General features: G+C 71.2%; 43 protein-coding genes. 19 read left to right on the forward strand and 24 right to left on the reverse strand.

Annotated features, from left to right (window positions below):
• The 12 genes from AB0F10_RS19215 to AB0F10_RS19270 all read right to left on the reverse strand — a co-directional run.
• A partial coding sequence (locus tag AB0F10_RS19215; protein WP_360626322.1) for a glycosyltransferase family A protein occupies positions 1-317 on the reverse strand: 317 nt, incomplete at its 3' end.
• Positions 310-1,947, reverse strand: coding sequence for a hypothetical protein (locus tag AB0F10_RS19220; RefSeq protein ID WP_360626325.1), 1,638 nt, complete (start codon positions 1,945-1,947; stop codon positions 310-312). The genes AB0F10_RS19215 and AB0F10_RS19220, both read right to left, overlap by 8 nt.
• Positions 1,948-2,082: 135 nt before the next feature.
• Positions 2,083-3,999, reverse strand: coding sequence for a delta-60 repeat domain-containing protein (locus AB0F10_RS19225; protein ID WP_360626448.1), 1,917 nt, complete (start codon positions 3,997-3,999; stop codon positions 2,083-2,085).
• Between the two features lie 197 nt (positions 4,000-4,196).
• Entirely contained in the window at positions 4,197-5,138 is a 942-nt protein-coding gene (locus AB0F10_RS19230) for a glycosyltransferase (protein ID WP_360626328.1), read from the reverse strand.
• Positions 5,135-6,025 (reverse strand): phosphatase PAP2 family protein, encoded by an 891-nt coding sequence (locus AB0F10_RS19235; RefSeq protein ID WP_360626331.1) that lies wholly within the window; start codon positions 6,023-6,025, stop codon positions 5,135-5,137. Before AB0F10_RS19235 ends, AB0F10_RS19230 begins: the two co-directional genes overlap by 4 nt.
• A gap of 52 nt (positions 6,026-6,077) precedes the next feature.
• Positions 6,078-7,592 (reverse strand): sugar transferase, encoded by a 1,515-nt coding sequence (locus tag AB0F10_RS19240; RefSeq protein WP_360626334.1) that lies wholly within the window; start codon positions 7,590-7,592, stop codon positions 6,078-6,080.
• A 528-nt stretch (positions 7,593-8,120) separates the two neighbouring features.
• Positions 8,121-8,738 carry a response regulator transcription factor gene (locus tag AB0F10_RS19245; RefSeq protein ID WP_360626337.1) on the reverse strand — a complete coding sequence of 206 codons (618 nt, stop codon included), beginning with the start codon at positions 8,736-8,738 and terminating at the stop codon, positions 8,121-8,123.
• Positions 8,735-9,874 (reverse strand): sensor histidine kinase, encoded by a 1,140-nt coding sequence (locus tag AB0F10_RS19250; RefSeq protein WP_360626340.1) that lies wholly within the window; start codon positions 9,872-9,874, stop codon positions 8,735-8,737. Before AB0F10_RS19250 ends, AB0F10_RS19245 begins: the two co-directional genes overlap by 4 nt.
• A complete protein-coding gene (locus AB0F10_RS19255) occupies positions 9,871-10,680 on the reverse strand; it encodes an ABC transporter permease (protein ID WP_360626343.1) in 810 nt (269 codons plus the stop codon). The genes AB0F10_RS19250 and AB0F10_RS19255 overlap by 4 nt, the downstream gene beginning before the upstream one ends.
• Positions 10,677-11,513, reverse strand: coding sequence for an ABC transporter ATP-binding protein (locus tag AB0F10_RS19260; protein WP_360626346.1), 837 nt, complete (start codon positions 11,511-11,513; stop codon positions 10,677-10,679). Before AB0F10_RS19260 ends, AB0F10_RS19255 begins: the two co-directional genes overlap by 4 nt.
• A 95-nt stretch (positions 11,514-11,608) precedes the next feature.
• On the reverse strand, positions 11,609-12,376 hold the full coding sequence (locus AB0F10_RS19265; RefSeq protein ID WP_360626349.1) for an ABC transporter permease: 768 nt from the start codon (positions 12,374-12,376) through the stop codon (positions 11,609-11,611).
• Complete coding sequence (locus AB0F10_RS19270) at positions 12,373-13,287, reverse strand: ABC transporter ATP-binding protein (RefSeq protein ID WP_360626352.1); 915 nt, start codon at positions 13,285-13,287, stop codon at positions 12,373-12,375. Before AB0F10_RS19270 ends, AB0F10_RS19265 begins: the two co-directional genes overlap by 4 nt.
• Positions 13,288-13,510: 223 nt before the next feature.
• On the opposite strand from AB0F10_RS19270, the gene rnhA reads away from it, so the two are divergent.
• The 3 genes from rnhA (at position 13,511) to AB0F10_RS19285 (ending at position 15,949) form a co-directional block, all read left to right on the forward strand.
• A complete protein-coding gene (gene rnhA, locus AB0F10_RS19275; protein ID WP_360626355.1) occupies positions 13,511-13,972 on the forward strand; it encodes a ribonuclease HI in 462 nt (153 codons plus the stop codon).
• A 67-nt stretch (positions 13,973-14,039) separates the two neighbouring features.
• The gene (locus AB0F10_RS19280) at positions 14,040-14,456 is read left to right on the forward strand and encodes a hypothetical protein (RefSeq protein WP_360626358.1); all 417 of its coding nucleotides are present in this window, start codon (positions 14,040-14,042) and stop codon (positions 14,454-14,456) included.
• The gene (locus AB0F10_RS19285; RefSeq protein WP_360626361.1) at positions 14,453-15,949 is read left to right on the forward strand and encodes a multicopper oxidase domain-containing protein; all 1,497 of its coding nucleotides are present in this window, start codon (positions 14,453-14,455) and stop codon (positions 15,947-15,949) included. The genes AB0F10_RS19280 and AB0F10_RS19285 overlap by 4 nt, the downstream gene beginning before the upstream one ends.
• Before the next feature lie 4 nt (positions 15,950-15,953).
• On the opposite strand, the gene AB0F10_RS19290 is transcribed toward AB0F10_RS19285, so the two are convergent.
• Positions 15,954-16,385, reverse strand: coding sequence for a MarR family transcriptional regulator (locus AB0F10_RS19290; RefSeq protein WP_360626364.1), 432 nt, complete (start codon positions 16,383-16,385; stop codon positions 15,954-15,956).
• 52 nt (positions 16,386-16,437) lie between these two features.
• Between AB0F10_RS19290 and AB0F10_RS19295 the strand changes: the two genes are divergently transcribed.
• The 3 genes from AB0F10_RS19295 (at position 16,438) to AB0F10_RS19305 (ending at position 18,583) form a co-directional block, all read left to right on the forward strand.
• Positions 16,438-17,010, forward strand: coding sequence for a TIGR03086 family metal-binding protein (locus AB0F10_RS19295; protein WP_360626367.1), 573 nt, complete (start codon positions 16,438-16,440; stop codon positions 17,008-17,010).
• A gap of 21 nt (positions 17,011-17,031) precedes the next feature.
• Entirely contained in the window at positions 17,032-17,844 is an 813-nt protein-coding gene (locus AB0F10_RS19300; RefSeq protein WP_360626370.1) for an LLM class flavin-dependent oxidoreductase, read from the forward strand.
• 85 nt (positions 17,845-17,929) lie between these two features.
• Positions 17,930-18,583: a 4a-hydroxytetrahydrobiopterin dehydratase gene (locus tag AB0F10_RS19305; RefSeq protein WP_360626373.1), complete on the forward strand. Its 654-nt coding sequence runs from the start codon at positions 17,930-17,932 to the stop codon at positions 18,581-18,583.
• Between the two features lie 233 nt (positions 18,584-18,816).
• Here AB0F10_RS19305 and AB0F10_RS19310 read toward each other — a convergent pair whose 3' ends face one another.
• The gene (locus tag AB0F10_RS19310; protein WP_360626376.1) at positions 18,817-19,170 is read right to left on the reverse strand and encodes an MmcQ/YjbR family DNA-binding protein; all 354 of its coding nucleotides are present in this window, start codon (positions 19,168-19,170) and stop codon (positions 18,817-18,819) included.
• Between the two features lie 40 nt (positions 19,171-19,210).
• Positions 19,211-19,723 (reverse strand): hypothetical protein, encoded by a 513-nt coding sequence (locus AB0F10_RS19315; RefSeq protein WP_360626380.1) that lies wholly within the window; start codon positions 19,721-19,723, stop codon positions 19,211-19,213.
• Between the two features lie 150 nt (positions 19,724-19,873).
• On the opposite strand from AB0F10_RS19315, the gene AB0F10_RS19320 reads away from it, so the two are divergent.
• The 3 genes from AB0F10_RS19320 (at position 19,874) to AB0F10_RS19330 (ending at position 22,247) form a co-directional block, all read left to right on the forward strand.
• Complete coding sequence (locus tag AB0F10_RS19320; RefSeq protein ID WP_360626383.1) at positions 19,874-20,122, forward strand: SCO4226 family nickel-binding protein; 249 nt, start codon at positions 19,874-19,876, stop codon at positions 20,120-20,122.
• Positions 20,123-20,412: 290 nt separating this feature from the next.
• On the forward strand, positions 20,413-20,964 hold the full coding sequence (locus AB0F10_RS19325) for a helix-turn-helix domain-containing protein (RefSeq protein WP_360626386.1): 552 nt from the start codon (positions 20,413-20,415) through the stop codon (positions 20,962-20,964).
• On the forward strand, positions 20,961-22,247 hold the full coding sequence (locus tag AB0F10_RS19330) for an MFS transporter (protein WP_360626389.1): 1,287 nt from the start codon (positions 20,961-20,963) through the stop codon (positions 22,245-22,247). The genes AB0F10_RS19325 and AB0F10_RS19330 overlap by 4 nt, the downstream gene beginning before the upstream one ends.
• Here the strand turns inward: AB0F10_RS19330 and AB0F10_RS19335 are convergent.
• On the reverse strand, positions 22,244-23,347 hold the full coding sequence (locus AB0F10_RS19335) for an acyltransferase (protein WP_360626392.1): 1,104 nt from the start codon (positions 23,345-23,347) through the stop codon (positions 22,244-22,246). The genes AB0F10_RS19330 and AB0F10_RS19335 overlap by 4 nt on opposite strands.
• Before the next feature lie 235 nt (positions 23,348-23,582).
• Between AB0F10_RS19335 and AB0F10_RS19340 the strand changes: the two genes are divergently transcribed.
• From AB0F10_RS19340 to ligD, 3 genes are read left to right on the forward strand one after another with little or no spacing between them, the layout of a single operon-like run.
• Positions 23,583-24,620, forward strand: coding sequence for a LacI family DNA-binding transcriptional regulator (locus AB0F10_RS19340; RefSeq protein WP_360626395.1), 1,038 nt, complete (start codon positions 23,583-23,585; stop codon positions 24,618-24,620).
• A gap of 39 nt (positions 24,621-24,659) precedes the next feature.
• Entirely contained in the window at positions 24,660-25,067 is a 408-nt protein-coding gene (locus AB0F10_RS19345; RefSeq protein ID WP_360626398.1) for a hypothetical protein, read from the forward strand.
• 4 nt (positions 25,068-25,071) lie between these two features.
• The gene (ligD, locus tag AB0F10_RS19350) at positions 25,072-26,040 is read left to right on the forward strand and encodes a non-homologous end-joining DNA ligase (protein WP_360626401.1); all 969 of its coding nucleotides are present in this window, start codon (positions 25,072-25,074) and stop codon (positions 26,038-26,040) included.
• Here the strand turns inward: ligD and AB0F10_RS19355 are convergent.
• The gene (locus AB0F10_RS19355; protein ID WP_360626404.1) at positions 26,037-26,579 is read right to left on the reverse strand and encodes a hypothetical protein; all 543 of its coding nucleotides are present in this window, start codon (positions 26,577-26,579) and stop codon (positions 26,037-26,039) included. The two genes, ligD and AB0F10_RS19355, sit on opposite strands and share 4 nt — an antisense overlap.
• Positions 26,580-26,753: 174 nt before the next feature.
• Between AB0F10_RS19355 and AB0F10_RS19360 the strand changes: the two genes are divergently transcribed.
• The 7 genes from AB0F10_RS19360 (at position 26,754) to AB0F10_RS19390 (ending at position 36,004) form a co-directional block, all read left to right on the forward strand.
• Positions 26,754-27,866 carry a sensor histidine kinase gene (locus AB0F10_RS19360; RefSeq protein ID WP_360626407.1) on the forward strand — a complete coding sequence of 371 codons (1,113 nt, stop codon included), beginning with the start codon at positions 26,754-26,756 and terminating at the stop codon, positions 27,864-27,866.
• 1 nt (position 27,867) lies between these two features.
• The gene (locus AB0F10_RS19365; RefSeq protein ID WP_360626410.1) at positions 27,868-28,545 is read left to right on the forward strand and encodes a response regulator transcription factor; all 678 of its coding nucleotides are present in this window, start codon (positions 27,868-27,870) and stop codon (positions 28,543-28,545) included.
• 98 nt (positions 28,546-28,643) lie between these two features.
• Positions 28,644-32,918, forward strand: coding sequence for a GH92 family glycosyl hydrolase (locus AB0F10_RS19370; RefSeq protein WP_360626413.1), 4,275 nt, complete (start codon positions 28,644-28,646; stop codon positions 32,916-32,918).
• A gap of 78 nt (positions 32,919-32,996) precedes the next feature.
• Complete coding sequence (locus tag AB0F10_RS19375; protein ID WP_360626416.1) at positions 32,997-33,419, forward strand: PPOX class F420-dependent oxidoreductase; 423 nt, start codon at positions 32,997-32,999, stop codon at positions 33,417-33,419.
• A 316-nt stretch (positions 33,420-33,735) separates the two neighbouring features.
• Positions 33,736-34,428, forward strand: a complete 693-nt coding sequence (locus AB0F10_RS19380) for a hypothetical protein (protein WP_360626418.1) — start codon at positions 33,736-33,738, stop codon at positions 34,426-34,428.
• A 5-nt stretch (positions 34,429-34,433) separates the two neighbouring features.
• Positions 34,434-34,781: a transcriptional regulator gene (locus AB0F10_RS19385; protein WP_360626421.1), complete on the forward strand. Its 348-nt coding sequence runs from the start codon at positions 34,434-34,436 to the stop codon at positions 34,779-34,781.
• Positions 34,778-36,004 (forward strand): acetylhydrolase, encoded by a 1,227-nt coding sequence (locus tag AB0F10_RS19390; protein WP_360626424.1) that lies wholly within the window; start codon positions 34,778-34,780, stop codon positions 36,002-36,004. Before AB0F10_RS19385 ends, AB0F10_RS19390 begins: the two co-directional genes overlap by 4 nt.
• A gap of 449 nt (positions 36,005-36,453) precedes the next feature.
• Here the strand turns inward: AB0F10_RS19390 and AB0F10_RS19395 are convergent, their stop codons facing one another.
• From AB0F10_RS19395 to AB0F10_RS19425, 7 genes are all read right to left on the reverse strand, one after another.
• Positions 36,454-37,089, reverse strand: coding sequence for a hypothetical protein (locus AB0F10_RS19395; RefSeq protein WP_360626427.1), 636 nt, complete (start codon positions 37,087-37,089; stop codon positions 36,454-36,456).
• A 114-nt stretch (positions 37,090-37,203) separates the two neighbouring features.
• Positions 37,204-38,250: a macro domain-containing protein gene (locus AB0F10_RS19400; RefSeq protein WP_360626430.1), complete on the reverse strand. Its 1,047-nt coding sequence runs from the start codon at positions 38,248-38,250 to the stop codon at positions 37,204-37,206.
• A gap of 18 nt (positions 38,251-38,268) precedes the next feature.
• Positions 38,269-38,898 (reverse strand): DUF4433 domain-containing protein, encoded by a 630-nt coding sequence (locus AB0F10_RS19405; RefSeq protein WP_360626433.1) that lies wholly within the window; start codon positions 38,896-38,898, stop codon positions 38,269-38,271.
• Positions 38,899-39,288: 390 nt separating this feature from the next.
• Positions 39,289-39,624, reverse strand: coding sequence for an EthD family reductase (locus AB0F10_RS19410; RefSeq protein ID WP_360626436.1), 336 nt, complete (start codon positions 39,622-39,624; stop codon positions 39,289-39,291).
• A gap of 56 nt (positions 39,625-39,680) precedes the next feature.
• On the reverse strand, positions 39,681-40,829 hold the full coding sequence (locus AB0F10_RS19415; protein WP_360626439.1) for an ankyrin repeat domain-containing protein: 1,149 nt from the start codon (positions 40,827-40,829) through the stop codon (positions 39,681-39,683).
• A gap of 228 nt (positions 40,830-41,057) precedes the next feature.
• Positions 41,058-41,654, reverse strand: a complete 597-nt coding sequence (locus AB0F10_RS19420) for a hypothetical protein (protein WP_360626442.1) — start codon at positions 41,652-41,654, stop codon at positions 41,058-41,060.
• Positions 41,655-41,795: 141 nt separating this feature from the next.
• Positions 41,796-43,628, reverse strand: a 1,833-nt coding sequence (locus AB0F10_RS19425; RefSeq protein WP_360626445.1) for a glycoside hydrolase domain-containing protein, incomplete at its 5' end; no start/stop codon positions are given.

Here is a 43,628-nt window from a genome sequence, read left to right on the forward strand (position 1 = left end):
ACCTGCCGGCTGAGCTTGGTGGCCAGCCAGATGTCGTCGTCGTCGCAGAAGGCCAGCAGCTCGCCGGTGGCCGCGTCGACGCCGCTGTTGCGGCCGCCGGGCAGGCCCTGCCGGTGGCTGTTGTTGATCAGCTTCAGCGCCCGGTTCGGCCCGGCCGGCACGTCCAGCTCGCGCACGTCGACGTGGTCGTAGACCACGATGCACTCGACGCGGCCGGGGTAGTCCTGCCCGAGGATGCTGGCCACGGCCCGTTCCAGCAGGCCGGGCCGGTCGCGGGTGGCGACGATGACGCTGACGTCGGGATGGTTCTCAGGCACTGCGACCCCCGGTGAGAACGAAGCCGACCGTCTGCGCGCCCGCGGAGCGCAGCCGGTCGACGAGGCGGGTCAGTTCGGCGTTGCGGGTCCGGTCGCGGGCGACGACCAGGATCGCGACACCGGATTGCGCGGCGCGGACGCCGCGCTCGTCGGTGTCGGACGGCGGCCCGTCGATGACGACCACGCCGCTGTCGGGCTCCTCGCCCAGCGTGCAGAGCCGCACCACGCCGCCGCCGATCAACACGACCATGAGCCGGTTGTCGGGGTCGGCGTTTCCCGGCGACGCCGGTACGGGCACGGGCGCCTGGCGTACCGAGGTCTCCATGATCAGGGTGGCCTCGGGGTCGTTGGACGACGACGCCCTGGCCTGCACCGGTGCCAGCCGCACGGGCCCACCGGACTGCCGGGCCGCGCCGCCGCCGAACCGGTCCGCGGGCGAGCCGTTCAGCCCCGTGGAGCCGCCGGGCGCGAGCGTGCGGGGCCTCGGCGGGGTGCGCTTCTGCGCGGCGAACAGCACCCGCTGGAGCTCGACCTGGCTTCCCGGCGTGCCGACGAGGGTGACGTCCTGGCCGGCCTCGGCGAGCGCGACCGCGAGGTTGGCGGTCACCGTGGTGCGGCCCTCGTCGTCGCGGCTGGAGAGCACGACCAGCGCCCGGTCCGGGTGCCGGTCGATCCATTTGAGCACGGCGAGTGAGACGTAGCGGGCGTCGGCCGCCGCCGCGTCGTCGTGGTGGCGTCCGGCGGCCCGGACCACGCCGAGCGCGGGCAGGCCCACCAGGTCGGCGGCCTGCTCGATGGAGCGGACGCGGCGGTCCATGGCCTCGCGGGCGTGCGCACAGATCATGCCGAGCAGCAGGCCGCCGAGGACCGCGCCGAGCAGGTAGAGCGGGCCGGCGTCGTGGCTCGACGGGATCGGCGAGCGGGCGGCGGCGGTGATCGCGCCGGGGCTCAGGTCGGCCGAGGCGACCTTGGCGCGCGCGTTGGCCAGCTGGGCGATCTGGTCGTTGAGGGCGCTGACCTGGTCCAGCGTCGCCTGGGTGCGCGGGGACGCCGTGTCGGAGCTCGACTGCTTCTCGGGCAGGTCCTTCTGCGCGGTCTGCCGCTGCCCGGTCACCGACTTGATGGTGTTGTCGTAGGACAGGATCAGCGCGGCCCGCTGCTGCTTGTAGATGTCCTCGCGGACCCGCAGGTAGGTCTCCGCGGCGGTGTTGGCTCCGGTGATCGCGCTGCGCTCGGTGTCGCCCGCGTACTGGAAGCGGAGCACCTGGCCGCCGGTCGGCACCTCGGTGGAGAGCGCCTCGCGGATCTCCTCCGGGTCCTGGTGCAGGATCCGGGCGGTCGTGTCGATCACGTCGTTGCCGAGGGCGATGCCGTTCTCGGCGGTCATGTTGATGGCCCGGTCGGCGCCGCTGGACGGCAGGGTGAACGGGTCGGTGACCACGGGGCGCAGCACCACGACCGTCGTCGCCCGGAATGTCGCCGGAAAGAACAGGAGATATCCGAGCACGGCGAGCGTGACGGCGCCGGTGACGCCGAGCACGATCCGCCAGCGACGCAGCGGAATCAGTACGACGTCGGCGAAGCCGATGACCCGCTGCCGGCTCGCGGCGACGGAATCAGTCACATCCATGAGTCGTCTCTCCCCGACAGGTTCTGCAGTTGTGTATCGGTATATCCGAGTCTGGCGAACCCTCCCCGGCCGCGCGTCCTTGCGCGGCCGAGGAGGTTACTCAATGGAGTCTGTCCGCTACATAGACTGTGTTGGTTACGAGGTTGCGAAGAAAAGTGTCTGATTGGACCAGGTGGCCTCGGGAGTCGGGGCCGCCACCACGGTGGCGTTGGAACCGACGACCGCGGTCGTCGCGGCCGGGTCGAAGCCAACCGTGCGCAGCGATCCGTCCGTGGAACCGTAGACGATCTTGCCGGACACCCAGGTCATGCCCCGCACCGTACGCCAGTCGATGCCCGAGGTGGGGAGCGTGAACTGGGTGCAGCCCACCACATAGCCGTCCGCCGTCAGGTACCGGTAGTACAGCGCGTTGCTGTTGGACACCGTGAAGTACATGCGGCCCTGGAGGAAGAACGCGCCGGTCATGCTGGCGGCCGTGAACCAGGAGTTGTAGCCGCTGCCGACCCACGGGGCACCGATCACGCCGGCGCCGCTGAGCATCGAGATGTTCAGCACACTGCCGCTCGGCGCGGTCGAATCGGTCTTCGCCCAGTAGAGCTTGTTGGCCACCACGAACGCCGACCGGGCCGAGGTGAGCTGCGGCTGGCTGACCGTGGTGGGCGTGCCCAGCCCGGTTGCACCGAACGGCACCTTGGTCACCTGTCCGTTGCCGGCACCGAGGTAGAGGTAGCCGGTGGCGGCCTGCGGTGCGTCCTGGATCGGGAGGGTGCGACCGCCCGACTCCGGGAAGAAGCCCTGCCGCCCGTGGTACTCGTTGCCGAGGCCGTCGGCGTCGAAGCCGGCGAAGAGGCCGGTCGGGCCCTTCCACAGCTCCCACATGATCGGACCCCAGTCGGTGCCACCGGCCGGCAGCTGGCTGCCGGGCGAGCGGGTCGGGTTCCAGTTGAGCGGCACGCCGTTCTGCTGGTCCAGCGCGGCGATGCCGTAACGGCTGACGCCGCCGGCGCCCTGCGAGTCGTTACCGTTGGCGTTGTTCTGCCAGCGGAAGTGACCTCCGATGTAGACGACGCCGTCGGCGACCTCGACCGAGGTGACCGAGTCGGTGCCGCTGTAGTCGACCCAGGTGGCCTGGACGTTGGACCCGCGGTCCCCGGTCTCCCAGCGGGCGGTGGCGTCGCAGTATCCGTCGCCGCGCCCGCCGTCGCCGATGATGACGAAGTAGTTGCTGTCGTCACTGAAGTCGACGTCACGGGCGTAGAACGGGAACGCGCTGCTGTAGCAGGAGGCCACGTAGCGGTCGGTGGCCCAGTCCGCGACCACCGGCGTGCCGTCGGTCTCGATCATGACGACCTGGTTGTGCGCCTGCCCGTTCACCGCGGTGAAGTTGCCGACCGCCACGACGGTGTCGCCGTCGGGCGCGACGGCGAGTCCCCAGACCAGCTCGGTGCTGTTCGGGTACGGGCGAGCGCCGCTCGCGTCGATCTGGAAGCTCGGGTCGATCGCGCCGGTGGTGGCGTTGAGCCGGGCGAGCAGCGAGTGCTCGGTGCCGTTGATCCAGTGGAAGGCGCCGGCGACGTAGAGCTGGTTGTCGTGCACGATCGCGCGGCGCACGACGCCGCCGTCGGCCCGGCCGGCCCAGCCGGCAACCGTGTCGCCGGTGGCCGGGTCGAGCTCGACCAGGTTCTTGCGGGCGACCCCGTTGACGACGCCGAAGCTGCCGCCGACGATGAGCTTGCCGTCGGGGCTGACCGCGAGGGTCTGCACCGCCCCGTCGAGCACGGGCACGAAGGCGGTGCGCAGCGCGCCGGTGCCGGCGTCGTACGCGATCAGGTTGTTCGCGGGCGTCCAGGTGGTGCCGCCGGCGGGCTTGACGCCGGAGAACGAGCCGCCCGCGTAGACCGTGTTACCGATCTGCGCGAAGGCGCGCATGCTTCCGTTCTGCAGGTGCGGCGTGTTGTCCGCCGGGTTGGCCGAGACCAGGGTCGCCGGGTCGTTCGGTGGTACGTAAACGGCGCTCGCCGGAACGGCGGTCAGAGCGACCGTCAGACTCATCACCGCGGCGGGCACCAGGAACCTGGCGGCCTGCCGTGGCCGGAGTCGACGCTTCAGGGACACGAGCCCTCCTAATCAGAACCTAAGGATTGACGAAGCCTGGTGTGGGCCTGTCGGTGGCGCTATCGACCATCCGGACGGAGACCGTGGCTATCGGACGGAGAAATCTGCACGGTGGACCCGGCCGAATCGTGCATTCACGACGGAGCCAGCCGGAACGGCTCGACTGCCGGGCTGGCGCGCACGGACCAGGCGGCCGCCGTCTCGAGATCCTCGAGGCCGACCTCCTCCGCTTCCCGGGCCACGACCAGTCTCCTGCCTTCCAACTCTCGCGCCATCTCGACCTGATGGTCGTCGACGTGTTCGCCGAACGCCTTGCGCCGCGGCACATAGAGCGCCCGCTTGCCGGCTTGCATCGCCGCCAGCGCGGAGCCGACACCGGCGTGCGATATGACGACGTCCGCCGCGGCGAGGGCCTCCCGCATCTCGGAGATCGGCACTTGTTTCCGGGCGTCGGCGGGCATTCTATCGATAACGGTCGAACCAACTTGCCAGAGGACGTCCCAATCCGGCGGCAGGAGGGTAACGAGATGGTTGAGCAGGCGCGGGAAGGTGTAGCGCTCGTGCGTGCCGAGGGTGACCACGACCTTGCGGACCGGGCGCGGCTCGGCGATCGGCTCGGCCTCGAACGCGTCGAAGATGGATCCGCCGTAGCGCCAGGTGTCGTCGGCCCACGCCGGGTACTGCGTGTAGAGGCGGGCGCGCGGCACCCGGGCGGCGAGCCGTCCGGTCAGCGACGGGCCCCGGGTGCGGGTCGCACTCTCTATGTAGGAGCACGGCACCCCGGCCGTCGTCGCGGGCACGAAGAACGCCATCGCGACGCTGGCCCCGGTACTGATCACCTGCTCGTAGCGCTCGGACCGGAACATCTTCCGGGCCACGACCAGGTCGCGAACCGCGCCGACCAGGTCCCGGCTGGTCGCCGGCGGGACGTAGACGACGTCCTCGCCCTCGAGCAGGGAGCGGCTCTGCGGGCTGTCGAAGGTGACCCAGCGGCGGTCGCCGACCCCGAGCCGCGGCCTGAGGTCGTGCAACTCGGCCAGGTGGCCACCGGTGGAGGCGACGAGCAGCGTCGTCACGGCGCGGTCGCGGCGACGGGCACGTCCGCGTCTTCAGCGGAGCCGTCGGCCGGCGCCTCGGCCGCCGCCCGCTCCGGCGGCGCCTGGCGCGGATAGCGGCCGGCCAGGACGCAGACGGCCACGGCGTAGCCCAGGAACAGCGCGGGCCCGAAGATCAGGCCGCTGACGACGTCGGTGAGCCAGTGCTTCTGCACGTAGATCCGGGAGTAGCCCTCGTAGGTGGCCAGCACCAGCACGACGGTGCCGAGCACCACGTGCCAGCGGCGGCTCAGCTGCCAGGTCAGCGCGGTGAAGAGCGCGATCGCCCCGAAGGTCATGACGATCCGGGCGATGCCGCCGGACGGGTACGACCCGAGCCCGGTCGGCGGGTGGCCGCGGTTGACCATGCCGCTGAGGATGGCCTGCACGTACTGCTCGAGCGGGAAGCTCACCAGGATCGCACCGAGCGGGATCCAGAAGCGCCGGCGCCAGAGGGCGGCGAAGAACACCGCGGACACCACGACCACGATCTTCAGCGGGTCGCGGTCGCCGAGCGCGGTGTACAGCCAGTTGAAGTCCTCGAAGCCGGGGTTGCGCCGGTCGGTGATCCACAGCAGGACGGGCCAGTCGACCACGTTCTCCAGGCTGTGCACCAGCAGGCCGACGGGCCAGAAGACGGCGACGATGAGCGCCGCCCAGAAGAGCACGAAGGCGAGCGCCGTCGCCGGCCGCCCGAGCGTCGTGACCAGGCCCGCGACGGACTCGCGGGTCAGCGCGACGAGCCGCCCCCCGGCCAGCCGCCGGCCCGGCCCGTACGCGAGCAGCGGCCCGACCACGGCCGGCACGATGACCGCGAACGCGGCGACGAAGTAGAGCAGTACCACCGAACTGTCCCCATCCTGCGGCATCCCGACCGCATAACCGTGAAACCCCGGGCGGGCGCCCCACGCGCCCGCCCGGTCAGTAGGCGCCGGCGCCTCGCATGACCACCGTGGCGGTCCGCATGAGAATCACCAGGTCGACCGTGAGCGACCAGTTCTCCACGTATTGCAGGTCGAGCCGGATCGAGTCCTCCCAGGACAGATCCGAGCGCCCGCTGACCTGCCAGAGCCCGGTCATGCCGGGCTTGACCACGAGCCGCCGCCGCATGTCCTGCGGGTACCGCTCGACCTCGCTCGGCAGCGGCGGGCGCGGCCCGACCAGCGACATCTCCCCCAGCAGCACGTTGATCAGCTGAGGCAGCTCGTCGAGCGAGTAGCGGCGCAGGAAGCGCCCGGACCGGGTGACCCGCGGATCGTCACGCATCTTGAACAGCACCCCGGTGGACTCGTTCTGCCGGCGCATCGCCTCCAGGCGCGCCTCGGCGTCGGTGTGCATCGTGCGGAACTTGAACATCCGGAAGGACTCGCCGCCGCGGCCGACCCGGATCTGGCGGAAGAACACCGGGCCGCCGGTGTCCAGCCGGATGACGAGCGCGACCAGCAGCAGCAGCGGCACGAGCAGCATCAGCAGCAGCGCGGCCACCGACACGTCGAACACCGACTTGATGAGCCGCCGCCCGCCCGAGAGCCGGGGGTGCTCGATGTGCATCATCGGCAGCCCGTCGACCGGGCGCACGGTGATCCGGTCGCCCGCGGTGTCCACCAGCGACGACGAGACGATCAGGTCGATGTCGTCGCGCTCGAGCTCCCAGGCGAGGCGGCGCAGCATCGGGCCGTCGAGCTCCGGGCAGGACAGCACCATGACCGTGTCCGCGCCGGCCGCCGCGGCCGAGTTCGCGGCCGCGCCCAGGGCGCCGAAGACCGGCACGTCGACGGTCTTCGCCGCCTCGCCGAGCTGCCCCGCGGGCAGGCAGGCCCCGACGACCTGCAGGCCGTGGTGCGAGCGCCGGTGCAGCTGAGCGGTCATCTGCGCGACGGCCGGCGCGTGGCCGAGCACGAGCACCCGGTGCATGCAGGCCCCACGCCTGCGCGCCTGGTGCAGCACCTTGCGCAGCACGAAGCGGCCGGCCAGCGAGAGCACCGTGGTCAGCACGAGTGCGATCGACAGGTAGCCGCGCGCCAGGTCGGCATTGGCCACATAGGACGCCAGGGCGATGCCCAGCGTCAGGCGCACGCCGGCGCGCAGCACCCGCTGGTATTCCTCGCCGCCGACGAACAGCACCCGCCGCTCGTAGGCGTGGCTCAGCGCCAGCAGCCCCACCCACACCGGCGGGATGAGCGCGGAGAGCACCAGGTACCAATCCGCGTAGGGCGCGCCCTGGAAGCGCAGCACGAACGCGGCCAGCGTGGCGACCAGCGTCGCCCCGAAGTCGATGACCAGCAGCAGCTTGACGTAGCGGGCCTCCCACACCCAGCGGTCGGCATGCGCACGGTCGTCGGAGACACCGAGGTCCCGCTCGGTGAATCCCGAATACGATGTAGATGGAATCGGTCCTGTCGCGGCGGTGTCCGCCGTAGTTTCCGTCGTTGTCACGACGCCCCTGCCTCCAGTGAGACCCCACGCCCACTCGGCAATTTCACGCACACTGTTGCCACGCCCCCCACCCCGCACCTGTGAACATGGCGCAGGAACGCTTAGGCGGTGAACGCTAGACGAGGTTCAGGAGAATACCGACCCCGCGGCGCTAAATGTTTAACAACGTTGTACCTATTTTCGGATGCCGGATCGGGCGGCATCAACGTGCATTGCAGGTTAACTCAGGTCTACAGCGGACAAAGTAGCAGGCATGCGGAACGTGACATGGGTCCGCAGTCGCGAACAATCCATTGTCCGTTTCCTCACGCATTGGCGGCCGTGATTTGTCCGGTAAATGCGCCTGCGGTACCGCACCGTAACACGATGGACTCGGAGCGCGTCCGCAGGGTAGCCAGGATCATCGATGTCAGCAACCCGACTCTAGATCATCCAGGGTGGAGAAAAGTAGCCGGTTGTGAGACACGCCCATCGATCGGCCCACTTGACACCTAAGAACCAACGGCATATCGGCCGGTGCCAGGGGTGTCAGATCAGGCCGAGGCTCATCGCCTTGGTCACCGCGGCGGTGCGGTCGGCCACCTCCAATTTGGCGAAGGCGCGCAGCAGATGCGTCTTCACCGTGGCCTCCGTGATGAACAGCGCGCGGCCGATGTCGGCATTGGTCAGACCCCGCGCCACCAGGCCCAGCACCTGCGTCTCCCGGGCGGAGAGGGCCGGCGGCGCCGGGCTGCGGACCTTTCGGACCAGGGTGGACGCCACGCTGGGTGCGAGCACCGTCTCGCCCCGGGCCGCGGCCCGGACGGCGGCGGCGAGGTCGGCCGGCGAGGCGTCCTTCAACAGGTAGCCGCCGGCGCCGGCCTCGATCGCGCGCAGGATGTCGCGGTCCGACTCGTAGGTGGTCAGCACCAGCACGCGTACGCCGGGGACGGTCGCGAGGATCCGGGCGGTGGCCTCGACGCCGTCGCCGCCGGGCATCCGCAGGTCCATCAGCACGATGTCCGGCCGCGCCTCGGCCGCCAGGGCCACGCCCTCGGGCCCGCTGGACGCCTCGCCGACCACGGTCAGGTCCGGCTCGGCCTCGAGCATGCCGCGCAGCCCGTGCCGCACCACGGGATGGTCATCGACCAGGATCAGCCGGATCACGACGGCACCTCCACCTCGACGAGGGCGCCCGCCCCCGGGACACTGTGCACGCTCAGGCGGCCGTTCACCTGCTCGGCGCGGGCACGCATGCCCGGCAGACCGAAGCCGTGCGCGGCCGCGGGGTCGAAACCGCGGCCGTCGTCGCGGACCACCAGCCGCACGCTGTCCACGCCGTACGCCAGCAGCACCGAGACCTGGCCCGCCTGCGCGTGCCGCCGCACGTTGGCCAGCGCCTCCTGCGCGGCGCGCAGCAGCACGACCTCGACCGCGGTCGGTAGCGGACGGACCTCGCCGGACACCCGGCAGGTCGCCGCGACGGCGGTCTCCTCGGTGAACCGCGCCGTCTGCCGGCGTACCGCGTCGAGCAGCGAGCCGGAGCTCAGCGCGGCCGGCGCCAGGGCCGCGACCAGGGACCGGGACTCGGCCAGGTTCTCCCGGGCGGTCCGCACGGCCAGCGCGAGCCGCTCGTCGGCGAGCCCGGGATCGACGGCCTGCAGCAGCGTGATGATGCTGGTGAAGCCCTGCGCGAGGGTGTCGTGGATCTCGCCGGCCAGCCGCGCCCGCTCGGCGGCGACCCCCGCCTCGTGTGAGAGCCGGGCGACCTCGGCGCGGCTGGCCTCAAGCTCGGCGATGAGCGCGGCCCGCTCGCTGCTCTGCACGATCAACCGGTGGATCCAGATGCCGAACCACAGGGCGAAGGCGGACGACGCCACGAAGACCGGAGCGTTGTGCGAGAAATAGCCCCAACCCCCTCCCGTACGCAGAAAGCCCGTGAGCAGCGGCACCACGTTCGCGCACAGCACCGCCACGACGGCGGCCCGGATGTCGAGCACCACGAACAGCAGCGGGCAGAGGGCGAAGAGCAGGTAGCTGACGGCCGGGTCGGCGAACGCGCCGGCGCAGAACAGCAGCAGCGTGCCGATCACGTACGCCGGCCCGGCCCGGCCCCGCCGGCCCCAGAGGGCGTAGAGGGCGGCCATGCCCGCGATCGAGGCCACCGCCACGGCCCGGTGGCCGGCCGGCGTCTCGGCCTGGCCGAGCACCGCCGCCGCCACCGCGAGGGCGACGACGGCGAAGTAGAGGTGCCAGAAGCCCGAGCTGCTGCCGACGATCTCCGACGGCTGCTCACCCGTCACGCGTCGCCGCGGTTCGTCCAGCGGAAGGTCGCCAGGCACAACACCGCTCCGATCACACACCAGGCGAGCAGGACCAGGGCGGTCCGGCCGGGTTCCCAGGCGCCGCCCGCCTCGAGCGGAACGGCGCTGTCGGGCAGGAACACCGAGCGGAAGCCCTGCGCCATCCACTTCACCGGGAAGATCGACGCCAGCGTGATCATCCATCCCGGCAACTGCGTGATCGGGTGGATGAAGACGCCGGAGAGGAACTGTAGCGCCACCACCGGCACGTTCAACACCGCACCGGCCGTACGGGCGGAGCGGACCAGCGAGCTCGCCGCGATGCCCAGCAGCCCGCAGGCGGTGACCGAGAGCAGGAACAGCCAGCCGAAGGTGAACCATCGATGGGCGTCGGTGGGCATCGGCACGTCGAAGACGAACACCCCGACGGCGAGCAGGACCAGCACCTCCGCGGCGGCCAGCGCCCCGACCAGCACCAGCTTGCCGATGAAGTACGCGGTCGCGGTGATCGGCGTGGCCCGTAGCCGCTTCAGCGTGCCGTCCTCCCGGTCGGTCGCGATGCCGACGCCCATCGTGATGAACGAGGTGGACACGATCCCGTACGCGATCATGCTGGCCGAGAAGACCCGGGCGGCGCTCAGGCCGGGATGCTCGTAGTCGTCGGCGAAGATCGTGCCGAACAGCAGCAGCAGCAGGGCGGGGAAGCCGAAGGTGAAGATCAGCGCGGTCCGGTCCCGGAGGAACTGCAACAGCTCGACGCCGCCCCGGTTGAACCCGGCCCTGGTGGTGCCGACGAGCGTGGTCATTTCGCTGCTCCGATCAGGTTGAGGTAGATGTCCTCGAGGCTGGGGCGGGTGACGGTGAGGGTGTTCAGGTCCGTGCCGGCGGCGCTCAGCCGGGCGATGACCGCGCCGGTGTCGGTGGTGAGCTCGCTGCGCCGTCCGTCCGGGCCCTCCCAGCTCACGGTGGTGCCGGCGGTGGCGCGGCCGCCCAGCGCGGCCGGCGTGCCCTCGGCAACGATCACCCCGCCGGCGATGACGGCCAGCCGGTCCGCCAGAGCCTCGGCCTCGTCCAGGTAGTGGGTGGTGAGCAGGATCGTGGTGCCCTCGGCCGCCAGCGTGCGCACCAGGTCCCAGAACTGCCGCCGCGCCTCGGGATCGAAACCGGTGGTGGGCTCGTCGAGGAAGAGCACCTCCGGCCGCCCGATGATGCCGAGCGCGACGTCGAGGCGGCGCCGCTGGCCGCCGGACAGCGTCCGCACCCTCGACCGGGCCCGGTCCTCGAGGCCGACCAGCCCGATCACCTCGGCGGCGCCGCGCGACCGGGGATAGAGCCCGCCGATGTGCCGGACGGCCTCGGCGACGGTGAGGTCGGCGACGTCGTTCGCCGACTGCAGCACGATGCCGATCCGGGCCCGCCAGTCCCGGCCCGCGGTGGCGGGGTCGGCGCCGAGCACCCGTACCTCGCCGGCGTCGCGCCGGCGATGTCCCTCGAGGATCTCGGCGGTGGTGGTCTTGCCGGCACCGTTCGGCCCGAGCAGGGCGAAGATCTCGCCGTGCGGCACGCGCAGGTCGATGCCGGCCACGGCGGCCCGGGAGCCGTAGCTCTTACGGAGTCCGTGTACCTCGATGGCTGTCATGCCCGAAAGCATCGCGTCCGGCGGGGGTCCGCCGGGACGACCGCGCGGTGGTCAGCGGGTGTCCACCGATCGACGGACAGACGACCGGCGGGCCGTCACTCCCAGCGGAACCGGCGGGCGGCCGCGGTGAGCGCGACCGCGGCCCAGCAGGTGAGGCTGAGCCAGATGCTCCCCGGCACGGAGGCGCCGTCGGTCAGGGTGGCGCGCAGCGCCTCGGCGTGCGCGGCGAGCGGGAGCAGGAAGTGGCCTGCGACGCCGAGATCGGGCGCGGCGAACATGATGCCGCCGGCCGCGAGCATGAGCACGTAGATCAGCGTTGCCGCCGCCGTGGTCGTCTCGGGCCGCAGCACGCTGGCGATCAGCAGCGCCAGTCCGCTGTAGGCGGCCGTGGCCAGCACGGTCACGCCGAGCGCGGACGGCAGTTGCGAGAGCTCGGGGCGCCAGCCGGCGATGACGCCGACCGCCGCCAGCGCGATCATCTGCAGGCCGACCAGGCAGCCGATCGCCACGGTCTTGGCGAAGAGCAGGCCGGGGCGGGTGAGCGGGGACGCGCCGAGCCGCTTGAGCACGCCGTAGCCACGCTCGTATCCGGTGGTGATCGCCTGGCCGGTGAAGGCCGTGGACATCACCGTCAGAGCGAGCACGCCGGGGACGACGTAGCCGAGACGGTCGTCGGTCGGCAGGTTCGTCGCGCGGGTCAGGCCCGCGCCGAGCAGGACCAGCAGGGGCACGCCCATCGCGAGCACCACGGCCTCGCCGCGGCGCGCGGTGAGCACCAGCTCCATGCGGATCTGCCGCCGCAGGACGACCCGCATCGGCGCGCGGCCGGGCGCGGGCGTGAAGGTTCCGGCGTTCGCACTCATCGCGCTGCTCCCGCGGTCAGGGCCAGATAGACGTCCTCGAGGGTGCGGCGACGGGTGTCCACCGCGGTGACCTGTGCGCCCTCGGCGGCGAACCAGCCGAGCACCGCCGCGATCGCGTGGGTGTCGAGGGCGCCGGCGATCTCATACTCGCCCGGCGACCGCTCGATGGCCTTCGCGGGCAGGCGCGCGGCGAGCTCACCGACGGCGAGGCCCGCGTCCGCGCGTACCCGGAGAAGGTCGATCCCCGCCGCGGCCGTGAGCTCGGCCGGTGTGCCGGTCGCCGCGACCGCGCCGCCGTCCATGATGACCACGTGGTCGGCGAGGCGCTCGGCCTCGTCGAGCAGGTGGGTGGTGAGCAGCACCGAGACGCCGTCGGCGCGCAGGCTCTCCACCAGCTCCCAGGTGGTCTGGCGGGCGCCGACGTCCATGCCCGCGGTCGGCTCGTCGAGGAAGACCAGCTCGGGGCGGCCGACCAGCGCGAGGGCCAGCGACAGCCGCTGCTGCTCGCCGCCGGAGAGCCGGCGGAACGTGGTCTTGGCGAACTTCCGCAGGCCGAGGCGGTCCAGCAGCATGTCGGCGTCGAGCGGGTTCGCGGCGAAGGAGGCGAAGAGGCGCAGGATCTCGCCGGCCGTCGCCCAGGGGTAGACGCCGCCGGACTGCAGCATGATGCCGAGCCGCGGCATGAGCTCGTCGTGGTCGGCGACGGGGTCGAGGCCGAGCACCCGGGCCGAGCCGGCGTCGGGGGCGCGGAAGCCCTCGCAGACCTGTAGCAGGCTGGTCTTGCCGGCGCCGTTGTTGCCAAGCAGGGCGAGAATCGACCCGCGATCGACGGTGAGCGACACGCCGCCGACGGCCACGACGCCGCCGTATCTGACGACGACGTCCTGCACCTCGACGGCTGCTTCGCGCATGGCCGAAACTGTACCTACAGGGGCGCGGCCCGCTCGGACGGCTCCGGACGGTGTGGCTTTGCACCCATGACTTCTGGCGCTACCCTGTGGTTGGGAGCGCTCCCAAGGCTCTCGGTAATGCGGGGGCAGGCCGCCGGTCCGGTACCGGTTCCCCCCGGATGCGCCTGCGGCGTCACGCAGGCCCCGGAGCGGCGGCCTGACACCCGTCGGTAGGGTGCTGAACATGGCAGCCCCCGCTACACCGGTGGAGATCTACACCGACGGTGCGTGCATTCCCAATCCCGGCCCCGGCGGCTGGGGCGCCGTCCTGCGCTGGGGCACGACCGAGAAGGACCTCTGCGGCGGCGAGGCCGGCTCGACGACGAACAACCGGATGGAACTCATGGCGCCGATCAAGGCGCTCGAGAGCCTGACCCGCTCGCCGCTGCCCGTCCTGCTCTACACCGACAGCATCTACGTGCGCGACGGCATCACCAGGTGGATGCCCCGGTGGAAGACGAACGGCTGGCAGACCTCCGGGAAGCAGCCGGTCAAGAACGTCGACCTGTGGCAGCGCCTCGACGCCGTGGTGCGCAAGCACGACGTGCAGTGGCACTGGGTCAAGGGCCACGCGGGCCACCCGGAGAACGAGCGCGCCGACCGGCTCGCCGCCCGGGGCCTGCAGGAGGCGCTCGCCGCGCGCTGAAACACCCGGGGAACCCCTACGTACGGACCCGGATCCGCGGAACCGGCCGCGCCAGCACGATGGGCGCGTGCCTGAAAATCCACCCGCGCGGAGCTGGCCCATCGCCGTCATCCGCGCGCTCACCCTGATCCTTTTGCTCCAGGTCCTGGCCCAGGCGGCCCTGGCCGGCGGCTTCGTCACCGGCAACGTGAGCCTGCTCGGCCTGCACAGCGCGAACGCGATCCTGCTCGTGCTCACCTCCGCGGCCCTGCTGCCGGCGACGATCCTGCTGGTCCGCCCGGGCCGCGGCCCGTGGTGGCCGATCGCCTTCAGCGCCGGCCTGTGGGTGGCGATCGTGCTGCAGGTCGGCCTCGGCTTCGCCCGCCTGGTCGGGCTGCACATCCCGCTCGGCATGACCGTCATGGGCCTGACCGCGGCGCTGAACTGGTGGGCCTTCTCCTACCGCGCCGCGGCCCCCGCCCTCGCCGCCGGAAGCCCGTCGTGACTTCGGCCGTGTCGCGGCGCGGGCTGCTCGCGCTGGCCGGCGCCGCCGGGGTTGCCGCGCTCGCCGGCTGCGGCCGGCCCTCGGAGGGCCCCGGCACCGGATCCGTGCTGACCAGCGCGGCGCCCCTGCCGGAACGCTTCCGAACGCCGCTGGTCATCCCGCCGGTCGCCGGCGGCGACCACATCGTCATCACCCAGCGCGTGGCCGACGCCCGCCTGCTGCCGGACCGCACCACGCGGATCTGGGGTTACGACGGCATTTTCCCCGGCCCGACGATCCACGCCCGCCGCGGCCGCCCGCTCACCGTGACCATGCGCAACGAGTTGCCCGTGCCGACCTCCACCCACCTGCACGGCGGCGTCACCCCGGCGGACTCCGACGGCTTCCCGCTGGACCTGACCATCCCGGCCGGCTACTCGCCCGGGCCGCCGCACCTGCACGGCGCCCGGGTGCATGAGGTCAGCCGCGACTACCGGTATCCGATGGGGCAGCGGGCGGCGACGCTCTGGTACCACGACCACCGGATGGACTACACGGCGCCGCAGGTGTGGCGCGGCCTCGCCGGCATGATGATCGTCTCGGACGACGAGGAGGACGCGCTGCCGCTGCCGCGCGGCGACCGGGACCTGCCGCTGCTGATCTGCGACCGGGCGTTCGAGGCCGACGGCTCGCTGCGCTACCCGATGCGGGACGTGTCGATGGCGTCACCGGGCGCCGACGGGACCTTCCGCTCCGGGCTCTTCGGCGACGTCATCCTGGTCAACGGGGTCGCCTGGCCGCGCCACGAGGTGGCGGGCGCGCGGTACCGCCTGCGGCTGGTCAACGGCTCGAACGCCCGCCGCTACCGGCTCGGGCTCTCGTCCGGCGCGGAACTCGTCCAGATCGGCACCGACGACGGGCTGCTGGCGGCGCCGGTCACGCACCGCGAGATCACCCTGTCGCCGGGCGAGCGCTGTGACGTGCTCGTCGACTTCTCCGCGTATCCGCCCGGCACCGAGGTGACGCTGCGCAACGGCTTCGGGTCGGGGCCGGCCGGGGACGTCATGCGCTTCGTCGTCGGGCGCCGGGCGAAGGACGACACCCGGATTCCCGCCCGGCTCTCCCGGGTGCCGGCGCTGAGCAGGGCGGACGCGGTGCAGGTGCGCCAGTTCGACTTCCGCGTCGGCGGCGGCCGGTGGCGGATCAACAACCAGCCGTACGACCCGGCCGGCTCGCTCGCCTCGCCCCGGCTCGGCACTGTCGAGTTGTGGCGCTTCACCAGCGACTTCCACCATCCCGTGCACGTGCATCTCGGGCACTTCCAGGTGCTGTCGCGCGGCGGGCGGGACCCGGAGCCGTGGGAGGGCGGCTGGAAGGACACCGTCGACGTGCGGCCGTACGAGACGGTCGAGGTGCTGGTGCGGTTCGCCGGGCACCGCGGCCGCTACATGCTGCACTGCCACAACCTCGAACACGAGGACATGGCGATGATGGCGAACTTCGACGTCGTCTGATCCCTCAGCCACCACCGGGGTCGAGGCGCCGGAGCACGCGCAGAAACGCGCTCCGGTCCGCCCCGGCCAGGCCGGCCAGCAGGCGCTCCTCGCCGGCCCGGATGTCCGCGCGCACCGCCGCGTGCAGGTGCCGGCCGGTGCCGGTCAGCCGCAGCAGGCGTACCCGTCGGTCGTCGGGGTCGGGCTCGCGCTCGATCAGGGCGCGTTCCTGCAGCTCATCGAGGGTCGCGATGATCCGGGTCTTGTCCGCGCCGATGGCCCGCGCGAGCGCGGCCTGGGTCCGCATCGGCTCGTCGGCCAGGGCGCTGAGCACGATGTAGCCCCACATCGACACGTCGTGCGCGGCCAGCACCGGCCGCTCGGCCGTGACCAGCGCCCGCGCCAGCCGCGCGACCATGGCGGCGAGGTCGGGACGATCGCTCTCCGGTCCGGGCACGGCTGAAAACATACACCTTGACATATCGTGTACGGGCGCAGATCGTAAGCATATGCATACTATCGAGCTGCTGTCCCTCGACGCCCAGGCCGTGCGCGCGAGCGTGGCCGTCGTCAACCGGATCACGGGTCCGGACCTGTCGCTGCCCACGCCGTGCGCGCAGTGGGATCTCGGCGCGCTGCTGGCACACATGACGGTCCAGCACCGGGGCTTCGCGGCCGCCGCGGCCGGCCACGGCGGCGACCCCGGCCTCTGGGTGCCCGGGCCGCTCGGCGACGACCCCGTCCGGGCGTACGCGGAGGCGGCCGAGGCGGTCCTCGACGCGTTCGCCGCCCACGGGGCCGACCTCCTGCTGCCCGAGATCTCCCCGGCGCCGATCCCCCGGCGCGTCGCCATCGGCTTCCACCTCGTCGACTACGTCGTGCACGGCTGGGACGTGGCCAGCGCCCTCGGCGTCGGCTACGCGCTGCCGGACGACGTGGTCGCCGCGGCCCTGCCGATCGCCGAGGCCGTGCCGCAGGGCGCCGCCCGGCTGCAACCGGGTGCCGCCTTCGCACCCGCGCTCCCGGATCCCGGCGGCGACCCGCTCGATCGCATTCTCGCCATGCTGGGCCGAAAGCCGTAGACGGCGTTAGCGTCGACAACCATGAACTACGGCGTCATTCTGCCCGGCGGCGACGCCCCCGAGCAGCTACAGCAGGCGGTCCTGGCCGAGCAGGCCGGCTGGGACGGCGTCTTCGTCTGGGAGGCGGCGTCCGGGGTCGACGCCTGGAGCCTGCTCGCCGCGATCGCCGCCGCGACCACCCGGATCCGGATCGGCACCATGCTGACGCCGCTGCCGTGGCGCCGCCCGTGGAAGGTGGCGAGCCAGGTCGCGACCGTCGACCAGCTCTCCGCCGGCCGGGCCGTGCTGGGCATCGGCGTCGGCGCGATCACCACGGACCTGCCGCTCACCGGTGAGGCCACCGACCTGCGCGAACGCGCGGCCATGATGGACGACGGCATCGACCTCATGCGCACCATCTGGGCCGGCGGCACCAGCCACCACGGCCCGCACTACGACTACGAGGTGAAACGCGACGACCTCGCCGAGGTCGGCCGCCCGGTGCAGCAGCGCGTGCCGATCTGGGTGGTGGCGATCTGGCCGAGGCCGAAATCGCTGCACCGGGTGCTCAAGTGCGACGGGGTGATCCCCGGCCACGGCGGCGGACCCGACGAGATCCGGCAGATGCGCGCGTGGCTCCTCGAGCGGGGCGCACCGGAGACCCTCGACATCCTCGCCGAGGGCGAGACCCCCGGCGACGACCCCGCGGCGGCGTGGGCGCAGGTGTCGCCGTGGGCCGACGCCGGCTGCACGTGGTGGATGGAGACCCGCTGGGAGATGCCGCACCACAGCGCCGAGCGGATGCACGAGATCCGCGGCCGGATCGCCGCCGGTCCGCCCAGGAGCCCGGCGTGATCCAACGCGGGCAAGCGACCAGCGCACGGACGCACGCCCTTTGGGACGGCGCGCCAAAACGTTGCCGGTGGGTCAGGATGAACCGATGACCAAGCTGACTGGACGGCAGATCGCCGATGCGGCGCTGGACGGGTGGGTCTACCTGCCCGGTGGGCTGCAGACCCGGATACCCACCGCCGACTTCGCCGCCGGGCTCTCGCTTGCCGTCGCCATCGGCGCGGCGGCCGAGGAGGCGAACCATCACCCCGACGTCGACCTGCGGTATGACCACGTCGACGTCCGGCTCACCAGCCACGACGTCCGCGGCGTCACCGAGCGGGACATCCGCCTGGCCCGCGCGATCTCCGCGCTCGCCGCCGCCGCCGGCACCCGGACCGGCGCGCGGGGCGTCTCCCGGCTCGAACTCGCCCTCGACTCGCCCGCCTTCCCCATGGTGCTGCCGTTCTGGGGCGCGGTGCTGGCGATGGAGCGGCCCCCGGGCGCGGAGCACGGCGACGAACTGCTGGATCCGACCGACGTCCTGCCCCCGGTGTGGTTCCAGGAGTCCGGCGCCGACGAGCCCCGGCAGCGCTGGCACCCCGACCTCTGGGTGGACCCCGCGGAGGTCCAGCCACGCATCGCCGCCGCGCTCGCGGCGGGCGGCACGCTGGTCAGCGACGCGGAGGCGCCGAGCTTCTGGGTGCTCGCCGACCCGGAGGGCAACAAGGTCTGCCTGTGCACCTGGCAGGACCGCACCTGATCCTGCCCGGGAATCGCCGCGCCGACCCCGGCCGGTGCGCGCTGGCTCGGCCTCCGGCCAGGCTCCATCCGGCCGCATGCCGGCCAGGCCCAATCGGCCGCACGCCCACCGGGTCCCCATCCGACCACACGCCCGCCCGGCCCATCCGACCACACGCCCGCCCATCCGGCCACACGCCCACCCGGCCCATCCGGCCGCGCGCGCCCGCCCGCCGCCCGCGCCCGCCGCCGCCGTCAGGCGTCCGGGAGGCCGGCGACGTGTGCCGCCGCCACGCGCTTGGGGACCACCATGCGCCAGGCGTCGATCACCAGCTCCTCCATCTGGCGGTGGTCCAGCGCCGCCAGCCAGGCCTGCACCCACTGGAAGCGCATGTTCGTCGCGTTCGGCAGGTGGAAGACCTCGGGCTGGGCCGCCACCAGGGCCGCGCGCTCCTCCCTGGGGTAGCCGAAACCCATGATCGTCTCGTCGCGGGAGAAGGCGACGTAGACGATCTTTCCCACCCGGAACTTGACCCGGTCGTGGATGAGGTGCTCGGTGGTGCGGGGCAGCCTCAGCGCGACCTCGCGGACCTCCTCCACTGTGACCATGCGAGCACGCTATCGCCGCCGTACGACAGGTTTTCGGGCGTCAGGACGAACGCGGCCGGGGCACGACGTGCGGACGGGCGGCGTCCCGGGTCTCGTCGTCGGCCGGGACGGCGCCGCGGACCTTGGCCCGGGCGACCCGGTCCGGCGTGAGGCGATAGGTCGGCGCCTGCGCCAGTTCGTCCGGCACCAGGTGCCGCCCGATGCCTTCCTCGCCGTCGGCCTCGGGCGACGCCTCCGGGTCCGGCACCGCGAGCACTGCGGGACGAAGCCCGGCGGACGGCGGCTTGACCGAGGCGTCGCCCCCGGCGGGAGCGGGCCGGGCCGCCGACGACGCGACGACCGCCGTGCCCCGGGCGGCGCGCCGCGGGCCGATCAACCGGGCCGCCATGCTGAAGACGCTTCGCGTCGCGGTGTCGTATCCGTCCCGGTATGCCTCATCACGGTCCATGCCGGTGCGGTACCACTGGTGCAGGCGGCCGGCGGCGTAGCCGGTGGAGGCAGCGAACACGGCGATCAACGTGATCAGGAGGGCATCGTCAGCAGGGGCGGTCATGGTGCGATTCTGGCCAGTGGTATCGACAGTTAGCTATAGCCCGTTTGACGTACCCCGATCGGTCGACAAGCCCTCGGCGGTATTGCCCCGAAGCCCGGCGCCCGGAGTCACCGCGGGCCGATGCTGGAGCTACGACAAGGGGGAAGTTCGATGGCGATGTTCATGGACGTGCACAGCGGGTTCTTCGGCACGACGCCCGAGGAGCTGGACGCGGCGCACCGCGCCGACCTGAGGATCGAGGCCGAGGAGGGCGTGCACTTCGAGCGGGCCTGGCTCGATCCGGAGCTCGGCAAGGTGTTCTGCCTGTCGAGCGGGCCCAGCAAGGAGGCGGTCATGCGGGTGCACGAGCGGGCCGGGCACCCGGCGACGGAGATCTACGAACTGACCGTCGAGGTCTGAGCGGGGTTCCGCCCGGGCGCCGGGCGCCCGGGCGGAACCGTAGCTCAGGAGGACGACGACGGCCGGGGGCATCGTGCGCATGTCGAACGTCACCCCCTTGTCGTGCACCCTGCGCACGTACGCGGCGTTGTCCCGGTCCGCTGGCCCCGCACGGCTGTGGCCTTCCCTCGAAAACGTGTCCGGCAAGTAAAACCAGCGCGGCTTTGCGAGCCCTGTGCCAGGCCTTCCACCCGAGCGCCGATAGTTAACGACTCTTGCGCAACAGCTGTTTACCATGCCAGAGTGGCGGCATGCCGCAGATCAAGGACGCCGCCGTGCTCAGGGCGGTGGCCCACCCGGTCCGCCGCCGCCTGCTGGACGTCCTGCGGGTCGACGGCCCGTCGATGCCGAGCGTGCTGGCCCGCTCCACCGGCCAGGCGGTCGCCAACGTCAGCCACCACCTGCGGGTGCTCGCCGGGGCCGGCCTCATCGAGGAGGCGCCGGAGCTGGCCCGCAACCGCAAGGAGCACTGGTGGCGGATGCCCGACCGCAGCATCAGCTGGAACTCCGCGGACTTCGGCGGGGACGCCGCGGGCCTGGCCGCGGCCGACGCCGCGCTGGCGCTCGACCTGCAGCGCCAGGTCGAGCTGATCTCCACGTGGCTGGGCAGCCCGGCGTCACAGCAGGAGCCGTGGGCGAACGCCGCGTTCTCCAGCGACGGCTTCCTGCGGCTGAGCCCGGCGGAGCTCGCCGAGCTGGGCGCCGAGATCGGGCAGGTCCTCGACAGATACGCGGGCCGGCCCGAGGCGCCCGGCCGGGAGCCGGTCTTCGTGATCGGCCGGGGCTTCCCGGCCCGCCCGTGACCGCCGAGCGCGCGGCCGCGCGCCGCGGACCGCGCTGGGGCGTGCTGCGCGACGCCGACTTCCGCAGGTTGTGGGCGGGCATGACCGTCAGCCGGCTCGGCTCCTCGGTCGCTGGCGTCACCACGCCGCTGATCGCCGTGCAGGTGCTCGACGCGGACGCGTTCGCCGTCAGCCTGCTCACCGCGGCCGCCTGGCTGCCGTGGCTGCTGATCGGCCTGCCCGCCGGCGCCTGGATCGACCGGGTGGCCCGCAGACCGGTCATGGTGATCAGCGACCTGATCGCGGCGGCGCTGGTGATCAGCGTGCCGGTGGCGGCCTGGCTCGGCCGGCTCACCATGGCCCATCTGCTGGCGGTCGCCTTGCTGCTCGGCGTCGCCACGGTCTTCTTCACCGCGGCCTGGACGGCGTACCTGCCGGCGATGTTCGACGCGGACGACCTGGTCGAGGCGAACTCGGCCCTGCAGGGCACCGAGTCGGCGGCCCAGGTCGCGGGACCCGCGGCGGCGGGCCTGCTGATCGCGGCCGTCAGCACGGCCGCGGGCCTGGTGGTGGACGCGTTCAGCTTCCTGTTCTCGGCACTCAGCCTGTGGCGCATCCGCCGCGCCGAGCGCCGGCCGGCGGTCACCGGGCGCGGGAGCATCGGGCACGACATCGCGGAGGGCGTCCGCTGGCTGAGCCGCGACCGGTTCCTGCGCAACCTGACCGTCTACGGCGCGACGGCGAACCTCTGGCTGACCGGCATGAACGCCATCACGGTGGTCTTCCTGGTCCGCGAGGTGGGAGTCGGCACCACCGGGGTCGGCCTGCTGCTGGCCGCGGTCGCCCTGGGCGGCGTCGGCGCGGCAACCATGACGCCGCGGCTGGTGGGCCGGCTGGGCGGGGCCCGGACGCTTGTCGCCTGCAAGGTCTTCGCCGGCCTGGCATCGCTGCTCGTGCCGCTCACCCGGCCGGGACCGGGCCTGCGCTTCTTCGTCGCCGGCATGCTCGGCGTCGCCGCCGGCTCCATCGCGGGCAACGTGGTGAGCGCCGGCTTCCGGCAGGCCTACGTCCCGGCCGCCCTGCTCGGCCGGGTACTGACCGGCATGCAGTTCGTGAACTTCGGCGCGATCCCCGCCGGTGCCGTCCTGGGCGGCGCCACCGCCGGCCTGCTGGGCGTCCGGGGCGCCATGTGGATCATGGCGATCGGCTTCGCCCTGAGCGGCCCGATCCTCGCCCTCGGACCCCTGCGCGGCCGCCGCGACCTGCCGGTGGCGGACGTCGCCCTCGCGGGCTGTGCGCCCTAGTAGTAGCCGGCCGGCTCGGGTACGGGGGCCGGCGCCACCGGCTGCCGGGGCGCGCGTCGTTTGACGAACGGCGAGAGGCGGGGCTGCCGCTTGGCGGCAAGGTCCTCCACCCAGCCGATCGTCACCACGATGGCCGCGATCAGGACGAGCGCGACCCCGAAGCCGGCCGCGTTCCCGAGGCCCTCGGTGGGAAGCTTCCAGAGCTCCAGCGGGCCGTAGAGCATGACCGCGGCGGTGATGGCCACGTTGTGCCACAGGTAGATCGTCACGGCCCGGTTGTTCACCATCGACACGAAGCCGTCCAGCGTGCGGATCCGGGCCAGCCAGTCCATCCGTGGCGACCAGCGCATCAGAGCCAGCACGAAGCCCAGGGAGAAGATCGAGTACGCGACCGGGTGGCCGGGCAGGTCGATCCCCTCGTCCCCGGGGTGCAGCACGGCCCAGCCGAGGCCTCCGCCGACGCAGACGGCGGCGAGGCTGAGGACCAGCGCGGGGCGCAGCTTGGCGAGGTCACCCTCGCGGTGCGCGAAGCCGAGGACCCAGCAGGAGCCGTACATCAGGATGTTGTGCAGGACCCAGGCGATGGTCTGGCCGAGCGTGTGCGGGTACGCCATCAGCACCATCAGCAAGAGCAGCGGCAGCAGCACGGTCGGCAGGCTCCACCGGCGGTAGAGGCGCAGCAGCCACGGCGAGAGCAGCACGAGCCAGAGGTAGGTGACCAGGTACCAGAGCACCCCGGCCGCCGGGTAGCCGAACTCGCTCGACGGCGGGTCGGCGATCGGGAACACCCAGAGCAGCAGGTGCGGCCAGGACGGCTGGTCCGGCCAGCCGTGGCGGATCATCGTCGGCACGGCGACCAGCGCCATCACCCACAGTGCGGGCAGCAGCCGTCGCAGGCGGTTCTTGATGGTCTTGAGCTCGGAGCGGTCGAGGGACTTCACCATCAGCGAGCCGCCGAGCGCGAACATCACCCCCATCGAGGGGAAGACGAGCTCGAGCGCGGCGATCGGAAACGCGTGGAACACAACCACCCGAATGATGGCGATCGCACGCAGAGTATCGAAGTATCGGTCTCTTCCGATCGACTTTGCCTCAGCCACAACGCCCCCAACAGCACCAACACGAAAACCCGCAGAGAGCGGCGACTACGGACAGTAGCGAAGTTCGGGATCGATTCAGTCGGCCGAACGGACCGTAACGATCACCGTTCAGGTCCGGGCCACACGGCCGGACCGCCGTCACCGGGTGGGTCCGAGGGTCGACATCGATGTCATAATTGCGGCCTGCGCCGGATTCGCCGGTCCGCCGCACCACCGCCGAAGAGTTCGGAGCAGCATGTCCGTAGCCCGGTCCGCCGAGGGGACCGCCGACGCTTCACCGCGCCGGCCGACGCTCACCCAGGTGGCCGCCCTGGCCGGGGTGAGCCTCAAGACGGCGTCTCGGGCGCTGAACAGCGAGCCCAACGTGGCCGAGTCCACCGGCCGCCGGGTCCGCGACGCGGCGGACCACCTCGGCTACCGGCTCAACGGCATCGCCCGGGAGCTGCGCCGTGGCGGCACCTCCGCGCTTGTCGGCCTGATCAGCGGCGATCTGACCAACCCGTTCTACTCGGCCGTGGCCAGCGGCATCGAGCGCGAGCTGCGCCAGCACGGCCTGCAGCTGGTGACGGCCAACAACGACGAGGACGCCGAGCTCGAGCACGCGCTGATCGACGCGTTCCTCGAGCGGCGGGTGCGCGCCCTGCTGGTGGTGCCGAGCGCCGAGCGCCACGCGTACCTGGCGATCGAGGGCAGCCACGGCGTGCCGTTCGTCTTCCTGGACCGGCCGCCGGTCGGGGTGGACGCCGACGTGGTCGTCATCGACAACGCGGGCGGGGCGCGGGCGGCCGCGGAGCACCTGCTGACCCGCGGGCACCGCCGGATCGCGCTGGTCGCCGACCTGGCTCGGATGGTGCCGCAGCGGGGCCGGATCGAGGGCTTCCAGCAGGCGATGCGCGCCGCCGGCAACGACGAGTGGGAGCCGTTCCTGCGCACCGACGTGCACGACGTGCGCCGGGCCGAACAGACCGTCCGCGAGCTGCTGGAGCTGGATCCGGCGCCGACGGCGCTGTTCACGACGAACAACCGGCTGACCACGGGCGCGCTGCGGGCGCTGAAGGAGCATCCCGATCCGCCGGCGCTGATCGGATTCGACGACTTCGACCTGGCCGAGGTGATCGGCACCACGGTGGTGGCACACGACGCGGTCGCGATGGGGCGCGAGGCGGCCCGGCTCGCCCACGAGCGGATCAGCGGGCATTCGGGTCCGGCCCGCTCGATAGTCATCTCCACCTCGATCATCGCCCGCGGCAGCGGCGAGCGCCCACCCCACTGACCCGCGCGAACGTCCGCCGTCTGCCCTAAGGTTCGAGGGGTGACCCTGGAGATCGGGCGTGCGCCGCTGTCGCGCACGGACGCCGCCGTCAGATCCGCGCGGGTGGCCGGCAGCGCGCCTCTGTCGCGTACGGATGTCGCCGTCAAGTCCGCGCAGGAGATCCGCGACGAGCGCCGCGCCGCCGTGCTGCGTACCGAGGTGGCCCTCAAGGTCACGCTGGTCACCCTCACCTGGCTGGTCTCCGTGTCGCTGCTGCTGGGGTGGGGGATCACCGGGCCGCAGCGGCAGCCGGGCACCATCCTGCTGGCGGCGCTGGCCGCCGTCGTGGGCCCGTTCGTCGGCGCGGTCATCGCCACCCGGCACGGCCAGTTCCGGCTCGGCGGGGTCTACGTCGTGCTGACTCTCGCCATGGTGCTTCCCGCGCTCCTGGTCGTCCGGGCAGGATGAGGCCATGGCCGAGAAGGAAGAGCGCGACGGGGTACCGCTGACGAACCTGGACCAGGAGCTCTTCCCCGGCGCCGGCGCCACCAAGCGCGACCTGGTCGACTACCTGGACGCGGTCCGCGACCGGATCGTCCCCGTCCTTCGCGACCGGCCGCTGTCGGTGGTCCGGGTGCTGCGCGGCCAGGACCGGTTCATGCAGAAGAACCTGCCGAAGTACACCCCGCAATGGGTCCCCCGCACGGCGGTGTGGGCCGAGGCGTCGCACCGCGAGGTGCAGTACGCCCTCTGCAACGACCGCCGCACGCTGCTGTGGTTCGCCAACCAGCGCGCGGTCGAATATCACCCGACGCTGATGACCATCGACGAGCGCGACCGCCCCACCCACCTGATCATGGACCTGGATCCGCCGGAGGGCGGCGCGTTCGACGCGGTCGTGCGGGCCGCCGGGCTGGTGCGGCAGGCGCTCGCCGACGCGGGCATGTCCGGCGCCGTGAAGACCAGCGGGTCGAAGGGCGTGCACATCTTCGTGCCGCTCGACGGCAGCGCCGCCACCGTCGACGTGGCCGCCGCGACCCGGGCGCTCGCGGCCCGCGCCGAGCGGATCGACCCGGAGATCGCCACCACCGCGTTCATCCGCGAGGACCGGCACGGCAAGGTCTTCCTCGACGCCACCCGCGCGGGCGGCGCCACCGTGGCGGCCGCTTACAGCCCGCGGATCCGGCCCGGGGTGCCGGTGTCGTTCCCGGTCGGCTGGGACGACCTCGGCGACGTGACGCCTGCCGACTTCACCGTGCACACCGCCCTCGGGCTGCTGAAGGACGGCGACCCCTGGGCCGAGGCGATGCCGCGGCCGCAGCCGCTCGACGCCGGCCTGGTCGAGCAGGGCCACACGATTCCGGTGGCCCGGGTGGCGGCGATGCACGAGGGCAAGCGCCGCGCCCGCGCCAAGCGCGCCGAGGGCGAAGCCGAGGGTTAGGCCAGGTCGCGCCAGAAGGCGACGCTGGCCCGGCCGGGCTCGGAGGGCACCCCGCCGAACTCGGTGCGGAGATAGGCGGCCAGGTTCGCGCCGTAACAGATGACGTCGGTCTGCATCACCGACAGCACCGGATGCCCGGAGGTGCCGTGGCCGGCCGGCAGGTAGCGGTGCGAGTAGACCGGGATCAGCCGTGGCACGATCACCAGCAGCCGGCGGGCGACCACCACCGCATCCTCGGTGGACTCGGGGCGCGGGCCCCAGCCCTCGTACCAGAAATCGTTCTCGGCCACGTCGAAGAGCACGCCCTCGACCGGCAGGGCGAGCTTCTCGCGAAGCTGGCCGCGGTCGCCGTCGCGCCAGTCGGGCCAGCCGCGCCCGATCGGCAGCGCGGCGGACAGGAAGGCCCGGTGATCGTCGGCGAACGAGATCCCGAACTCCTTCTCGACCGCGGCTATCTCGGAATCGGAGAGCCCCGGCCGGATCGTGAAACGGCCGTAGGAGGCGAGCACATCGGCGGCAGCGGCACCCTCGTCGATCACGGCCTCAGCCTAGAGCGACATACACCGATCGGTGTAGACCCGTACTCGAAGGGAGTCACCGGGACAGACGCCGCGGGGACGACGCGGCGGCACCCCGCGCGACCGTAACTTGCGGACATGACAGTCACCGGGATTCTGGAAACCACGGACCGTGAGGGCGCAAGGATGGGGACCATGCCACGATCGCTGCCCCTGGCGGCCGCCGCGCTCACCCTCGTCGGGGTGCCCGCCGGGCTCGCCCTCACCGGCGGGAACGTGCAGGGCGTCATGACGGCAACCCTGGCGTTCTGGCTGGCGATGTTGATGCTGCTGGTCGGCCGGTGGCCGCTGAGCGTGCTGATCACCTCCGTGCTGTTCGTCGTCGCCATGCGCACCTCGGGCCTCGTCGGCAGCGGCTGGGCCTGGCCGGCCACCGCGGCCTTCGCCGCGCTGGCCCTCGCCGGCCGGCTGCGGGCGGCCGTGGCGGTCGGGTCGCTCACCCTCGGCTACGGCCTGGTCTGGGAGGGCGTCGTCGAGCAGAAGTCGTCCGACTGGGTGCTCGGCCACATCGGCGGGGAGGCCCTGTGGCTGGCCGCGGTGCTCGCCGCCACCGTCGCCTACCGCAACACCCGGCGCTGGCAGCAGGAGGTCGCGGCGCGGCTGCAGCAGTCGCTGCACGAGCAGGAGCTGGACGCGCTGCGGCGGCGCGCGGAGGAGCGCGTCGGCATCGCCCGCGACCTGCACGACGTCGTCTCACACACGCTCGCGGTGGTGGGCGTGCACCTCAACGTCGCCCTCGACTCGTTCGACGACGAGCCCGAGGAGGCCCGCGGCGCCCTGCGGCTGGCGCAGGACGTCCGGGGCCGGGCGATGACCGACCTGAAGTCCCTGGTCGACGTGCTGCGCGAGGGCGACCGGATCGAGCCGCCGGCGGCCGGCCTGGAGGGGCTGACGGGCCTGGCCGAGCAGGTTCGCGCGGCCGGCGTCGAGGTGGCCGTCACCGAGCGCGGCGCGCGCGCCGAGGTGCCGGCGCCGGTCGGCACCGCGGTCTACCGCGTGGTGCAGGAGTCGCTCACCAACACCGTCCGGCACGCCGCGGCCACCCGGGTGAGCGTGACCCTGCGGTACGCCGCGACCAGCGTGGAGGTCGAGATCGCCGACGACGGCGCCGGGGAGCCGAAGGGCGCGCCCGGGCACGGGATCATGGGCATGCGGGAGCGGGTCGCCGCGCTGGGCGGGGAGCTGGTCACCGGGCCGGGCCCCCGCGGCGGCTACACCGTCCGGGCGACGATCCCGATCGTGGCCTGACATGACCATCACCGTCCTGCTCGCCGACGACCAGCACCTGGTCCGGGCCGGGTTCCGCAGCCTGCTCAAGCGCGACCGCGGGATCGTGGTGGCGGGCGAGGCGTCCACGGGGGACGAGGCGGTGCGCACCGCCCGCGCGCTGCGGCCGGACGTCGTGCTGATGGACATCCGGATGCCCGGGCTGGACGGCATAGCGGCGACCCGGCAGATCATGGCGGACCCGGACCTGCGGGACTGCCGGGTGATCATTCTGACCACCTTCGAGACCGACGAGTACGTGTTCGCGGCGCTCGAGGCCGGCGCGAGCGGCTTCCTGACCAAGGAGGTCGACCCGGACGGCCTGCGGCACGCCGTGCGGGTGGTGGCGGCCGGGGAGGCGCTGCTCTCCCCCAGCGTCACCCGCCGGGTGGTCAAGCAGTTCGCGCACCGCCCGGCCCCGGCGCCGGGCGGCGGCAAGCGGCTCGCGGCGCTGACCGCCCGCGAGCGCGAGGTGGTGCAGCTGGTCGCCACCGGGCTGTCCAACGAGGACATCGCCCGGGAGCTGGTGATCAGCCCGCTCACCGCGAAGACCCACATCACCCGGGCCATCGCCCGGCTCGGCGTCCGCGACCGGGTCCAGCTCGTGATCCTGGCGTACGAGGAGGGCCTGGTTGGCGGCGGCGCCGCGGAGCCGAGCTGACATCGATGTCAATCGAGCGTTAGGAAACCTTGCATATCGATAGACTTAGACATGACGATGTGTGCCGGAGGTTCATACAGCCCTGAGAAGGAGACGGCATGCACCGGCCACGATGGGGTGTCGCCCTGTTATCCGTCACATTGATCGCCACGGCCGCCTCGCTCGCCCTGGGCGGCGGCGCCCGGGCCGCGGCGGCCACCTCGTTCGGCTCGTCGTTCGAGACCGACGATCCGCAGCCGGCCTGGACCGACACGGTCGACGCGGACGCGAGCAGCGCGGGCGTCGACGGCAACGTCGTCGTCGGCATGCCGGGCAGCCTGCGCGGCCACGTCACGGCCATCGCCGTCAACGCGGAACCGAACGGCAACGAGGGCGCCGGCAACCTCAACGACGGCGACTCGGCCACCAAGTGGCTCGTCGACACCCCGGCCGGCTGGGCGCAGTACACGCTCGACGCGCCCGCCAAGGTCATCCGGTACGCGCTGACCTCCGCCAACGACGCACCCGAGCGGGACCCCCGGGACTGGACGCTGGAGGGCTCCGCCGACGGCACCGCCTGGACCACGGTCGACACCCGGACCGGGCAGACGTTCGCCGACCGCTTCCAGAGCAGGATCTACGAGGTAGCGGACCCGGCGTCCTTCCCGATCTACCGGCTCAACATCACCGGGCACCCGTCGGGCAACCTCACCCAGCTCGCCGAGCTCGAGCTCGCCGACGACAGCGTGACCACGCCGCCGGCCGGGCCGATGCAGAGCCGCGTCGGCACCGGACCCGCCAGCTCGCCCACCGCCAAGGCCGGCGCGGGCTACACCGGGCTCGCGGCGTTCCAGATCGCCGGCCGGCACACCGCCGAGGGCCGCGGATACTCCTACAACAAGGTCTTCGACGTCGACGTGGCCGTCACCGAGGAGACCGAGCTCTCCTACCTGGTCCTGCCGGAGTTCAACCGCGAGGACCTGACGAACCCCGCCACGTACACGGCGGTCGACCTGGTCTTCACCGACGGCACCCGGCTGTCCGAGCTCGGCGCCCTCGACCAGAACGGCATCGTGGTCAGCCCCGCCGCGCAGGGCGCGTCGAAGACCCTCTACACCGCGCAGTGGAACAAGCGGACCGCGCGGATCGGCCAGGTCGCGGCCGGCAAGACCATCGACCGCATCCTGATCGGCTACGACAAGCCGTCCGGCCCCACCGCCTTCCGCGCCTGGTACGACGACATCACCGTCGCCGAGGTGCCGGCCGCGCGGCCGAAGGCCCATCTTTCCGAGTACGCGGAGACGCGGCGCGGCACCCAGTCGTCGGGCGACTTCTCGCGCGGCAACAACTTCCCCGCCACCGCGGTGCCGCACGGGTTCAACTTCTGGACCCCGGTGACCAACGCCGGCACCACCAGCTGGCTGTACGAGTACCACCGCCGCAACAACGCCGCGAACCGGCCCACCCTGCAGGCGTTCTCCGCCAGCCACGAGCCCAGCCCGTGGATGGGCGACCGGCAGACGTTCCAGGTGATGCCGAGCGCGGCGGCCGGCGTACCCGATGCCAACCGGGCCAACCGCGCGCTGGCGTTCGGTCACGAGAACGAGGTCGCGAAGCCCTACTACTACGGCGTCACGTTCGACAACGGGCTCAGGACCGAACTCGCGCCGACCGACCACGCGGCCCTGTTCCAGTTCACCTTCACCGGCGACAGCTCGAACCTGATCCTGGACAACGTCAACAACAACGCCGGGCTCACCATCGACGCGGCCAACGGGACGGTGTCCGGCTGGTCGGACGTGAACAGCGGCGGTCTCTCCGCCGGCTGGACCCGGATGTTCATGTACGCCACCGTCGACGCGCCGGTCACGGCAAGCGGCATGCTGGCGACCGGGAACCGCCCGTCGACGGGCTACCTGAAGTTCGACACGACGCAGCACAAGACCGTGCGGATGCGCATCGCCACCTCGCTGATCAGCGTCGCGCAGGCCCGGCACAACCTGGACCTGGAGGTCGCGGCCGACGCCACCCTCGACTCGGTGCGCGACAGCGCGCAGGCGCTGTGGGACGCCAAGATGCACACCGTCGAGGTCGAGGGCGCGTCCCAGGACCAGCTCACCACGCTCTACTCCAACCTGTACCGGCTGTTCCTGTACCCGAACTCCGGCTTCGAGAACACCGGCAGCGCCGCCGAGCCGGCCTACCGGCACACCGTGCAGTCCGCGGTGACCAGCCCCGCCAGCACGCCGACGGAGACGGGCGCGCCGGTCAAGGACGGCAAGGTCTACGTCAACAACGGCTTCTGGGACACCTACCGGACGACGTGGCCGGCGTACTCGCTGCTCACGCCGAACGAGGCCGGCGAGATGGTGGACGGCTTCGTCCAGCAGTTCCGCGACGGCGGATGGGTGTCGCGCTGGTCCGCGCCGGGCTACGCCAACCTGATGGTCGGCACCAGCTCCGACGTCGCGTTCGCCGACGCGTACCTGAAGGGCGTTCCCGGTTTCGACGCCGAGACCGCCTACCGGGCCGCGCTGAAGAACGCGACGGTGGCACCGCCGAACGCCAACGTCGGCCGCAAGGGCCTGGCCGGCTCGATCTTCAAGGGCTACACGCCGAGCGACGCGACCGGCGAGGCCACGTCCTGGGCGATGGACGGCTACATCAACGACTTCGGCATCGCGAACATGGCCGAGGCGCTGGCGAAGAAGGACGGCCCGAAGGCGAAGGAGTACGCCGAGCAGGCCGAGTACTTCCGCAACCGGGCGCAGAACTACGTGAACATGTTCGACCCGTCGGTCGGCTTCTTCCAGGGCAAGGACTCGTCGGGCAACTGGCGCAACCCGGCGTCCACCTACGACCCGCGGGTCTGGGGCTACGACTACACCGAGACCGACGGCTGGAACATGGCGTTCCACGCCCCGCAGGACGGTCAGGGCCTGGCCAACCTGTACGGCGGACGCGACGGCCTGGCGAAGAAGCTCGACAAGTTCTTCGACACCGACGAGACGGCCACCTTCTACGGCTCGTACGGCGGCCCCATCCACGAGATGTACGAGGCCCGCGACGTCCGGATGGGCCAGTACGGCCACAGCAACCAGCCGTCGCACCACATCATCTACATGTACGACTTCGCGGGTCAGCCGTACAAGACGCAGAAGCTGGTCCGCGAGGCGACGTCCCGGCTCTACCTGGGCAGCGAGATCGGCCAGGGCTACCCGGGAGACGAGGACAACGGCGAGATGAGCGCGTGGCAGATCTTCAGCGCGCTCGGGTTCTACCCGCTGCAGATGGGCAGCCCCGCGTACGCGATCGGCTCGCCGATGTTCACCAGGGCGACCGTCAACCTCGGCGAGGGCAGGAAGATCGTCGTGAACGCGCCGGGCAACAGCCGGAAGAACGTCTACGTGCAGTCCCTGAAGGTCAACGGCAAGGCGTACGACTCGACGTCGCTGCCACACTCGGTGCTCGCGGACGGCGCGACGCTCGACTTCACCATGGGCGCGGAGCCGTCGAACTGGGGCACCGGCGCCGACGCGGCACCGCCGTCGATCACCAAGGGCGCCGCGATCCCGGCCCCGCTGCGGGACCTGACCGGCCCGGGCCGCGGCACCGCCTCGGACCCGGCCCTGGTCGACGACACCTCCGCCACCCAGGCGACGTTCGCCTCGCAGACGCCGGTCTGGCAGTACCAGTTCGCCGGCGCCGGCGAGCGTGCCGACTACTACACCCTCACCTCGGGCACGGTGGCCGGCGACCCGAAATCCTGGAAACTGCGAGGCTCCTACGACGGCACCACCTGGGCGACCATCGACGAGCGCACCGACCAGGCGTTCGACTGGCGCCTGCAGACCCGCCCGTTCAAAATCGCCGGCCCCGGCCGGTACGCGTACTACCGCCTCGAGGTCGGCGCCAACACCGGCGAGGCGAGCACCACGCTCGCCGAGGTGGAGCTGCTCGGCGTACCGGAACCGGCCTGCACCACGGTGATCTCCGACAAGATCGTCGGTGCGGTGTCGGTGCGCTCCGGCGTCACCTGCATCAAGGCCGGCGCGCAGATCACCGGCCTGGTGTCGGTGTCGAGGGGCGCCTCGCTCTACGCCACCGGCGCGACCCTGCGGGCCGCGGTGACGGCGAACGGCGCGGGCACGGTCTCGCTGCTGCACTCCACCGTGTCCGGACCGCTGACCGTCAGCGGCTCGGGCCCGGTGGGCGTGGAGGCCTCGACCCTCAAGGGCGCGGTCACCCTGCTCACCAACACCGGCTCGACGGTGGTCTCAGGCAACGCGATCGGCGGAACGCTGACCTGCATCGGCAACAAGCCGGCGCCGGTCGACAACGGTCTGCCGAACACCATCGGCGGCGGCCGGCTCGGCCAGTGCAACCGGTTCTGACCTGAACCATCCGGCGCGGCCGCCTCCCGGTTTCCGGCGGGGCGGCCGCGCGGGCCGTCGCCGTTTTAGCATGGCGGAATGTCCGACAACCTCTGGGCCGTCATCGCAGCGGCCAACCTGTGCACGCTCGCCACCATCAAGCGCGACGGACGGCCCCAGCTGTCGGACGTGAACTACACGGCCGACGACCAGACCCGGGTGCTGCGCGCGTCCACCCGGGACTCGCTCGCCAAGGTGCACAACCTGCGGCGCGACCCGCGCGGCAGCGTACGGGTCGCGGGGCCGGGCGGCGCCGGCTACGTCGTCGCCGAGGTGCACGCCACGGTCTCGCCGGTCTCCGCCGACGAGCACGACGCGACGGTCGAGGAGCTGATCGAGGTCTACCGGCTGGTCGCCGGCAAGGAACACCCGGACTGGGACGACTACCGCCGGGCGATGGTCGCGGACGGCCGGCTCGTACTGAGCCTGCACGTCGAGCGCCTGTACGGCTGGGTGATGTAGCGCCGCCAGGTGCCGCCTCGCCGCCTCGCCGCCTCGCCGCCTCGCCGGCGAACTCTGATCCCCTTGTGCGGCGCCGTCGCGGGCCACACCCGCGCTCGGCTGGTCGGTGCCGGGGCGGCTGAGGTGCGTAGATCGTCGTGTGTGGACGACGGACCACGAACAGCAGCCGAGTCGGGGCGAGGGGTGCCCGGTCTCGGCTGACCGCGCGGTTCGCGGCTGGATGCGCGCATCGGCGGGCGGTGGATCGCGCGTCGCGCAGCGGTCTCCTCTCGATTCGGCACTAGCGCCGACAGATTTGCTATGCAAACCTATTGGCATGACTGCTGATCCGCTACCCGCCTATGGCGAACCCCGCCGGTTGCTGTCAGACGTGCATGCCCTGGCCCGCCGGGTGCGCCTCGACCAGCGGCTGACCTGGGTCACGCTGCTGGTGCTCGCCGTGGTGACATACCTGGGAATCTGGTTCGACGTGCACTTCATGTCGGTGCACTGCGCGGCCGACCACGTCTGCCGGTTCTCGCGCCAGGGCGTGCTCTACTACTGGCCCCCCGCTCTCCTGCTGGCCTACGCCGCGATCGCCTATTCGTACATCCGGGTCGCCCGGGCGCGCGGGCTCGGCGCGCGCGTGATGCCGTACGCGATCACCGGTGCCGTGACAACGCTGCTGTTCACCGCCGCCTGGGTGGCGGAGAGGATCTATCTGGCGGGGCGGGCGCTGGCGGACAACCCGCAGCCGAGCCCGCCGTGGGTGCTGTTCATCGATCGCCTGATCGGGCCGTGGGGCATGATCGGGATCGCGCTGCTGGTCCTCGCCCGACTCGAACGCAATTTCGCCTTGTTCGCCTTCACCGCCGGTTACCTGGCGGTGGTGCTGGTGCCGATCAACTTCGGCTGGGTCGGCAACGGCGGCAACACCCGGATGTACTGGGTGCCCGGCCAGGTCATCAGCGCAACCGTGTTGCTGCTGGGCGCGGCCGGCTTCGCCATGGCCCGCCGCCGACGCCGGTGAACGTCATGACCGGCGCCTTCGATCCGGAGGCCGCACACCCGATCACCGGCCTGGACGAGGTGGTGCATCAGCGGGTCCGGCTGGGCGTCCTCGCCATCACGCACGAGGCGCGCCGGGTCGAGTTCGGCTACCTGCGTACCCAATTGGACCTGACCGCCGGCAACCTCTCCAAACACCTGAGCGTGCTCGAAGCGGCCGCCCTGATCGAAATCGAGAAGGGCTACGAGGGCCGCCGTGGCCGCACCTGGATCACCCTGACTCCCGCCGGCACCGCCTCGCTCGCCGACGAGATCGCGCGCCTCAAGCAGCTCATCGCCCGAGTCGAGACCAGCGACATCCCGGAGGACCGATGACCACCGCACTGACCCGCCGACGCCTGCTCACCGCCGCCCTCGCCGCCGGGGCGGCCGGACCGCTCGCCCGAGCCGACCGCTCCTCGGCCGCCGCGGCCAGCCGGCCCGGCCTCAGCCGGCCCGGCCTCAGCCGGCCCGGGCTCGGCCGGCCCCGTCTCACCCTGCCCGCGCCGACCGGGCCGTGCCGGGTCGGCATCGTGTCACTGCACCTGATCGATACAGCCCGTCCGGACCCCGTCGCCGGCCCGGGTCACTACCGCGAACTGATGGTCAGCGTCTGGTACCCCGCGACACCGGACGCCCGGCGCCATCCGGCAGCGGTGTGGCTGCAGGACGCGCCGTTGCGCGGCCTGCTCGCCGACAACGACCTCCCGGTCGACGTCGCCGCGACACCGCTCACGGCCGGGCGCGACGGAGCCCCGGCGCTGCGGGCACTCGGCAGGCGGCCCGTCATCGTGTTCTCCCACGGCTCCAACGGACACCGCTCCGAAACCACCGTCATCGTGCAGGAACTAGCCAGCCACGGCTACGTCGTGGTCACGGTCGACACCCCGTACGACGCGTTCAGCGAATTCCCCGACGGCCACCTCGCCGTCCCCAGCGAGGACGTGCCGACCACGCCCTGGGACCACGCCGACGACATCCCGTTCGTCCTCGACCGCATCGAAGACCTCGCCGCCGGCCGCAACCCCGACGCCGAGCACCACCGGCTGCCGGCCGGGCTGGCCGGGCTCCTCGACATGCGCCGCGTCGGCATGTTCGGCTACTCCAAAGGCGGCACCGCGACCGCCCTGGCCATGATCGGCGACCAGCGGATCCGGGCCGGGCTCAGCCTGGACGGCCCGATGCAGTGCCAGCCACCGATCACCACCGACATCGACCGGCCATTCCTGATGATGACCGCCACCTTCACCAGCGCCGCCGACACCAGCGCCGCCGACTTCTGGACACATCTGCGCGGCTGGCACCGCAACCTGCAGATCGACGGCGGCACCGAGCTCTCATACTCCGACGCCGTCTGGCTGCTCCCGCAGATAGCCCGCCTCACCGGCATGAGCGACACGGACCTGGCCGGCTGGATCGGCACGTTCAGCCCGAGCCTGGCAGTCCAAATCCAACAGGCGTACCCCCTCGCCTTTTTCGACATGCACCTACGCCACCGCAGGCAACCCCTGCTCGAACGCCCGAATTCACCCTTCCCCGGGGCGCACTTCATCCCCTGACCCGCCTGCCCCGGCGTTGAACCGGGAACGGGCTGAGTGCCGCCGGCTCAGTCTGCTGCGGGTCCACCAGGAAGGAGACCCGGTGCGATGACACCCGTATCAGCACTGGCCCAGGGTCGGCGCGTACAGGTGTTCGTAGGTCCCGCTGAGTCTCACTCAGGACCGCTTGATCTCACTGTCGTGTCGTATACGTGTCGGCGATCAAGCCGCCTTGACCGGCCGCTCCCCCTCCGGCGTGTCAGCCGCCGTTAGGACCGCCTCAACCCGTCGACGGGCCGCTTCATCCTGGCCATAGACGCACTTCGCGTACACCGCGTGAGGATGTGCACGCTGTGTCCGGCCCCCTCGGCGACCTTGGTAGCCGGATCCAGCGTTCACCCAAAGCGACACGGCGGCGTGCCGGAGGTCGTACGGGCGCCGGGCCAGCCGCGAGCGGATCTGCACGGGTGTCAGAACGGCCTCACGAGCGTCACGCCATGCCTTGCCTTGCCGTAGGTCTTGCTCGGGATCGGCCGGCCCAGCGTCGGCACGAACCGACCGCCGGGCCCGCGCCTGGTTACGAACAGCCGGCCATCCTTCGACGGCTTGTACTCGGCAAGGTGATGATCGAGAAGGGCCACCAGTGCCGGTGGCGCGGGGACATCCCGGGTCGCGGAGTCGGCCCAGTGCTTGAGGCCACGCCGCTCGATCGTGCCATCCGCGTCGCCCCACCCGTTGCCCACCGCAACCGTTGACCCGGTGAGGCGCAACATGCCCCATCCGCCCGTGGCGGTCGGGCGTTCGAACTCCTCCTCACGGAGGTTGAACACTTCCTCGGGCCGCAGGGCCGAGTAGTACATACAGCCTAAGAACGCTTCAAGCTCGGGAACGCTGGCACGCACGACTGCGAGCAGGGCGCGGGCCTGCTCGGGATAGACCACCGCTTTCCGGTCGATCTCGTCGTTGTGCTTCGGAGCCACCGAGCTCACGACGGACAGCGGATGAACCTCCAGCAGACGTAGCTCGACTGCGTACTTGAGAGCGCCCGAGAACACAGCACGCTTCCGGGCGACAGTGCTGGGCGACGCGGCCTTACCGTCCTTCATTCGGAGCGCGAGCGTGTCGAGCGCACCGTCAGCGGTAGTGGGCGGACCGCGAGGAGGAGAAGGAGCCACACTGACAAGGAACCAGCAGCTCGACCGATTGCGCTTCCCCTTCCACTACTCCTCAACAGCAGGCGCGAACTCATGCCTCACCAGCTGATCAATTGCACGATCTATCTGACTCTCCTTGAACAGGCGAGCCTTCCGCGGAGTCCACGACGCGACGTAGTCGTATATTTTCCGCCGGCTGCCCTCTGCCAGTCCAGCGTGCGTCAGCGCCCAGTGCGCTGTTGCCAAGAGTTCTAGCCCGTAAGGCGTTTCCCAGTCGTCGACCAAGAGTGAGACCCTGGCAAGCCGGTTTAACGTTTCCGGATGGTTGCGGAGAAAGGTTGACGCGCGCTCGTCTGCGCCCTCCACCAAGCCGATATGCGGCTCGCGACTCCGGTCCCCGTAACCGACTGTGTAATGGCCTTCCATGGCGATTAGCACATGATTGAGATTCTCTGCGTATGGCCCGTAGTGTGCTCTCACATACTTGAGCCTTAGCGCCTCACCGCTCTCTTGTAGGAAGTAAGCCAGCTTCTGAACCTCTAATGCTGAGAGCCGATACCAGTCAAGCGCACGATACTGCTTCAGTAGAAGCAGTAGAGCGGCCCGACCTAGCGTCATCTTCGGCCGTTCAGTGCGAATAGGCATATTCTCGGCCTCAGGCGCACCATTTGGCGGAAACAGTAGGACCTCTACGTCTAGGTCTTTGAGTGAAGCAACGATCAGCGGGTGAACGTCTGACCAGTTCAACCCTCCGTTGCCGCAGCCAAGTGGCGGCAACGCAATGGATTTGATCTGATACTCTGCGATCACTCGCACCAGGTCTTGCAACCCGGAAGCAATGTCGCCCAAACGACTATTGCCGCGCCAGTGACGCTTGGTTGGAAAATTGATGATGTAGTGGGGCGACTGAATTTGACCAGTCGACCACACGAACATACGGCCAGGTACAACGTCGCCCTTCTTAGCAGCACGTTCGTACGCCCGAAAATTTCCGGGGTACGCCTGCCGGAACTGGAGCGCTATACCCTTTCCCGCCACCCCAACCGTGTTAACGGTGTTCACCAAGGCTTCCGCCGACGAGTCCAGCAGATTACCTTCCGTCTCCTTAATCACTTTGTCACCTCCCGCACCCTAGTACTCATAATACCATTCCGGTTGAACGGAACAAGGTAGATCGATACCTACGTCGCGCAGCAGTCGCTCGACTTCATTCTTCATCTGCACCGTTCTAGTACCTACTGCCCGGAACATATTCAAGTCAATCGTCTGGTGCACGAGGAACTCGGCCTGGCGTCGTCGCATCCGGTCAGGATCATCGTCAGTGTCATTCCACATCCTCTCCTTCATCAAGGGAAGATCAACGGATTGCAGGTCTGCCAGATCTGCATAGAAGGCCTTCGGCTCCCTGATTGGGTGACCATCGGTGAATGCGAACTCCAAGCCGGCCGACGCAACGTCCTCGGCATAGGTGGCAAAGTAGACAAGATCGTCCTGACTTTCCGGCTTGCCCGTGACTCGGCCGTTCTTGTAGACGTACAACATCGGAGAGCGCGTACCGAAGTAGAACGGCACGTAGTCCGCCAGGGTCCCCCCGGGCGGTACCTCCACTGGGGTGGTGGAGCGCTTTTGCTTTAGGTCGGAGTACGCGATATCGCGCGCAGTCAGATCGGACTCTCGGCACAGTCGATCACAAAGCAGGCAACTCGCACCAAGGATCTTGGGCAAGTTCGCCTTGTGGGTGAAGTGATAGATCGGTGTCACACCATCCGCCTACGGGCCACCATGCGCAGTTCATCGTTGATCCGCAGGCTACACACCGAGTACGACAGAATTCGATCAGCGGGTGCCCCGCCACCTCCCGGGCGCAGCGGCCCCCGGCAGGCGCCAGGTAGCGGCCCTCGCACCGGATCCTGGCGAGTCGGCCAGGCCACAGGATCCGGCCCGGGCAACAGGACCTGCTCACCTCGATGTGGGCACCCGTCCGACGGCGCGAGTGGCTGTGTCGTATGCGTGTCGCCTCGCGTCAGCCCGTGCTCAGCCACCCTCGTCGGCGGCTTGCATGCAGCGGACTGTGAATCCGTCGCAAAGCGACAGAGGCTCACATCAATAAGGCATGGCCGCAACGTCCGACCGAACGCCTACCGGTCTGCCTCAGTCGGTGCCATCCTGCACCGGGTAGTGGATAACGACCGCACCGCCGGTGGCGTAGTTGGCGACATCGGTGGCCACCCGCTGGCCTTGCGGCGACGCCCGCGCCGTGGCCATGGCGGCGGCGTCAGCGAAGTCGCCTTCGAAGACCGCGAAATATGGCGCTTCTCCGTTGGTCGCCGCCACATCGAAGCTGTAGCGCCACCCAAGCAGGCCGGGCAGATTCATGACCAGTGGAAGGTGGTTGGTCACGTAGTAGTCGCGGAAGTGGTCAGGGTCGGCGGGCTTGGAATACAAGACCACCAACTTATGCATGACGATCTCCGTCCACTCTGCCAAGGACGGGACGGTAACACTCCGGGTGACCTGAGAGCGAGCACACCGCCGGCCACAGGTCAGGGCAACTGGGCATCGAGTTCGTCGAGCACGTCGCGGACATACTCCTGCCCGAGCCCGTCCGGCAGTGCGACGCGGACCGCGTAGGCGAGCTCCACGAATGCCTGCCGTACCGTGGCCAGTTCCTCCCTGGACAGCTCGATGCGGTGCCACGACGCCGTGGGCGACTTGGCCGGCTCGTCAACGAGCCTGTGGGCGACGGTCTGGGCCAGGGCGTATGGGGTGCCGGTGCGCGTGTCCCACTCGTCATCGCCCAGTTCCTCCGCCGCGCACGCGAGAAGCTGCCCCCAGCGGCGGAAATCCGCCGGGTCGCCGCGCAGCTCGTACCCCGTGGGATGCAGCCGCACTGCCGTGCGGGCGATCGGCACGTCGTCCAGGCCAACCATCCTCTCGCCGAGTTTGAACTGAACGTTCTGCCGCTGCCAGCCCCGCGCGATATCGAGCGCGCCCGCCTGGTCGGCACCGGCCAGCAGCAGCACGGTGCTCACGGCTTGCTCGTTGCGTTCGATGGCATGCATCAGCGCGGTGTGCCCGTAGCCATCGAGCGCGTCCGGATCAGCACCCGCGGTGAGCAGCACGTCAACGGCGGCCTGGTCACCGCGCCGAGCGGCGAGGATGAGCGCTGGGGTGCCGTCGGAACGCCGCGAGTTCGGATCAGCGCCGTGGCTGAGCAGCATGCGGATCGTGGCGGGTGCGGCCGACCTCAGCACGGCCTGGACGATCGGGGTCTCCTCGCCAGGCGCGGCATCGACACCGAGCTCCAGCAGGTACCGCAGGACCTCCAACGCCGCGGCCCGGGGCCTGTGCCCAGTGGCGGCGATCGCGGTGACGAGCAGGCTGCCACGGCCGGTGCCCTCGACCTCGAGCGCGCCACGATCGACGAGTAGCCGGATGACATCGAGGTGGCTCTCCCTCACCGCCGACCGCAGCGGTGACTCGTACTGCGGCCTCCTCGCCCGCAGCGACGCCCCCGCTTCCACCAGCAACCGGGCGATCTCCAGCCGCCCCTCGCCCGCCGCCTCCGACAGCCCGGTCACGGCGAAGCGGCCGGCGGCGGAGTCCGGGTCGGCGCCGTCTGCGAGCGCTTTCGCCACGGCCGCCGGATCGGCCGCACGGACGGCCGCAACGAGCTGTGCATCATGATCCATGCCAGCGACCCTATGGGGTTCGTGTCGGCGGATGCGTTCCAGAAGCGACCCTTCCGTCACTGGTGTCACTCATGTCACTCCGTGTCAGCGTTGCCACAGGGTGTCGTTCCGGTCGACGCCGTGCCGCACCAGTCGGCGACCGTCACCGGGACGGCCGACGTGTAGCCGTCCGCGTACCGGGCCCATAGGCCCGGGGCTACGAACCCCGGGCCCTCATGGCGTGCGGTCCTACTGCCGGGTCCAGGTCCAGTCCTTGATCAGCACCTCGTGCTGCGGGGCGGACGTCGCTGCGGATCCGGGGTAGATGGAGATCGCCTCGGCCTGCAGACGTGCCGCGACCTCGGTGCCCCAGCCGTTCTTGGGCGTCCGGGAGTACGGCGCCGCGATCTGGGTGCCGTCGATGGAGAGTTCCACCCGCTGGCCGGCCGGGTCCACCAGGAAGGAGACCTGGTGCCAGGCCGTGTCCGGCTTCAGGTAGCCGGCCGCCGCCCAGGAGCTGCCCGTCCATACCCGGATCTTGCCGAAGTTCGAGTCCCACGGGTTGAGGACCCACTGGAACGCGGTGCCGTGGTCGACCCGGGTGTTCGCGCCGTCCCAGACGAACAGGCCGCCCTCGACGGTCTGTGCGTTGCGGGGGCCGCCGGCCGTGGACGGCACGAAGGGCATCTGGAAGGAATAGCTTGCCTGGTGCACGAGCGCCATCATGGACGGGTCCGTGATCGGCTTGTACGTGATGTTGTGCGCCATGATCCCGCGGTTGAGGATGTTGGCGCGCAGCCGGGAATCGGTGCCGCGGTGCTCGGTGGTGATGTCGGCGGCGTTCACCGGCGCCTGGCCGGCAGCGGCATAGACGCCGTCGCCGACGACGGTCGTCGGCCGCGGACGGACGACTGGTTCAGGTTAGGCATGAGCCCTAATCGACAGGCCGCCGATGACTCAGAAGGTCATTGCACTGTGACCCATGTATCAGCGATACGCCAGGGTCAGCGCGTACAGGTGTAGGCGGGGGTCGTTCGGGAGGGTGATCGAACGGACCTGTTTGCCCTCGGCCACGGGGATGCTCAGGCCGAAGAGGCTGACCGGTGGGCCGTCGATTCCCTGGCCGGCCTTGATGCGGTGGGGCATCGCGAGCACATTTGTCGTTCCGGTCGACGCCGTGCCGCACCAGTCGGCGATCGTCACCGGGACGGCCGACGTGGTGCCGTCCGCGTACCCGATGGTCAGGGCGGCGGTGACCGGGCCGTTGTGGGTCGTCGCGACGAGCTTGATCGCCGCGTGGTCGCCGGCCGGCAGCAGCAGTGACTGGCCGCGGGCCTTGACCATGTTCTTCGCGGTGCCGGTCGGATCCGGCGCCTGATAGGTGGTCCCGTCCCAGGTCACCGGGCCGGCGGCGGGCAGCAGGTCGGCGTCGTAGCTCCAGCCGCCGCCGTCGAAGTCGCCCTCGGCCGGTGCGGCGACGGTCGCCGTGCCGTCGGCGTTGCGCTCGTTGCCGAGGTCGACGGGGCAGGCGCCGCCCGTCGTCGAGGCGCAGGTGACCGGTTCGCGGACGGTGATGGTGGCGGAGCGCTCGACGGTCCGGGTGCCGGGCGCCGCGACCGAGACCGTCACCGGGTACTGTCCCGCGGCCGTTCCGGCCGGCGCCCGCACGGTCAGCGTCGCGGTGGTTCCGATCGGGAGGTGCCGGGTGATCAGGGTCCTGGGGTGCCGCGGGCTGACCCGCACCTGCCAGCCGGCCGGGGCGGTGGCGGTGATCCGGGGCCGGATGGCCAGGGGTGCCTGCGCGACCACGTCCACCTCGAACGCCGCCTGCTGCGCGGTGGGCGAGCCGGCGGGCAGGGCCGCGGTGGACGGGCGGACGGTGGCGTCCACGTGGGTGCGGCCGTCCGCCGGGGCCCGGTTGACCGACGGTGGCTGGGCGGCGGCCGACGTGCCCCACTTCGACGGGGCGGCGCCGAGGTCGTGGCGGAGTGTGCCGCCGGCGGCGACCGCGGACCAGTCGAGCCAGGTCTTCGCGACGGGGGCGCCGTTGAGCCGGACCCGCCGGATGTAGCGGTCGGTGTCGGAGGCGCCCGGCGCGGTGATCACGAGCCTGTGGTCGCCGATCGTGACGGTCGCCTCGGGGAACTGCGGGCTGCTCACGGCCAGGAAGTTCGCGCCGCTCATGGTCGGGTAGAGGCCGAGGGAGGAGAAGACGTACCAGGCGCTCATCGTGCCGAGGTCGTCGTTTCCGGTCATGCCGTCCGGGCCGGTGGTGAACAGCGTCATCGCGGCCCGGACCACGGTCGCGGTCTTCGCGGGCGCCCCCGTCCACAGATACATGTACGGAGCCAGCAGGTCCGGCTCGTTGTTCGGGTTGTACGTGGCCTTCGCGTAGTAGTCGTAGGGGCTGGCGATCCAGTCGGTGCGCGCGGTGCCGGCGGGGTCGGTGAGCAGCTTGTCGTAGACGAAGAAGTCGTCCAGCCGCCGCTGCGTCGCCCTGCGCCCGCCCATCAGCGAGACCAGCCCGGCCGGGTCCTGCGGCACCAGCCACTGATATTGGAAGGCGCCGCCCTCGTGGAACTGCTCGCCGGCCGCGACCGGGTCGTACGGCGTCAGCCAGGTCCCGTCGGCCGTCCGCGGGCGGAACTGCCCGATCGAGGAGTCCCACAGGTTGCGGTACCACTGCCCGCGCCCGGCTAGCAGCCTGGCGTCGGCGGTCCGGCCCAGCGCGGTGGCCATCAGGGCGAGGGAGGCGTCCGCCGCGGCGTATTCGAGGGTGGCCGAGGCGGGGTGGACGCAGTCGTTGTCGCCGCCCTGGTG

The sequence above is a fragment of the Actinoplanes sp. NPDC026623 genome (assembly GCF_040638275.1).
GTDB lineage: Bacteria > Actinomycetota > Actinomycetes > Mycobacteriales > Micromonosporaceae > Actinoplanes.

Excerpts from the sequence above, each read along its gene's own strand:
- AB0F10_RS19220 (WP_360626325.1), bottom strand. The coding sequence starts at position 1,947 with ATGGATGTGACTGATTCCGTCGCCGCGAGCCGGCAGCGGGTCATCGGC.
- AB0F10_RS19225 (WP_360626448.1), bottom strand. The coding sequence starts at position 3,999 with ATGAGTCTGACGGTCGCTCTGACCGCCGTTCCGGCGAGCGCCGTTTAC.
- AB0F10_RS19235 (WP_360626331.1), bottom strand. The coding sequence starts at position 6,025 with ATGCCGCAGGATGGGGACAGTTCGGTGGTACTGCTCTACTTCGTCGCC.
- AB0F10_RS19255 (WP_360626343.1), bottom strand. The coding sequence starts at position 10,680 with ATGACCACGCTCGTCGGCACCACCAGGGCCGGGTTCAACCGGGGCGGC.
- AB0F10_RS19260 (WP_360626346.1), bottom strand. The coding sequence starts at position 11,513 with ATGACAGCCATCGAGGTACACGGACTCCGTAAGAGCTACGGCTCCCGG.
- AB0F10_RS19265 (WP_360626349.1), bottom strand. The coding sequence starts at position 12,376 with ATGAGTGCGAACGCCGGAACCTTCACGCCCGCGCCCGGCCGCGCGCCG.
- AB0F10_RS19270 (WP_360626352.1), bottom strand. The coding sequence starts at position 13,287 with ATGCGCGAAGCAGCCGTCGAGGTGCAGGACGTCGTCGTCAGATACGGC.
- rnhA (WP_360626355.1), top strand. The coding sequence starts at position 13,511 with ATGGCAGCCCCCGCTACACCGGTGGAGATCTACACCGACGGTGCGTGC.
- AB0F10_RS19295 (WP_360626367.1), top strand. The coding sequence starts at position 16,438 with ATGCATACTATCGAGCTGCTGTCCCTCGACGCCCAGGCCGTGCGCGCG.
- AB0F10_RS19300 (WP_360626370.1), top strand. The coding sequence starts at position 17,032 with ATGAACTACGGCGTCATTCTGCCCGGCGGCGACGCCCCCGAGCAGCTA.
- AB0F10_RS19305 (WP_360626373.1), top strand. The coding sequence starts at position 17,930 with ATGACCAAGCTGACTGGACGGCAGATCGCCGATGCGGCGCTGGACGGG.
- AB0F10_RS19310 (WP_360626376.1), bottom strand. The coding sequence starts at position 19,170 with ATGGTCACAGTGGAGGAGGTCCGCGAGGTCGCGCTGAGGCTGCCCCGC.
- AB0F10_RS19315 (WP_360626380.1), bottom strand. The coding sequence starts at position 19,723 with ATGACCGCCCCTGCTGACGATGCCCTCCTGATCACGTTGATCGCCGTG.
- AB0F10_RS19320 (WP_360626383.1), top strand. The coding sequence starts at position 19,874 with ATGGCGATGTTCATGGACGTGCACAGCGGGTTCTTCGGCACGACGCCC.
- AB0F10_RS19325 (WP_360626386.1), top strand. The coding sequence starts at position 20,413 with ATGCCGCAGATCAAGGACGCCGCCGTGCTCAGGGCGGTGGCCCACCCG.
- AB0F10_RS19340 (WP_360626395.1), top strand. The coding sequence starts at position 23,583 with ATGTCCGTAGCCCGGTCCGCCGAGGGGACCGCCGACGCTTCACCGCGC.
- ligD (WP_360626401.1), top strand. The coding sequence starts at position 25,072 with ATGGCCGAGAAGGAAGAGCGCGACGGGGTACCGCTGACGAACCTGGAC.
- AB0F10_RS19360 (WP_360626407.1), top strand. The coding sequence starts at position 26,754 with ATGCCACGATCGCTGCCCCTGGCGGCCGCCGCGCTCACCCTCGTCGGG.
- AB0F10_RS19365 (WP_360626410.1), top strand. The coding sequence starts at position 27,868 with ATGACCATCACCGTCCTGCTCGCCGACGACCAGCACCTGGTCCGGGCC.
- AB0F10_RS19370 (WP_360626413.1), top strand. The coding sequence starts at position 28,644 with ATGCACCGGCCACGATGGGGTGTCGCCCTGTTATCCGTCACATTGATC.
- AB0F10_RS19375 (WP_360626416.1), top strand. The coding sequence starts at position 32,997 with ATGTCCGACAACCTCTGGGCCGTCATCGCAGCGGCCAACCTGTGCACG.
- AB0F10_RS19380 (WP_360626418.1), top strand. The coding sequence starts at position 33,736 with ATGACTGCTGATCCGCTACCCGCCTATGGCGAACCCCGCCGGTTGCTG.
- AB0F10_RS19385 (WP_360626421.1), top strand. The coding sequence starts at position 34,434 with ATGACCGGCGCCTTCGATCCGGAGGCCGCACACCCGATCACCGGCCTG.
- AB0F10_RS19390 (WP_360626424.1), top strand. The coding sequence starts at position 34,778 with ATGACCACCGCACTGACCCGCCGACGCCTGCTCACCGCCGCCCTCGCC.
- AB0F10_RS19395 (WP_360626427.1), bottom strand. The coding sequence starts at position 37,089 with ATGAAGGACGGTAAGGCCGCGTCGCCCAGCACTGTCGCCCGGAAGCGT.
- AB0F10_RS19415 (WP_360626439.1), bottom strand. The coding sequence starts at position 40,829 with ATGGATCATGATGCACAGCTCGTTGCGGCCGTCCGTGCGGCCGATCCG.